The sequence below is a fragment of the Rahnella sp. CG8 genome, from assembly GCF_023701875.1.
Lineage (GTDB): Bacteria > Pseudomonadota > Gammaproteobacteria > Enterobacterales > Enterobacteriaceae > Rahnella > Rahnella aceris.
In genome coordinates, this window is the sequence record NZ_JABAED010000020.1 from 34,381 (window position 1) to 92,051 (window position 57,671).

Here is a 57,671-nt window from a genome sequence, read left to right on the forward strand (position 1 = left end):
CGGCGATGCTTCCACCGCCTTTGGTATCAGCGCCTCGGTTGGCACGCAGTCGTCCAAATCCGAGAGCCACAGCGGACAGAATACCGCCACGGGCAGCACGCTGACGGCGGGTGATAACCTGTCGATAACCGCGACGGGCGGCGATATCACGGCCATCGGCAGCCAGATTAAAGCCGGGCTGGACGTGGCGCTGAACGCGGCAGACGACATCAACCTGATTTCCTCGCAGAACACCCAGTGGCTGGAAGGAGAAAACAGCAGCAGCGGCGGCGCCATAGGGATTGGCATCGGCATGGGCGAGAGCGGTGCCGGTATCAACATCTCCGCCAGCGGCAACGCCTCCAGGGGCAGCGAGTCGGGCAACGGCACGCAGCATAACGAAACCACCATCGACGCGGGCAACCGCATCAGCATTAACAGCGGCGACGACACAACGATTGCCGGTGCGCAGGTCAGCGGCAACAGCGTGGTGGCGGATATCGGCGGCGACCTGACCATCAGCAGCCTGCAGGACAGCGACTATTACGACAGCAGCCAGAAGAGCATCAGCGGCGGTGCCAGCTTCTCATTCGGCACCATGACCGGTTCGGGCGGCATCAGTGCCGCTAATGACAAAATGGACAGCGACTACAACTCGGTCACTGAGCAGAGCGGTATTTTTGCCGGTGACGGCGGCTTTGATATCACGGTCGGCGGGCATACCCAGCTCGATGGCGCGGTAATTGCCAGCACAGGTTCGGCCGATAAAAACCACCTCGACACCGGTACGTTAGGCTTCAGCGACATCGGCAATAAAGCGGAATACAGCACCGAACATCAGGGCGCAGGCATCAGCACCGGCGGGACTGTTGCAGAGAACTTTATCGGCAATATGGCGAACGGCGTACTGGTCGGCGCAGGCGGTGAAGGTGAGGCTTCCGGCACCACCAAAGCGGCGATTTCAGCAGGTACCATCAACATCCGCGATACCGAAAACCAGCAGCAGGACGTGGCTGATTTAAGCCGCGACGTGGAACATGCCAACGGCAGCATCAGCCCTATCTTTGATAAAGAAAAAGAGCAGAAGCGGCTGGAGATTGCGCAGGCGCTGGGCGACATGGGCAGCCAGGCAATGGATATTGCACGGACGGCGGGTGAGATTAAAGCGATAAGTGCAGGCAAGACAGAGCTGGCAGAAAAAGGCATAACCCCGCCGGGCAAAGAAGGAACAAAAGAGCAATGGGATGCCTACACTGCGGCGCTGAAAGAGACCGGCAGCTACAAAGATACCCAGAAACAGTACGGTACCGGAAGTGATATCCAGCAAGGTATCAGCGCAGCGACGATGGCGCTTCAGGGGCTGGCGGGCGGCGATATGACTGCGGCACTGGCAGGCGGCGCGGCTCCGTATCTGGCGGAGCAAATCAAGAAACAGGTCGGCGAAGATAACGTTGCCGCTAATGCCATCGCCCATGCGATTGTCGGCGGTGTCATCGCAGAGCTTCAGGGGCGTGACGCCGCAGCGGGTGCGGCAGGCGCGGCCACCGGTGAGCTAATCGCACAGGTGCTTTATCCGGGCGTGAAACGCGAAGACCTGACGGAGAACGAAAAGCAGAAAATCGTGGCGCTGAGTACGCTGGCCGCGGGTCTGGCGGGTGGAATTGCAGGTGATGATACAGAAAGTGCTGTTGCGGGTGGTCAGGCAGGTAAGAATGCGACGGAATACAATCACTTTAATCTGCCTTCAGGGATGATGGATTATATTGATACAGCAGGCTCATGGAATCAGTTTGCTGTAGATAATAATCTCTCGCCCGAGCAGACACAGGCCGGGCTGGATAAAATAGCGAAAGGGGATTTGCCGGAAGGGGCGAATATCACCAAAGCGATAGTCGAAGGCTATCAGGATGGCGTATTTATGGCCGGTGCGTTTTATCTTGGTCCGACAATAGCCATAGGAAAAGGCATTACCGGGGCGGTGATTGGTGGCGGTGCTAATTCTGCATTCCAGTATATGAATATGGCACCGGGCAGTGAGTTCAGTTATTACAGTGCAGCGGTTGCGGCAGGAGCAGGTTATCTGGCTCCGGGTTATAAAATCGGCGGAAATACGCTGATTAATATGGGCGGCGCATTTATGACGGATGGACCGAGTTTGTCTGGTCAGGGCGGAGCCATTGCGGGTTCTGTGTTCGGCGGGGGATTTGGGAAATATGCGCCTGATTTGCTTGCGCCGTATGCAGGATCTTTTTCTGGGGTAATAGGAGATATTGGTTCAGCATCTTTCTTTGAAATATCCAATGATACAGTTAAAGAATTAATAAACAATAAGGATAAAAAATAGTGAAGAAGAAAATGACACTTTTTATATTTATTCTCATGTTTATATACATGACTGTAGCCTTTTTTATATTAGGTATCTCCACCCGAATTATAACTGCCATAATTTATACAGGAGAGTTTTATCTATCTGTGTCTGGTACGATAAAAGTTGTCAAAATGAGTGTGGTTGCTGGTATTTTTATTTCAGTAGGAACTTTTATCTTTAATCGAATAGATATCTACAACGCCCGTAAAAAACCCCCAACCGAGCCTGATAAATGACTTTAACAAGCAAACATCCCGGTTGCCTGCGCCGGGATATAGCGCTGGACACTTACGGCAAACCCATCAGCGAACTGACGGAGCAGGAAAAACAAAAAGTGCTGGCCTTATCGACGCTGGCAGCGGGTCTGGCGGGTGGTTTAACCGGAGACAGCACGGCAGACGGTATGACAGGCGCGATAGCGGGGAACACCACAGTGAACAACAACCTGTTAGGCGGCGGTACGGAGGCAGGCCAGGAAACATTTATCCGTCAGCGCGGTATTGATATGGCAAGTTGTGCTGATGCACCGGGTTCGGCAAGTTGCCAGAAGGCGCAGAATGAGGCAAATGCAGTGGCAGGCGCAATGGCGACCGCAGGGCTGATTTATCTGCCTGGAGGAATGCAGATGACAGGTGCTATTGGCGGCAGTGCTAATGCCGGTATCCAGTATCTGATCAATGGTGAAGTGAATCCGACCGATGTACTGATAGCCACCTATGTCGGGGCATTTACTGCAAACACAGGTGCATGGGGAACTGTAGGCTGGAATGCGGCAGGCGGTGCGACATCGAATTATCTGAAGGGGGATGATCCGTTAGCAGGGGCTGGTTGGGGGGCTGCGGGTTCGGCGCTTGGCTATGGGATCGGTAATAAAATTGTTTCGCCAGCCTTAGACAAAGTATTTAATCCCGTATGGAAAAACTACGGATGGGTTGATATGGGCATGGGGATTAGTAAACCATTACCATGGTCTCCAGTACCAGGCATAACGGGTAATATATTTGCATCAGGTACAACTGAATTTGGTGTTCAAGGTGGCCCTAAAGCAGCAGAATTGATCAAGAAGATTGAGGCAATGAAATGATAAATGAGATGCTTCGCTTTATCTATTTGATTATATTAATGATTTTAACGATAATCATCGGATTTGTTATATTGAATATTTTAGTTTGTATTGTTTCATTTTTTCAAACTGGAATATTTTACGTCCCCTTCTTAGCCATAATTCGTCTGAGTGTAAGAGTTGGCTTTTTCGTGGGCGGAATTGCAGGTGTTGGAATCTGGTTAATATATCGTTTTAATTTGTATCGTCACAGCTAAGCTCAAATCCCTGCTAAGTCAGGCGCATATCGGCGATGCTTCCACCGCCTTTGGTATCAGCGCCTCGGTTGGCACGCAGTCGTCCAAATCCGAGAGCCACAGCGGACAGAACACCGCCACGGGCAGCACGCTGACGGCGGGTGATAACCTGTCAATAACCGCGACGGGCGGCGATATCACGACCATCGGCAGCCAGATTAAAGCCGGGCTGGACGTGGCGCTGAACGCGGCAGACGACATCAACCTGATTTCCTCGCAGAACACGCAATGGCTGGAAGGAGAAAACAGCAGCAGCGGCGGCGCAATAGGGATTGGCATCGGCATGGGCGAGAGCGGTGCCGGTATCAACATCTCCGCCAGCGGCAACGCCTCCAGGGGCAGCGAGTCGGGCAACGGCACGCAGCATAACGAAACCACCATCGACGCGGGCAACCGCATCAGCATTAACAGCGGCGACGACACAACGATTGCTGGTGCGCAGGTCAGCGGCAACAGCGTGATGGCGGATATCGGCGGCGCGGTGCTTGCCAGCACAAGTTCGGCGGATAAAAACAGCCTCAACACCGGCACGTTAGGCTTCAGCGACATCGGCAATAAAGCGGCAGATACAGATCCCAAAGCAGGACAACCGCCCTGCTTTGGTTCTACGACTTTGCTTCAAAACCGATTAGCTTTCTTCAGACAAATACATCTTACGCAGGTAATGCGGTACCGCGTCGTCGGCGTTGGATCCGATGATTTCTGCACCCGGCATGGCGGCTTTCAGACGTGGCAATGAACCGCTCATCAGACAACCTTTACCGGCCATGCTCAGCATTTCCAGGTCATTAAGACCATCACCAAAAGCGATGCAATCCTTCAGGGAATAGCCCATCAGCTTGGAAACATATTCCAGCGCATGCCCTTTCGATACGCCGCCTGCCATCACTTCCAGACATACCGGCAGTGAGAAGCTGACATTCACACGGTCGCCCCAGCGCGCATTGATCGCTTCTTCCAGTGGCAGCAGTTTTTCATGATCTTCACAGGTGAAATACACTTTGCAGATACCGTCAGTTTCCAGCAAACCCGGTTCATACAGTTTGTATTTGAAAACGGATTCGCGGAAAAAATCATCCTGATCGGCGCGGTCACGGTTCATGTACCAGTCATCGTTGCGATAAACGTTGGTCAGAATATCCGGATTGTTATGCATGATGCCGAACAGGTCTCTGGCGATGTCTTCATCCAGATTGTGCGAGAAAATCAGGTCACCGTCGGTGTTATGCACGCGCGCACCGTTGGAGGTGATCATGTACGCACTGATTTCCAGATTGTCGCGCATCTGCGCTACATCGATATGGTGACGCCCGGTGGCGAACACGAAATGCACGTCGCGCTGGGTCAGCAATTTCAGCGTCTCTTTGGCGAACGGGCTCAGGGTATGATCAGGTGATAGCAGCGTGCCATCTAAATCGGAAGCAACAACATGGTACATAGCGTTAGGTTCTAACCTCTGATGGAGTTGTGCGCGGCGAACCGCGGATTAATGCTGTCGCGCAAAAAAGCGCATGATAGCGTCCAGCGCCTGTGCCCTCAGGTCGTCCCGTTCAAACAGGATCTCATGGCGCGCGCCTTCAATGACCAGCGGTTTTTCCCCTTCACAAGGGTGTCCCGCAACGGCCATGGCCTGACAAAAAGCAAGATGGGACCGGTTATCCACCACACGGTCTTCGCTCGCCTGCAATAACAGAACAGGGGTGGTGATTTTTTCGGCTTCTTTCAGGATATGCATCCCCGCCTCAATCCCTTCACGTACCCAATGATAGGTTGGCCCACCGACCTGCAGCTCAGGGTAATCGGCATAAAAACGCAGGTTACGGCGATAACGCTCACGGCTGTGTGTCAGGCGGTTGACCACAAACGGTAATGGCCGCCAGTGACCGGTGCCCAGCGCATAGCCGTCACGGCGTAGCGGACGATTCTCCGCCCAGTTGAGGATCCGGCGGGAAATCCAGCCCGGCATCGGCAAATAAATGCCGGTCATCGGCGCGAGTAACGCCGCTGCATCAAACTTGTCCGGATTTTTCGCCAGAAACAGCGCCAGGATCGCACCGCCCATGGAGTGTGCCAGCGCGAACTTTTTCGCGTACTGACGTGGGGCAATCTCCAGTTGATAAAAGCTTTCGAAATCCTCAACATAATCGTCAAAATGCTTAACGTGGCCACAATGCGGATCGTCGAGCATACGCCCGGAACGCCCCTGACCGCGGTGATCGACAATCATGACATCGTAGCCGCAATGGAATAAATCGTAGGCTACTTCAGGATATTTTACGTAGCTTTCTATACGACCCGGTGACACCACGATGACTTTATCATGCGCGGGGGAACAGAACCGGACATAGCGGATCGGGACATCGTCAACGCCGCTAAACTCGCCTTCTTCGCGCGTACGCCAGAAATCCAGCAAAGGTCCGGTCGCGAAGGCGGAAAACTCCTTCTCTCGTGTTAACCACTTCCCAAAATTCACAGGCATTCAATGATCCAAAGTCGTCAGGCAGGGAGGAGGAAAAGTGTTATTTGTGAGTTATAGCGCAATTATAAACAATGGCGTATTGTGCCATAAAACAACATAAAACGTATTCAGGGAGTCTCGCAATGACACTTGACTGGTGGTTAACCTACCTGCTCACCACTTCTATTTTAAGTTTATCCCCCGGCTCCGGTGCCATTAACACGATGAGTACGGGCATCAGCCACGGCTATCGCGGGGCGGTGGCGTCAATCGCCGGGTTACAACTCGGGTTATCCATCCACATCGTACTGGTCGGTATCGGGCTGGGCGCACTGATCTCATCATCGCTGATGGCCTTTGAAATTCTCAAATGGCTGGGTGCGGCGTACTTAATCTGGCTGGGTATTTGCCAGTGGCGTTCTGCCGGTGCGATTGATCTGAGCGCGCTCGCCAGCAGTATGCCGCGTCGCCGTTTATTCAAACGCGCCATCCTGGTGAACCTGACCAATCCAAAAAGCATTGTGTTTCTGGCCGCGTTATTCCCGCAGTTTATCATTGCGCACCAGCCTCAGGCTGCACAATACATGGTACTCGGCGTGACCACCGTCGTTGTCGATATTATTGTGATGATCGGTTACGCCACGCTGGCCACGCGCATCGCCGGCTGGGTGAAAGCCCCGAAACAAATGCAGTTGCTGAACCGCATTTTCGGCTCACTGTTTATGCTGGTGGGTGTGTTGCTGGCAAGTGCCAGAAAGGTTTAACGCCGCAAAATGCAAAAAGGGTTCGGCATCAACCGAACCCTTTTTTATGCGCAAAATGCGTTGATTAACGATTCACGATAAGCGCAACACCAAAGCCTGCAAACACCACGCCTGCCACGCCATCAATCCATTTTGCTAAACGCTGATATCCGCGACGCATTTTCGGCAGGGCAAAAACCAACGCCACTAGCGAGAACCAGGCCAGGGTTTCCACCACAATCAGCAGAAATATACCCAGACGCTCGCCACCACTGACACTGTCGCCAACGAACATAGAGAACACGCTGCCGAAGTAAATGACAGCTTTAGGATTCGAAAGATTGGTCAGCAGCCCGCGCATAAACGTTCGGCCACGGGCAGGCAGCGTTACCGGTGTGTCGTCGCCGTTTTGTTTTTTAGCACGTGCTGATTTCATCAACTGCCAGCCCATCCAGCACAGATACAGGCCGCCGCCGACGGTGATGATCTGATGCAGCCAGGCCATTTTTTGCAGAATTAAATGTAATCCCATCAGCGCAACCGCTGCCCACACAAGTACGCCGAGCGTAATACCAATCACGCCCATCATGGCTTCTTTACGCGACCGGCTGGCGGCGGTTTGTGAAACAAAGAAGAAGTCCGGCCCCGGACTCATCAGCGCGATCAGATGAACCATCGCAACCGTCAGGAATAGCATCAGCATGATTAACTCTCTGTGTTATGTGTAGGAAACAGAATTCTTATTCGTCGCCGTTATCGATGTGATCGCGGATCATCGCCATAAATGGCCTGCCGAATTTCTCCAGCTTACGCTGACCGACACCGGTGATGTCCAGCAAATCGCTCGCGCTGACGGGCAGATGTTCAGCCATTTCCAGCAGCGTCGTGTCGTTAAATACCACGTACGGCGGCACATTATTGTCATCCGCCAGTGACTTACGCAGTTTACGCAATTTAGCAAACAATTTACGATCGTAATTCCCGCCGTAAGTTTTCTGGCTGGCACTGCTTTTAATTTTGAGCGTCTGAATACGCGGCACGGCCAACTGCAACGGGATTTCGCCCCGTAAAACCGGACGCGCCGATTCCGTCAGTTGTAACGCCGAGTGCATGGCAATATTTTGCGTAATCAGCCCGAGATGGATCAGTTGGCGAACCACGCTGGTCCAGTGTTCGTTGCTATGTTCTTTGCCGATGCCGTACACAGTCAGCTTGTCGTGGCCGTATTCGCGGATACGCTGGTTGTTCGAACCACGCAGCACTTCGACCACGTACCCTAAGCCAAAACGTTGTCCGACGCGTGCAACGACCGACAGCGCTTTCTGCGCATCCAGCAAACCGTCATAGCGTTTTGGCGGGTCAAGACACACATCGCAGTTACCGCAGGCGTTCTGTTTGCCTTCACCGAAGTAATTGAGCAGCACCAGACGGCGGCAGGTTTGCGCTTCCGCAAACGCATTCATGGCATTCAGCTTATGGCGTTCAACATCCTGTTGCGCGCCAGCCGGTTTCTCTTCCAGACAGCGGCGCAGCCAGGCCATATCAGCCGGATCGTAAAGCAGCACCGCTTCGGCAGGCAGGCCGTCACGCCCTGCCCGGCCCGTTTCCTGATAATAAGACTCGATGGTGCGTGGAATATCAAAGTGCACCACAAAACGCACGTTAGGTTTGTTGATGCCCATCCCGAAGGCGACAGTGGCGACCACAATTTGCAGGTCGTCGCGCTGGAAACCTTCCTGCACGCGGGCGCGGGTATCGTTATCCAGCCCGGCGTGATACGCGCCGACGCTCAGCCCGCGGCTTTGCAGACGGGCGGCTGTGTCTTCCACTTTGGCACGGCTGTTACAGTAAATAATGCCGCTTTTACCGCGCTGATCCTGCACAAAACGAATCAGCTGATCGAGCGGCTTAAATTTTTCCACCAGCGTGTAACGGATATTCGGACGGTCAAAACTGCTGACCTGAATCAGCGGATCGTTCAGTTCCAGCAGGCGGACGATATCGTTACGGGTGGCTTCATCGGCGGTCGCGGTCAGGGCGATCACCGGCAGTTGCGGATAACGCAGTTTCAGCTGACCCAGGGCGCGGTATTCCGGACGGAAATCGTGGCCCCATTGGGAAATACAGTGGGCTTCATCCACGGCAAGCATCGCCGGATTCCACTGTTGCAGCTGCTCGAGGAAATCGCCCATCATCAGGCGTTCCGGCGCGATATACAGCATTTTGATACGTCCCGCACGGCAACCGGCCATCACTTCCAGCTGTTGCTCACGGGTTTGCGTTGAGTTCAGGCAACCGGCTTCAACGCCTGCAGCCATCAGCTGATCGACCTGATCTTTCATCAGCGAGATGAGCGGCGAAACAACCAGCGTCAGGCCGTCCATCACCAGCGCGGGAATTTGATAGCACAGCGATTTACCGCCGCCTGTTGGCATCACTACCAGACAATCCCGGCCAGAAAGGGCGGTATTGATGATAGTTTGCTGGCCTGGTCTGAATTGCTGATAGCCGAAGGTATCGCGTAATACCTGATGAGCCAGCTCTTCTTTGTTTATCACTGCCGCCGTAGACACTCAATTCCCCAACTGTTCAAACCACCCGGCTAAGCCCTAAAGCCGCCGGGGCTGTACTGCACCGACATAATATACCCTAAATAATTCCGGGTGCGGCCAACGCAACTGCAACCAGAAGTATGGCGCAATTACATGATGTCGTTAAGCATAATACCCACACCGATACGGGTCTGCTTATGGTTGTAGTCGATCAATGACTCGCCGTAGCCGCTAAATACCTGAGTATAGAAGCGAACCTGTTTGGAAATCGGGTAGCTCCAGCCAGTCGTCGCACCGCCGTAACCGGTATTCCAGTTGTAACGGCTTTCCACGCTGAACACGCTGTCACCCCACGCATAACCGACTTTCAGGCGGTAATAACCCATGTATTTGTTGATGTCCGGGTTATCGTCGTTTTCATCGCTTTCAGGGATGCGGTACCACGGTTTTAAATCCACCTGCCAGTTACCGTTTTGCGCCATGAAACGGGCATACACGCGGTTCCAGCTGCGGGACGTCGGATCTGAGCGGCCGTTAGACTGATGGCTGACACCATATTCTGCTTCGCGCAATGTCCAGCCGAGGAAATCGTAATCCGTTGCCCAGGCGAGGAAAAGCTGTGGCTCGTAGTTGGTCTCACGAAAAGGTGAAGACTCGCCGCTGTTGGAAAGCTGCCAGAATGATTTTTGCGTGTAAGACGCGCCGAGCACCGAATTATCACCCGCAATTCCACGCCACAACGGGAACGCCAGGCTGAGCTGGAACTCGACTTCATCATGACGTGCTTTATCTGCCCAGTCGTAAGACTGAATGGCTTTCTTGTTGATATTGCTGGTATCAGTGTAAATCAGGTAGTTTTGTTCGTAAGGATATAATGTGAACGGGTTGTCGTGCTCCTGCAACATATTCGCAATAATACTTCCGCGTACCGCAGGTTTATCATGCACTTCCTGCACAGTGGCCTCTGCGGCGTGTCCCAGCATTGGCATCGCCAGCATGGCGGCTCCGACAGCCCAATTTTTACGCATTATTCCTTACCCTCACCCTAAAGTTATCGACTCATTATTTTTGAAAATATGCCGTCTGCCCGGCCAACCACGCGCTGACTAAAATCCGGAAATCTCAAAGCAGGGCATTTTACACACAAATACATTTCTACATGAGTACTGAATACATTTATCCTTCGCTGTGTAGAAATCCTTCCTGCCCGCACCTAAAATCAACACTTCGTTAACTTTTTCGGCGAACATACTGTCCACTCGTTTTCGTCAGGAATTTATTCATGTCTGCTTCATCTCTCAGCCACGAGGCTGCCCTGCAACTGATCGGCAATATTTTCGTTTACGATATGCCGTTTAACCGCGAACTGGGCCTCGAGCTGAAACGTCTCGACTGCGACTACGCAGAGTTAAAATTTACCAACCAGACAAAACTGGTGGGCAATGCCGCACAAAAAATCCTGCACGGCGGGGTAATTGCTGCGGTGCTGGATGTCGCCGCCGGTCTGGTCTGTGTGACCAGTTCACTGATCCGCCGCGACAAACCTGATCACCCGTTACTGGAAGCCGAAATGCGTCAGCGTTTATCCAAGATGGGCACCATCGATTTACGCGTTGATTACCTGCGTCCGGGCCGTGGCGAGTATTTTATTGCCTCCGCCAGCCTGATCCGTGCCGGGAACAAAGTCTCCGTGGCGCGCGTGGATTTACACAGCGACACGGGCATTCACATCGCGACCACTACGGCGACCTATATGGTGGGCTGAGATCAGGTAAACTCCGCTTCTTTCCTTACTCTTTTTTCAGGTACCCACATGGACGCACACCGTACCCGGCAAGGTGTTATTTTTGCCTTTATCGCCTATCTGATCTGGGGGATCGCGCCGGCGTATTTCAAGCTCATCAAACAGGTTCCGGCGGATGAAATTCTGACTCACCGGGTGATCTGGTCTTTCTTCTTTATGTTAGTGCTGCTCTCCGTCAGCCGCAGCTGGGGCGATGTCCGCCGGGTATTGGCACAACCGAAGAAAATCGGCATGTTACTGATTACCGCCCTGCTTGTCGGTGGGAACTGGCTGATTTTTATTTGGGCAATTAATCATAATCACATTCTGGAAGCCAGCCTCGGCTACTTTATCAATCCGCTGGTGAATGTGGTGCTTGGCATGCTGTTTTTGCGTGAACGATTCCGAAGTTTGCAATGGTTCGCCGTGGCGCTGGCTTTCGCCGGGGTGCTGGTGCAGGTGTGGGTATTTGGTTCCGTGCCGGTCATCGCCATCGGGCTGTCCCTGACATTCGCCTTCTATGGCCTGCTGCGTAAAAAAATAGGCGTAGATTCGCAAACCGGGATGCTGATTGAAACCCTCTGGTTGCTGCCGGTGGCCGGGATTTATCTGTTCTTTATTGCCCACAGCCAGACCAGCAATCTGGCAGCGAATCCGTGGTCTCTGGATTTATTGCTGATGGCGGCCGGGATTATCACCACCATTCCGCTACTGTTCTTTACCGCCGCCGCTGCCCGGCTGAAGCTCTCCACGCTGGGCTTTTTCCAGTATCTCGGGCCAACGCTGATGTTCCTGCTGGCCGTGGTGTTTTACGGTGAAACCGTCAACACCTCACAACTTATCACCTTCGGCTTTATCTGGGTGGGACTGCTGTGCTTTATCAGCGATGCGCTCTATACGCAGGGGCGTTTACGACGAGGAAGAAGCGGACACAGCGCTGCGTGAGATAAAGCGCGCCATCGCGGGACCGGTGGCCAGGATGGTGATCAGACGCAGCGTCTGCATCGCCATCACAAAACCTAAATCGGCGTGGCTGCCTGCCGCAATAATCGCCACGGTGTCCAGCCCGCCCGGGCTGGTCGCCAGATAAGCCGTCAGCATATCGACGTGCAAAAGTTTGGTCAGCACCCATGCCATGCCCCCGCAAATCAGCATCAGCCCGATAATCGAGGCAATCATCTGAGGCAGCGTACGTAAAGCCAGTTTGAAAATCGGACGTGTAAAGCGCAGCCCGACACTCCAGCCAATCAGCGTGTACGCCATCGCCAGCAGCCATTCCGGCACTTCTAAGGTCACCGTTCCGGTGGAATGCAAAACCGCGCCGACAATGGCCGGAAGCAGCAGCGCGCCGGAAGGGATACGCAGGCGCGGCCCCAGCCAGACACCGGCTACTGCCAGAAATAGCGTGGCAAAGAAACGCCAGGTGAGCGGCGGAAACCAGACCACTGCCGCCGCCAGCGATGCGCTGTCGCCCATAGCCATACGCGCAACAAATGCGGCAGCCGTGGCAACAAACAACACGCGCAGATACTGCATAAACGCCACCAGACGGACATCCGCACCGAAATCACCGGCCATCGCGACCATGGCGCTGGCACCGCCGGGTGATGAACCCCACGCGCCGGTCGGGCCGGGTAACTGGCTAAAACGTACCAGCAACCAGCCGGAAAGTCCGCTGGCAAGCAGCGTCGCCACCAGCACCATCAGCACCAGCGGCCAGTCATTGAGTAACGGTGGCAGAATCGAGGGCGACAGACTTTGCGCGATCATACAGCCCAAAATGCCCTGCGATATTTTGAAGAACAGCGGATGAATACGCACGCTGGCACCCAATAAACCCATGACGACGCCGACAATCATCGGCCCGAGCAGGAGCGCAGCGGGAACGTGGAAGGTCTGAAAAATAATGCCCAGAATCAGTGAGGAAACGACGAGGATAAACCACTGCCCCGCCGGAACCATCCTTTCCATCAGCATGGTCGGTTATAACCAGTTTTTACGTTTGAAGTACAGGTAAGGCGCCAGCCCGGCGAGGATCATCAGCGCAATCGCGCCCGGATAACCGAATGACCATTTCAGTTCCGGCATGAATTCAAAGTTCATCCCGTAACTGGAAGCCACCAGCGTTGGCGGCAGGAACACCACCGAAACCACCGAGAAAATCTTAATAATGCGGTTCTGTTCGATGTTGATAAAACCCATCGCCGCCTGCATCAGGAAGTTAACTTTCTGGAACAGGGATTCGTTGTGCGGCAACAGGGATTCGATATCGCGTAATACTTCACGCGCCTGCTCAAGCTGACCTGCGGGTAAACGAGCCTTACGCACCAGGAAATTCAGCGCGCGCTGGGTATCCATCAGACATAAACGCACTTTCCAGCCGATATCTTCCAGTTCTGCCAGCGTGGAAAGTGCAGCATCGTATTCGTCGCCCTGATGCCCTTCCATGATCACCCGGCTGAGTTTTTCCAGATCACTGTAGATATTTTCAATTTCATCCGCCAGTTGCTCTATTTTAGTTTCGAACAAATCCAGCAGCAGTTCATAGGCGTTGCCGTCAACCAGCGTCTGGTTGCGGGCACGCATACGGTAGAGACGAAATGCCGGTAATTCGCGCTCACGCAGGGTATACAGACGACCTTCGCGCACGGTAAATGCCACGGTGCTGTTGCCGGCATGATCTTCGGCATCTTCATAGTAAAAGAAGGAGTGAATGTGCAGGCCGTCTTCATCTTCAAAGAAACGTGCAGAAGCTTCGATGTCGTCCAGTTCAGGACGTGTCGCCAGGCTTTGCCCTAATTCACTTTGAACGCGCTCACGCTCCAGCTCGTCAGGTTCAACCAAATCCACCCACAATGAGGTTTTGAGATCGTCTGACTCGTCCAGCTCTAAACGGGATAAGCGGCTGTTTTCTAATTTAAAAGCACTCAGCATGTGCCCGTTCTCCCAAAAATGACAGAAAGTGGACAACGCGTTGAAGCACAGAAAATCACGGGGTGAGAATTGTCACCGGCGTAATTCAGACCAAATTCAGATCTGACTCACAGCGACAGAACGGGGGTCGCTGACAACCACTAAGGCCATCAGCAAAGAGGAGGGCCTTAGAAGTGGTACCTAATGAACAGGTTATTGAGCCAGTATCTACTGGGTGTGTCCAAGGCGAAGTTCCTCATTGATAATAGTGCGCGCATGTTACGCCGGGAATAAAAAGACTGTCAACCGCGAACAAATCTATTCTGGCAACATTTATGCATAAATTTCAGGCTGGCCTGATAACCTTACCGGCTTATCGGAGGGTGCTTTTTTGGCTACACTCAATGCCCTGATCTCCCCTCACTTTTCAGATACCCAAAATGATTAAGCAGATAAACCAAGATACGTTATGCGACCTGATCACCAAGGCGGCGCATTCACCGCGACTGCGTCAAAATCTGAATATGCATCCGGCGCCTGAAGATGACGTTCAGCGTCTGGCCATCGCCATGGAACCCGGCACTTATGTGCGCATTCACCGCCATCCACACACCTGGGAAATGCTGACCGCCCTGCGTGGTCGCTTTCTGGTACTGATTTACGATAACAGCGGCGAAGTCACCGACCGCCTGTGGCTCGGCGCAGAAACCCGTCTGCTGGAAATCCCGGCCAATACCTGGCACAGCGTGCTATCTCTCGACGAAGGCGGCGTGATTTTTGAAGTGAAACACGGTGCGTATCAGCCAGTTCAGGAACAGGATTATCTGCCAGGCACCGCGCCGGAAGGCGAAGAAGGTGTCAAAGAAATGCTGGAATGGTATGCGAAAGCCGAAGTGGGTGAAACATTTAGCCTCTGACCTTTCGGCTCCTCCCCCTGCGAAGGGGGAGGATGGGAGGGGGTTTTACAGACAAAACAGGAGATTAAGCGCGCTTAAACGTTGGTTTTTGACCTTAATACCCCACCCCAACCCTCCCCTTCGCAGGGGAGGGAGTTAAAAATCAGACGGCTTCGAGGCGGGCGTAGGCGGCGACCAGCCACTTGATCCCTTCCCCCGGGAACGCCACCTGCAGACGGCTGTGTTCGCCGCTGCCTTCCATATTGACGATAGTACCTTCGCCGAATTTAGGATGCACAACGCGCTGGCCGAGTTTGAAGCCGGTGTCGCTGACGCTGGTTGGCGTGCCGACGCTGCGGTTGCTCATCGGGCGTGACACACTGGCGCGCATCCTGACTTCTTCGACACAATCTTCCGGCAGTTCGCCGACAAAACGTGACGGGCGATGAGACACTTCTTTGCCGTATAAACGGCGGGTTTCCGCGTAGGTCAGGGTCAATTTTTGCATAGCGCGGGTGACGCCGACATACGCCAGACGGCGTTCTTCTTCCAGACGTCCGCCTTCTTCCAGCGACATCTGGCTCGGGAACATGCCCTCTTCCATGCCGACGATAAACACCTGCGGGAACTCCAGCCCTTTCGCCGAGTGTAGTGTCATTAACTGCGTCGCATCCTGATTGGCATCCGCCTGCCCTTCGCCCGCTTCCAGCGCGGCATGGGACAGAAACGCCTGCAGCGGCATCAGATCTTCGTCTTCATCCTGATAGCTGAACTGGCGTGTTGCTGTCACCAGTTCCTCTAAGTTTTCGATTCGCGCCTGCCCTTTTTCGCCTTTTTCCTGCTCATACATGATGAACAGGCCGGAATCTTTAATCACCCGGTCAGTCTGCACGTGCAGCGGCATATCTGAGGTTTCATGCGCCAGTGCGTCAACCAGTTCGGTGAAGCGTTGCAGTGAAGATGCCGCACGACCTGCCAGCACTTTTTCCTGCAACAGCGCACGGGTGGCCTGCCACATGGTCATCTGACGATCACGTGCTGTCTGGCGCACCACATCCAGCGTGCGGTCGCCGATGCCGCGCGTCGGTGTGTTCACCACGCGCTCAAAAGCGGCATCGTCATTGCGGTTCGACATCAATCGCAGATACGCCAGCGCATCTTTGATTTCCTGACGGTCGAAGAACCGCTGACCGCCATAAATACGGTATGGCATCGCCATCTGCAATAAGGCTTCTTCCAGCACACGCGACTGGGCGTTGCTGCGGTAAAGAATGGCGCAATCTTTCAGCGCACCGCCGTTGTCCTGCCAGGTTTTGATGCGGTTAACCACAAAGCGCGATTCATCCAGTTCGTTGAATGCGCAATAGAGTGAAATCGGTTCGCCTTCGCCGTCCTCGGTCCACAGGTTTTTACCCATACGGCCATTGTTGTTTTCAATCAGTGAGTTGGCGGCTTTCAGGATGGTGCTGGTTGAACGGTAGTTCTGCTCCAGACGGATGGTTTGTGCATTCGGGAAATCTTTCAGGAAGCGCTGGATGTTTTCAACCTGCGCACCGCGCCAGCCGTAAATCGACTGGTCATCATCACCCACGATCATCACATTATTGTTGTCACCTGCCAGCAGGCGGATCCACGCGTACTGAATGCTGTTGGTGTCCTGGAATTCGTCCACCATCAGGTTGGTAAAACGTTCGCGGTAATGCTGCAAAATATGCGGCTTGTTCAGCCAGAGTTCGTGGGCGCGCAGCAACAGCTCGGCAAAATCCACCAGCCCGGCACGGTCACAAGCTTCCTGATAGGCCTGATAAATGCGTAACCAGGTCGCTTCAACGGGATTGTTGTAGGTTTCGACATGCTGCGGGCGCAGACCTTCGTCTTTTTTGCCGTTGATGTACCACATCGCCTGACGCGGGGGCCATTGTTTATCGTCGATGTTCAGGGCTTTGATCAGGCGTTTGATCAGACGTATCTGGTCATCACTGTCGAGGATCTGGAAATCCTGTGGCAAATTGGCGTCTAAATGGTGTGCACGCAGCAAACGGTGCGCGAGGCCATGGAAGGTACCAATCCACATGCCGCCCTGACTGGTGCCGATCAGCTGGTCGATACGGTGGCGCATTTCTGCCGCCGCTTTATTGGTAAATGTGACGGCCATAATAGAATACGGCGAGCACTTTTCTACCGCCAGCAACCACGCTATGCGGTGAACCAGCACGCGGGTTTTGCCACTGCCTGCTCCGGCCAGCACCAACAGATTGCTGCGCGGCGCGGCCACGGCTTCACGTTGTTTTTCATTCAGGCTGTCGAGCAGGTCAGAAACGTCCATAGGCACCGTTTGTCAGATGAGAAAAGCACTCACGCGAAAATTATCGCCGCGAATGCATTTCCACTGTGAATTTATACAGAGTAATTTAAGAAGGGATTATAGCAATGCTGTCAGCGATGCCAACTGCGAAATCTCAATATGCGGTAACAGACGGGCATCGTTAATGTGCATCAGGTCGCCTTCGCGCAAATTAATCCAGCATGATTGCATCCCGCAACGCACCGCGCCCGCGACGTCTGTCGTCAGGTCATCGCCCACATGCAGAATGTTTTCCAGCGGGATATCCAGCTTCATCGACGTTTTTTTATACATGTCGGCGTAAGGTTTGGCACGGCCATGATCGCCCGCCCGCAACGTAAACTGGAAATATTGCGCCAGACCACAGGCGTGCGGATCGGCATTGCCGTTAGTGATAGCAACCAGCGGCCAGCGTTCGGCCAGCGCCGCCAGCGCGTCGTGATTTTCCTGCGGAACATAAATCCTGCTGCGCCACTTCGCGAAGGTTTCCATTGTGGCTTTGGTGCCCTGCTCAGCCTCACTGCGACTCAGACCCGCGCGGGTCATCGCCAGCAAAACCGCCTGACGGCGCCATTCGGTGACGTCGTGATAAATCTCCGCGTCCTGCGCCAGTAATTCTGCACGCATCAGGCGGACAGTATCCGGTGCCATATCCGTCAGCGCCGGATGGAAACCCTGCATGAATTTCAGCGTTTCGGTATCGGTACGGCGGATAACGTCGTAATTGTCATACAGCGTGTCGTCTAAATCGAAGGTGATCGCTTCAATGCGTTTCAGCGGACGATAGAACTTCATCAGGATTTTCCTCGTTTTGCGCGGGGATGCGCGGCGTCGTAAACCGTCGCCAAATGTTGAAAGTCGAGGTGGGTATAGATTTGGGTGGTGGACAGATTCGCGTGCCCCAGCAGTTCCTGTACCGCGCGTAGATCCCCGCTGGATTCCAGCACGTGCGTGGCAAAAGAATGTCGTAGTTTATGCGGATGAATATGGCTGTTAACGCCCTGTTTCACGCCCCATTCAGCAAACCGTTTTTGCACGTTGCGCGCAGAAATACGGCTGCCTTTGCTCGACAAAAACATCGCGTCATCCTGCGGATTAAAATCAGCGCGGCGTTCCAGCCAGTGTTCGAGCCAGGTGACAGCCGTTCGCCCGATCGGCACTTTGCGCTCTTTGCTGCCTTTACCCAACACGCGCACTTCGCCGGAGGCCATATCGATATGTTTGCAGTCGATACCCACCAGTTCCGAAAGACGCAGCCCGCCGCCATACATCACTTCCAGCATCGCGCGGTCACGCACGGAAAGCGGATCATTGAGATCGATGTCCAGCAGTTTATTCACTTCATCGACATCAAGATTTTTTGGCAAATGCTTGGGTGAACGCGGTGTGGAAATGCCTTTGGCAGGATTGGCGCTTAATACGCCCTGACGCACCAGCCAGTCAAGAAAGCTGCGCAGCGAAGACATGCGCAGCGCCAGACTGGATGGCCCCAAACCGGCTCGTTTACTGCGCGCCAGTAACATGCGGACTTTTGGCGCATCGAGTTGCTGCCAGTGGGAAATACCGATCTCGCCGGAGATGGCGATCAGGGCTTCTAACTGGCGGCTGTAATTGGTGGTGGTAAGCGGGCTGAGCTGGCGTTCAACATGCAGGTAACGCAGAAACGCCTCGACTGCGGGATAGAGAGGCGATTCGGTGTGATTCATACGCGTTCGATCCAGCGTTCCAGCAGGCCAGGTAACATTTTTGCCAGTTGGTTGAGTAGCACCGTGCCCATTCCTGGCTGATAATGCTGGGGATCACGGCTGCTGAAAATCAGCACGCCCAGCTCACCCTGTTCGCCCATCAGCGACAGTGCGACGGAACCCACGGCTTTCGCCTGCGGCAATAACAGCAGTAATTCCGGACCGTTCAGGCCGCCGAGATAATGCGGCGTTTCACCCAGACGCTGGATGCGCATGGATTCAAACGCGCTGCGGCTCACCGCAAGATGCGTGAAATCTGATGGCGCGCCGATGCGCCAGCCTTCACTGAACAAGCGCACATTGGCGCCTGCCAGCCCCAGACTGCGTGCCCAGCGTTGCAGGCGGTTAAGCATATCCTGCAAACTGCTGGCCGCCGCGAGCGTGGCCTGAAGCTCGATCATCCGCCCGAACAACGCTTCGTTGACCGAAGCCTGCTCCATCAGCAATGTAATTTCTTCTTCAAGCTGGGCAATCTGATGACGCTGACGTCCGAGTTGCCATTCAACCAGCGAAATACTGCCTTTCACCGGATGCGGTACGTGCATCTGCTCGACGCTGCGCGCATTGCGAATAAAGAAATCCGGGTTTTGCAGCAGATATTGCATCACGCTGTCATCGTCGAGAGCTATTACCGGTTCAATCTGGTCATCAAGATTGTTCATAGATGAATAAATCCGTCGTAAACATGAGTGGCAGGTCCGGTCATATAAAGCGGATGACCCGGCCCTTTCCAGCGAATGTCGAGGCTGCCTCCCGGCAGTTCCACCTGAACTTCTTCTGCGAGTAAACCTTGCTGAATGCCAACCGCCACAGCCGCGCAGGCACCACTTCCGCATGCCTGTGTTTCACCGGCACCGCGCTCGTACACGCGCAATTTTACGCTTTCCGGGCTGAGGATCTGCATGAAACCGACGTTCACACGCTCAGGAAAACGGTCATGACTTTCCAGCATCGGTCCGAGAACCTCGACTTCTGCTGTCAGCACATCATCCACCTGTAATACGCAATGCGGGTTTCCCATCGACACCACACCGCAAAATACTGTGCGCTCTTCTGCACGCAGAATATAGGTCTTTTCCGGTTTCGCTGCACGGAAAGGCACCTGTTGCGGCTCGAAAACCGGCTCGCCCATGTTGACCTGCACTTCTTCATCTTCGGTGACAGTCAGCACCATGCGGCCGGTCTGCGTGCTGACGCGGATATCACGTTTGTTTGTCAGACCTTTAATGCGGACAAAGCGGGCAAAACAGCGCGCACCATTACCACACTGCGCGACTTCACTGCCGTCCGCGTTAAAAATACGGTAATGAAAGTCTAATTCGGGATCGTAAGGAGGTTCCACCACCAGTAACTGGTCAAAACCTACGCCACGGTGACGGTCAGACAAACGACGGATCAACTCGGGAGAAAAATAGACATTTTGAGTGACGGCATCAACGACCATAAAATCGTTACCCAGGCCGTGCATTTTGGAGAACTGCATAACTGACTCCGTTTACCGCTGGTCAAATCCAGTCGCGATGATCCTTTAAGAAGAGGGTTCTGCCAGCATGGCACGAAACCCCCGACAATTTGCTGGTCAATCTCTGGAGTTCGTCGTGAGGCTTTCTGGTGATACCCCTTTTTCCTGCGACGAACCATCGTTCGCCGTACCCGGAACATTGCTGGTTTTTTGCGTGGCTGATTTTTCCGGCGGTGGGAAATACAACGGCCCTTTAAGTCCGCAACCGGAGAGAGAAAAGAGTATTGTCGCGGCCAGAGACCAGCGTAAAGCGTTTTTCATTTTATGAATGCCCGTAATTCATGCGACCAAGCTCTCTATAATCGCAGGTGGATCATGAAAAGCAACAGGAATCGACAAAACCCCCGGGCACATTTTCAGGGTTTAAAGCGCAGGAAAGCCGGATAATCTGCCACATGTCCGTGATACGGACACCTTTTCTAATGCAACTGGAATTGCTGCTTCAGCCGCGAAGGTTCGACGTCGCTTTCAGGCAAGGTGGCGCAGGCGGCAGAGAGGGCATTGCTGCGAAAAGGGATCACCTGAATCCGGTCATCGAGCGACACAATTTGATAGAACTGCGGCAGGTTGAAGTTAATAAAGCTTGAGCCGTAGGTAAACCGGTCATGGGAAGATGAGTAGAACCGGCTGACATCGCGCACCAGATCCTCTTTGCTGCCTTCGCAGTGGTGATAGACCTCAACACGGTTGGATTCATCAAGAATGTAGATATTAAAGCCGATGTCATCCGAACTGTCTTCGAAGAAGAACTGAATGATCCCTTCGCTGGCGTAGCCGTCAATCACAGCGGGGAGATGCGCCTGATCGGTCTGCAATTTCACCGACAAACCGTGCAGTTTGTTGTTGGAAATCGCGCCATAGAATTCGATCGCATTCTCCAGCTTTTGCACAGAAACGCTGAGACGTTCAAAGAACAGTCCCCAGGTTTGCCCGGCAACACGCACGGCTTTGAAGCGCCCGGGTTCGAGTCGTTTGCTCGACAGGCGAAGCTCAATACATTCCGACACCAGTTGCTGAATCCGCGTACGGATAAGGCCACGTAAATGCTGACTGTAGCAGAACACTTCTACCGATTCCGGCGGTGCAGCATCCTGATGCATTTTGCCCAGGATAGTTTTCAGCGCTTCAAGCACCGCCTGTTCACCGCTGAAATGCAGCGTACGCACTTCATTCCATGAGTTGCGATAGAGCAGGTCAATACTGCCGACCATGCATTGCTGATTCTGCCCGAAACTGAAAACATCCAGCTTACGGAAATCAAAATGCACCACCTGATTGCGGAAAGCTGCGGTCGGATCGTGTTCCAGATTAACGATAATCGCTAAGTGACGAATTTCGCACGGGCTGTACAACGCTTTTGGCGTCGGTGCCGCCAGGCGCAGCGGGAAGTTGTGCGAAACATCCGCCACCAGTTCGCGCAGTTTGGCGATATCACACAAGCTGCCGCTTTTAATATGCAGGCGTGTCGTGGACGTCAGTAGTCCGTTGAAATAGGCCCACGCCACCAGTTTATTCAGATAGCGGTTATATTCCAGCGGCTGGTGGCTGACGATAGATTCCATCGACGGCGACTGATTATACAGATACCAGCCGGTGCGGTTCGCACGGCCAATCGGCACATGAATAAAGGTTAAATCGCTTTCTGACAGATCAGGTGAAATCTGCGGATTCACCAGCGTGACTTTACCCGGCAGCGCTTCAAACGCGGCGTACAACTTACGGGTCAGCACGCCGATATCCTGCGGGCTGGCACTGACGCTTAAATTGTTGCGACGGGCAAAGCGGATCAGGTTGCGATAGCTTTGCATCATGGCATCGAGCAGTTCGTTATGCGCTTCGCGCACACGCTCGATTTTCCAGTTCGCCCGGTTATCCAGCATAGCCAGACGTTCTTCATCCCATCCCCATTCAGCCACCAGTTGACTGAGAATTTCACGACGCCAGCCAACCGATGCCCGTGCACGGGAGAGTTTTTCGCAGACTTTTAAATAGAAACAACGGCGGACTAAATCAAGGCGGGTGAAATCTTCAATCTGGGTGAGATAACGGGTCACACGGTCGAGCATCATACAATAGGAATCAAGCCCGAAGCAGACGATCTCACCCTGATGCAGGCGTTGTTTAATATCCATCGCCAGCAATTGCGTTTTAGGGTATTCCCAGGAGTATGTTTCCAGCAGCAACGTTTTGAGCACCGCTTTATAAGGAGAATCGATACTTTTATACAACTGCCACAAACTCGCGCCGAAATACTCCTCCGCTGACAGCGTACTGAGGCCACCGAGATCGAGCCATTCGTTTGGCGTCAGTGCGCCCTGCGCATACAGCGAAAGCACATATTCGTCGTAATGCGCTTCTTCTTCACCCGGCACCATATTCCATAGAATACGCTTACCGGCCAGACGGACGGCGGTACGGTAGAACTCGTCGAGCAATAAGATGTGCTGTGTTGAACCACAGTCTTCACCACCCAGGCTGCCACTTTCATTGTGGCGGAAGCGGTTTTCGTCGATCAGGAAGAAGCTGACTTCTACGCCCAGCGAGGCCGCCCATTTTTCTAACAGGCTGCATTTTTGCTGTAAGCGGTTACGCTCTTCGTTATCGAGCCAGGACTGATGGCAGACCCAGATATCCAGATCAGAGCTTTGACTCTGGCCAATGGAAGAGGTGCTGCCCATGGAATACACGCCAGTGATAGGCAATTCACCTTTCACAAGAGGTTCGAGCGCGCTGCCCCATTTATCTTCAAGGTCAGTCAGGTAGGTTTGCTGGGATTCATCAGGCGTGAAAACACAGATACCATGCGGAACCTTACCTTCAAGGTATCCCGGCATCAGAGGGTGATGTTGATGTAAAAAGACAGGAAGCAGCTGGTAGACCTGTTGAAACGCAGGACCCATTGCTGCCAGTGCGCGATCTACTCGTAACTGATTGATCGCATCCAATCTTTGCTTCAATGTCTCGATGTAGAGGTACAAGACGTTTCGCCTGATTATGTGTCTGGAAAGAACCCCGTTCCAAATCCGTCATTTATCGTGATGCTTATGCTTTGAACAACCGCGATTGTGCAAATAGTTGACGAATAATTGCTGGAAACGTGATCAATTTAACACCTTGCTGTTTGACCGTAAAGAAAGTAACGCACCACAATTACTCTTCCGCTTCTCTGGATTTTACCGTCTGTTCCGAAACGGAACAAATCTCTTCAACACCCGTTAACCTTCTTTTACGAATGGCTTCTTACGCTGACAGCTTTCTATTGTCAGTGGTAGGATGGGCACAGAGACAGTTAAACGGTATCAAACATGTTAGACAAAATCATTCGAATTGCCACCCGCCAGAGCCCGCTGGCTTTGTGGCAGGCACAATATGTTCAAAGCCGGCTGATGGCCTGTCATCCCGGTTTGCAGGTGGAACTGGTTCCAATGGTGACCAAAGGCGATATCATTTTAGATACCCCGCTGGCCAAAGTGGGTGGCAAAGGTTTGTTCGTCAAAGAGCTTGAACTGGCGATGCTCGATGGCCGTGCGGATATCGCCGTGCATTCCATGAAAGACGTGCCGGTAGAGTTCCCGGAAGGTCTGGGACTGGTCACTATTTGTGAACGCGAAGACCCGCGTGATGCTTTCGTCTCCAATCAGTACGCCAGTCTGGCGGATTTGCCACAAGGCAGTATTGTCGGAACATCGAGCCTGCGCCGTCAGTGTCAGTTGCGTCAGAAACGTCCTGATCTGGTGATTCGTGATCTGCGCGGCAATGTGGGCACCCGCTTATCCAAACTCGATAACGGTGAATACGATGCCATTATTCTGGCTGTCGCTGGCCTGAAACGTCTGGGTCTGGAAAACCGCATCACTTACGCACTGACACCGGAAGAGTGTCTGCCCGCTGTAGGACAAGGTGCCGTCGGTATCGAATGCCGCCTTGACGATCAAACTACCCGCGACTTGCTGGCACCACTGGCGCACCGTGAAACCACGTTACGTGTGCAAGCTGAACGGGCAATGAATATGCGTCTTGAAGGGGGATGTCAGGTGCCAATCGGCAGCTATGCCGAGCTGGAAGGTGACGAGCTCTGGCTTCGTGCGTTGGTCGGCGCACCGGATGGCAGCCAGATGGTGTGTGGAGAACGTCGCGGTCCGGCCGCTAACGCGCACCGCATGGGTGTCGACCTGGCAGAAGAGCTGCTCGCCAACGGCGCGCGCGAAATCCTGCATGAGGTCTATCAGGGGAACGTGCCTAAATGACCATTCTGGTCACCCGCCCCTCTCCGGCAGGAGAAGCACTGGTTAGCCGGCTGCGCGCTCTGGGGCGGGTTGCCTTCCATTCCCCGCTGATTGATTTTGCACCGGGGAACCAGCTCGCATCGCTTCCGAACCTGCTATCCTCATTAAATCAGCAAGATCTGGTGTTCGTGCTCTCGCAACATGCCGTCAGTTACGCTGACCGGGCTTTGCGCCAGTCCGCCACAAACTGGCCGGACACCGTGAATTATTTTGCCATTGGTCGCACCACTGGCCTGATTTTCCACCGGGTCAGCAGCCTGCCGGTTCTCTATCCTCAGGATGGCGAAACCAGCGAGACGTTATTGAATCTTCCGGCATTGCAACGCATACAGGGTAAAAAAGCGCTGATATTACGCGGTAATGGCGGACGGGAGCTGTTAGCCGAAACGCTGACAGAACGCGGTGTCGATGTCACCTACTGCGAATGTTATCAGCGCAGCCCGGTTTACTACGATGCCAGTGAACAGAGTGCACTCTGGCAACGGGCCGGAGTTGATACGCTGGTCGTGACCAGCGGAGAAATGCTGCAACAGTTGTACCAGTTAGTTCCTGATTACTATCGAAATTCATGGTTACTGCGCTGTAATCTGGTGGTGGTCAGTGAACGTTTGGCAGCCCTTGCACGCCAGCTTGGCTGGAGCGCAATTCGGGTTGCTGAGAATGCAGACAATGATGCGCTGATCCGCGCATTACAACTACCTGACTAAGGGATGTGCCAAAATGACGGAACAAAAAAATCCTTCCGCGCCGGATGAGAATGTTGTTGTCTCCCCAGCGGTTGAGAGCCCCCAGCCAGACGCTTCCGACCTGGACAAGACGCTGAAAACGTTGCAGAAAAAGCAACGCACCGCGCCGGTACTGGGTGCTATAGCAATTGTATTGGTGATCGCCCTTGGCGCCGGTCTCTATTATCACGGCCACCAGCAGTCGCTGGCGCAGGTTGCCTCAGATGAAGCGCTTTCTGAACAACTCGATGCGCTGCAAAAAACCCAGCAGCAGGACAAACAACAAATCGCTGATCTGCTCGCTCAGCAGCAAAAAACCCGGCAAGAGGCCGATCGTCAGCAGGCTTCGTTTGGTCGTCAGCTAAATGAGCTACAAGACAAAGTCGCCAGCATTTCCGGCAGCGATGCCAAAACCTGGTTACTGGCGCAGGCCGATTATCTGGTGAAACTCGCTGGCCGCAAATTGTGGAGCGATCAGGATGTCACCACCGCTGCCGCACTGCTGAAAAGCGCAGATGCCAGCCTGGCCGACATGAACGATCCGAGCCTGATTGACGTGCGCCGTGCGCTGAACGAAGACGTGGGCAGCCTTTCTGCCGTTGCGCAGGTCGATTTCGACGGCATCATTCTCAAGCTGAATCAGCTATCGAATCAGGTGGATAACCTGCGTCTGGCCGACAATGATACTGACGATTCCCCGATGGACAATGACAGTTCCAGCTTGTCCAGCTCTCTGACCGAATGGCGTCAGAACCTGACCAAAAGCTGGCACAACTTTATGGATGACTTCATCACCATTCGCCGCCGTGATAGCAGCGCAGAACCGCTCCTGGCACCGAATCAGGATGTGTACCTGCGCGAGAATATTCGCTCGCGTCTGCTGATTGCCGCACAAGCCGTTCCGCGTCATCAGGATGAAGTCTACAAACAGTCGCTGGAAAGCGTCTCAACCTGGGTTCGCGCCTACTTTGATACGTCCGATCCTTCGACCAAAGCGTTTCTTGAAGAACTGGACAATCTCAGCCAGCAATCTGTTTCGATGGACGTGCCGGAGGAGCTGAAAAGCCAGCCGATGCTGGAAAAACTGATGCAGACCCGCGTGCGTAACCTGCTTCAGCAGCCCGCCGCCGCCACGCAGGGGGAATAACACATGTTACGAGTTTTCGTGTTGTTCCTGATTGTGTTTGCCGGGATTATTGTCGGCCCGATTCTGGCCGGCCATCAGGGCTATGTCCTGATCCAAACCGACAATTACAATATTGAAACCAGCGTCACCGGTTTAGTCATCATGCTGATCGTGCTGATTGTGGTGCTGTTCTTGATTGAATGGATCCTGCGCCGCGTTCTGCGTACCGGTGCCCGTACCCGCGGCTGGTTTGCCGGGCGCAAAAGCTCTAAAGCGCGTAAGCAAACTCACGCAGCTATGCTCAAGCTGGCGGAAGGCGATCATCGTCAGATGGAGAAATTGCTGGCGCGCAATGCTGATCACGCCGAACAGCCGGTGGTGAACTATTTACTGGCAGCGGAAGCGGCGCAGCAGCGCGGCGACGATATCCGCACCAATCAGTATCTGGAGCGGGCGGCAGAAATCGCGGATATCGACCAGATGCCGGTCGATATCACCCGCGTACGTATCCAGCTGGCCAGAGGTGAAGTTCACGCAGCACGCCACGGCGTTGACCGTTTGCTGGGTCAGTCGCCACGTCATCCGGAAGTTTTACGTCTGGCAGAGCAGGCTTATCTTCTGACCGGCGCTTACGGTTCACTGCTGGAGATTTTACCGTCGATGGCGAAAGCCGATATTCATACCGACGATGAAATTCGTGTGCTTCAGGAGCAGGCTTATATCGGCATGATGAATCAGCTGATGGCTGAAGAAGGCAGCGAAGGCCTGAAGCGCTGGTGGAAAGATCAGAGCCGTAAAACCCGTCATGAAGTGGCCCTGCAGGTCGCAATGGCAACGCATCTGATTGAATGCAACGATCAGGATCTGGCACAGGAAGTGATCCTCGACGGGCTGAAACGCCAGTACGACGATCGGCTGGTCGCGCTGATGCCGAAGCTGCGTTCGGGTAATCCTGAGCAACTGGAAAAAACACTGCGTCAGTTGATCAAACAGAATGGCACAACGCCGCTGCTGAGCAGCACGCTAGGTCAGTTGCTGATGAAACACGGTGAATGGCAACAGGCGAGCGAAGCCTTCCGTGAGGCGCTGAAACAGCGTCCTGACGCGTATGATTACGCCTGGCTGGCTGATGCGCTGGACAAGCTGCATAAACCGGCAGAAGCAGCGGAGATGCGCCGTGAAGGGCTGATGCTAACCCTGAATAATTCGCAGCAACAGTAATAACCTTGCTGTCTGTAAAAGGCTCCTTCGGGAGCCTTTTTTATGTCGGTCGTAAATTTCAGACAAAAAAAACACTTGTCTGGAAGACAAGTGTCTAAAAACAATCAGGTCTAGGACAACAGATTTAGTGCCTCACTCAACGTTTTGCCTTCTGGATGATAGCGCTTGCGCGTTATCGGTCAGGATGACAATAGGCACTGTAAATTGGCTCTGCATCATTCCCAGGTTTATGAAGCCGGAGCAAACATAATAGGTGGAATGAGCATCTACGGCGAGAATATTGCAGGACGCGTGCCAATATGGCAAGAGTCCGTTTAAAATTTTTTATTTAACTGATAATTAACAGCTTTATTTTCACTAACCCTCAGCAGTCAATTTTTGGAAAGCCAGAGACTTCCCGTTAAACCGCCATTCTGTCGCCAGTGAGCGACGTGTGAATGTCAGCTTATGTGAAGCTTTATTTATCAATAAGATAAGTGTCTCCTGCAAGAGACAGGCATACAGCGGAATGTCGCAGATAAACAACAGGGTGAGTTGAGAAACTCCAGACGAAAAAAAACCTGCTTTAAAAAAGCAGGTTTCTTCGAATGTGGTCGGCGAGAGAGGATTCGAACCTCCGACCCACTGGTCCCAAACCAGTTGCGCTACCAAGCTGCGCTACTCGCCGATGTCGTGCATCTTACTACTTTCTGACGCTAACTGCATCATTTAAATGTATTTTGTGTGTGGTGCGAAGGGAGGGACTCGAACCCTCACATCCGAAGGACACTAACACCTGAAGCTAGCGCGTCTACCAATTCCGCCACCATCGCATGTCACAATCACAAAATCATTTTTAGAGTGGGGTGGCTAATGGGACTCGAACCCACGACAACTGGAATCACAATCCAGGGCTCTACCAACTGAGCTATAGCCACCATATCTCTAACTAACGTGAATTGTCTGACTTCAACATTCCACCGCAACTCTAGCGCATACTAAATGGTGCGCCCGACAGGATTCGAACCTGAGACCTCTGCCTCCGGAGGGCAGCGCTCTATCCAGCTGAGCTACGGGCGCTTAGCGCCGTTGCGGGTGGGGATACTACGGTTTTAACGCTTGGCTGTCTAGTGCTTTTTATCAGAAATATTGCGTTTGATTACGCTTTATCCAATACGCAGTAAAAGTAAGCATCTTGCCTTCCCCACCCGTGACTTACGACGTTATTTTGCTTTTTCTGCCGTCAGCGCAGCGCGCTTATGCATGCCGAGACCGAAGTATATCAGCGAGACTGCCGCGATAAAAATACCGCCGACCAGTAAAGAAACCCGCGTATCCGGATTAATCGCCATACCGACCAGCACACATGCCAGGAAAATCAGCGTCAGGTAGTTGGTATAAGGGAAGAGAACCGATTTAAACGGATGGTTTTTCAGTTTCTCTTTATGTGCATCACGGAAACGTAACTGGCTGATCAGCACCACAAACCACGGCACCATGCCCGGCAGTACGCTGGCGCTGTAGACATACACAAACACTTTCTCAGGATTCGGGATGATGTAGTTCAGGCACGAACCGACCAGCAGACACAAAATGGTGATGGCAATACCGTAAACCGGCACACCACTTTTCGAGACATTGCTCAGAAACGCAGGCAACTGCCGATTCTTAGACAGTGCATAAAGCATACGTCCGCAGCTGTACATACCGCTGTTACAGCCGGACAACGCCGCCGTCAGCACCACGAAGTTGATAATGCCAGCCGCCGAAGCAATGCCAATCTTCGCGAATGTCAGGACAAACGGGCTGCCGTGTGTGCCCATTTCGTTCCATGGGAAAATGGTGATGATGACGAAAATCGCACCGACGTAGAAAATCAGGATACGCCACAGGATATTGTTGATAGCGCGTTTGAGCGTAACCTGCGGATTCTTCGCTTCACCGGCGGTAATCCCCACCAGTTCCACGCCCTGATAGGACGCCACAACGATACACAACGCAAACAGGAAACCTTTCCAGCCGCCTGCGAAGAAACCACCGTGCGCGGTCAGATTGGCAAAACCGACAGCTTCGCCGTGATTGCCAAAGCCGAAGAAGATTACCGCCAGCCCCACCACGATCATCACAATGATGGTAGTGATTTTGATCAGCGCAAACCAGAACTCCATTTCGCCATACAGTTTAACGGCGGCAAGGTTCGCGGCGGCTACAATCGCCACAGCCATCAGCGCGGGGATCCACTGTGGTAAATCCGGGAACCAGTATTGGGCGTATACTCCGATAGCGGTGATTTCAGAAATCCCCACTGCTATCCACATAAACCAGTAACTCCATGCGGTCAGGTAGCCGTAATATGGCCCAAGATATTTATGGGCGTAGACGGCGAACGAACCGGCAACGGGCTCCAGGTGCAGCATCTCGCCCATCGAGCGCATGATAAAGAAGACGAACACGCCCGCCAGAATATAGGCCAGCAATACTGACGGCCCGGCCCATTTCAGGGTACTGGCCGCGCCCATAAATAATCCAACCCCGATGGTGCCGCCGAGCGCTATCAGCTCAATATGTCTCGCTTCAAGCCCCCGGTGTAGCCCACCCTTTTCCTCTTGATTCGCCATAGTTCCTCAGTTTCTCTTTAATTGTGTTTGCCTTCCGGAATGACCGAAATGTTATTTTTATTTGTGATGATGCCCATATAGGGCGGAAAAACGGCGCTATGGTTCCGCATTTCAGCATGAGTTGCAAATCACAATTGAGAAAGATCCGCACGGGTAGACATGTCAGGGTGAAAACGACAGTAAACGATGGAGTGAAATGAGAGGTAAAACGCCGCGCTGAAGATCAGCCACGGCGCAAGTATTACAGACGACCGGTGTAGTAATAACGGATAAATTTAAGCAGTTTGAGCTGACGACGTAAACGGCTCGGCTGTAAAATCAACCGGTAGAGCCATTCCAGCCCCAGATTTTGCCAGATTTTAGGCGCACGTTTAACATGTCCGGTAAAGACGTCATAGGTTCCGCCGATGCCCATATAAAGCGCATCAGGATGCACAAGGCGGCAATCGCGCATCAGGATTTCCTGTTTTGGTGAACCCATTGCCACGGTCACGATAGCCGCGCCGCTGCTTTTCACCCTTTCGAACAATGCCTCGCGCTGTTCCGGCACAAAATAACCATTCTGGCTACCGACAATATTGACGTTCCACTTGGCGCGCAGCTTTTCTTCTGTCTGCGCCAGTACTTCCGGCTTACCGCCTATCAGAAAGACCGGTGTTCCTTCACGGCCTGCTCGCTCCATCAGCCCTTCCCAGAGGTCAGCACCCGCGATACGCGAGACGTGTGACTGCGGGTATTTACGCCGTATAGCCCGCACAATGCTGATCCCGTCAGGGTACTTAAATTCCGCGTGCTCGATCAGCGTACGCATTTCAGGATTGCTTTCGACCGTCAGCACTTTCTCTGCATTTATCGCCACCAGCGAACCGTTTTTCACCTGATGACCGGCAAAAAGATAATCGAGAAAATGCGCCATATTGCGAAAGCCCCAAAGGCGGATCCCACGGATGTCGTATTGCGGGATTTTATTCTCCAAATTCATCCATCTTCCTTACTGCCAAAGGCTCCATGAGGTTTTTCCTGACCGGCATTTTGGCACGTATCAGCCCGGCAGCGTCAAACATCCAGTACAACAGTTTTGCGACAATCAGGCAGGCGCCGAATACGACACAGAAAAACACCACCCGCGAGAAAAAGGAATCCACGCCTTCGCGGGCAAGTACGATCATATTGAACACAGCACCAAAGCAAAAACTTTGCAAAATGGCGGCCTTATAAATGTTGGTGTCGGCTTTGCCTTTTTCATAAAGCCAGTCGAACCATTTAATGATCATGCCCACAGCCACTGCGCCAAGCGGGATAAACCAAACTCCGCCCATCACAACCAGTGAGCCAATTAGCGTCGGCGAAATGGCCAGACCGGAATGGTTGTCGAGCACATCCCAGGTGAAATAGTTGGCCGTGTTGAGCACTACGCCCGGACGGTCATGCCACAGCCAGCCGGGGATAAAGACGTAGAAATCACGGACAATAGGCGCCAGCCCCTGAAAACTGATTTTGTCGTAATTTTGCAGCAACAGCCCCAGATTTTCCCATGGCGAGAACGTATCACGCGTCAGATAAAGGAACGTGTAAATCGCCTCAGGGCCGCTGACATTCAATCCGTAGCGTTTAAGTGCCAGCCAGAACATACCAACGATACCCAGTACGCCTGCCGCCGCCAGCATCCACAAACTAATCCAGCCGCGTACAATGCCGATAAACAAAAACAGTGCGAACGCGATGATAATATTCGCGCGCGTCCCGCCGACGATGATGTACGTCAGCAGGCCAAATGCGACGGTACTCACCAGGAAAAACAGCCAGCGCTGCGGATTGGGTTTGAGGAAGAACACCACCAGCATCGCCGGCAGGAAGAAATAGAAGAAGCGTTTAAGCGCAACTCCGGACACATCACTGGAAAAAATCTGGCTGTACGACTTGAGCTTAAACAGCAAAAAGCCGTTATGCGCAAAGAAAATAGAAACCGTCACCACCGCAATCAGCGCCAGCAACATCCAGGTGAGATGGGTTTCGACACGGTTCATCGTAAACAGCGGGCGGGACGGGCCTTCATGTTTCGCCCTGAGCCGCGTTTTATAGCTGACATAATAAATACCGTAAAAACAGGTTGCGGCCAGCATCGCCTGTAACAGGTTTTCAACCGGTACGACGTTGACATCGAACTGGAAAACCAGCAGACAGGTCAGCGGAAAACCAAAATAAAATGTCAGCAGATACAACAGCGAAAACAGGACGTTGAAGTTAAAACGTACGCGGCGGAATTCTTTATAAGTCAGCGTCAGAATGAACAACAGCGAGAACGCATAAACGACAGACAGGCCGCCAAGCTGTGCCATTGTCATGATGTTTCTCCTGCCGCCAGCAGTAATGCCTGTTGCCAGCCCGCGATGTAATTCGGGTTGAAGAAGGCGATATTCTCCCGATCCGTGTTCAGCAACTGACGGCGCGCTTCGGCCACGGTTCTGGCATCCAGCGCATCACCATAAAACAGTACCGGCAGATTTTGCTCCGCCAAATCCTGCCAGAACGGGTTCTGACGGCTGACCACAAACGGCACGCCGAACTGAATCAGCAAACACTGCGTCCCGATACCCTGCTGGCGGTCGAAAATAAAATACCCCAGCGAGCAACGGCGCAGCACATCAAGATAATCAGCAAAAGGCATCGAGCCAGTCATCACTTCAATGTTTTCGGGCGCAAACAGTTTCAACGCTTCACTGTGCACCTGATCGATGTACGCATGATTATTGGCCGGATACCCCATCGGGATAATCACCCGGATATCCGCACCAAACTGCTGATGCAACGAACGCAGCGCTTCAATATGTCGGTTAGTGCGGTCACCGGAATTGCCGACCAGCACCGTCATCGGCCCTGTCGGTTCAGGCTGACCGGCTGGAAGCGTCAGTGACGGATCCATGCGCGTCGGAAAATACAGTAATGAGGACGGTACACGCGGATGTCGCTGATGGAAATAAATCAGATCGCCGCGGGTAGCGAAAACATGGCCGATACGTCCCTGTGCCAGACGACGCATCAGATAGAACAGACGGAATTTCAGACCCCCTGCCGATTCATAAAGATCGGCACCCCAGATGTGCCAGCTGGCCTGTTGCGACTTAATTTTGCCGGTCAGCAGCGCCAGCCAGAGCGTCGGGTTGAACTGACCATGGAAGAAGAAGTGATGTGTGCGATCCTGGGCGCGGGAAATAACCGCATCGGCCAGCGATTTTTTGTCCGGGTAAACACGAATATCCAGACGAGTGAATTCAGCAAATGCTGATGCATCCGCTGCCGCCACCATAAAATGATAAATCAGCTTTTCAGGCGCACATTCGGCCAGAACATCATTAAAAAAGCGCAGCACGGTGACATTATGGTGGGGAATGTCAGATCCCAAAACGTGAATCAGCGTTGTCATGCTCGTCTACGATAAATAACAAATACGGTACAGCACAGGGCGAAATAAACGACATACGTCGCCATATACGCTTGCGCGGCGCCAAGGGAACCCCGTATCGGGATCAACCAATGTGAAAAACCCGTCAGTAACGCAAACTGGCTGATTTCAGTCAGCACGTAAAAGCGCAGAGACGCTCTCGCAATCACCAGATAGCCAAAAACATACGAGCCGACTTTCAGTACGTCACCGACTAACTGCCAGGCAAACAAATCGCGCATTGCGATAAATTGTGTTGAAAACAGCAACCAGATGGCGAAGTCGCGCAGCAGCCAGACAGTAAAACTGACGGCCGCCACGGCGGGCAGAACAAATTTTAACGACTTAACGATTTCACGCGAGACATCGCGTTTATCAGTCATGCGCGATAACGTCGGCAATAAATACACGCTGAAAGAAGCGGTGATAAACTGCAAATAGGCATCAGAAATACTGCTGACGCCCTGCCAGATCCCCACATCCTTCCAGCTGTAATGCTCCGCCAGCAGATTTCGCATCATCACATACGCCACGGGCAACGTAACAGACGTGATCAGCGCCATCAGGGTAAATTTCCCCAAATGGCTGGCGATAAAGCGATCCCAGCCCGGTTTTAAGTAGGCCAGCGGAAAGGATTTTCGTCGCCACACCATGCCACCCGCAGGGAGTATTACCAGTGCAGGCACCAGCGCCAGCCCGGCCAGCGCGCCTTCATAGCCACCCAGTTTGAAACACAACAGATAGGCCAGTAAACCAATCAGACTGCCGCCAATCACGGCCAGCGCATTACCCATCGCATCACGATAACCTTTCAGGATGGCCTGAAAGTAGTTGGCGTAAGCAATGCCCATCTGGATAAAGGCCACGGCCCGGACAACGGCCTGATAGCGATCGTGCCCGAACAACCCGACACTGATGGGCCCGGCGGCCAGCAAAAAGATGGCGGCCAGCAGCGTCGAGAAACCCAAAATCAGCGAAGACGACGTGCCGAGTACGGCTTTAAGCCGCTCAGGATCCTGATGATATTCGGCAACGTATTTGGTAATACCATTGAAAATACCTGCACCGGACAGAACGCCAAGTACGGTTACGAGCTGGCGGAAATTGCCTGCCTGCCCCACGCCTTCAGGGCCGAAGGTTACGGCCAGCAATTTCACCACCAGCAACCCGGCACCAATTTTAATCAGCGTAGAACCGGCGGTCCAGACTGATGCTTTTGCCAGCGACATATCAGGCGAAATATTGCAGCATGGCCGCAATCACGACGCGCTGCGTGTCATCGGTCATGTTGTAAAACAACGGTAAACGCACCAGCCGCTCACTCTCTTTTGTCGTGAAACGATCGACACCCGCGAAACGACCAAAATTTTCGCCCGCCGGACAAGCATGCAGCGGGATGTAATGGAATACGGTGAGAATATCGGCCGCTTTCATGTGACGAATAAACGCGTCGCGGTCGTCGATATCGTTCAGGCGCACATAGAACATATGGGCGTTTTGCACACAATCTTGTGGAACCGAAGGCAACTGAATGCGGCCTGCATCGGCCAGATCCTGCAACACCTCATAATACTGATTCCAGATTGCCAGACGGCGCTGATTAATCTTTTCAGCCGCATCCAGATTTCCCCACAGATACGCAGCCTGCAAATCGGACATCAGATAACTGGAACCGATATCACGCCAGGTGTATTTATCCACCTGACCGCGGAAGAACTGGCTGCGGTTGGTGCCTTTTTCACGAATGATTTCAGCACGATCAATCAGGGCCGGATCATTAATCAGCGTGGCACCGCCTTCGCCGCCCGCCGTGTAATTCTTGGTTTCATGGAAACTGAAGCAACCGATATGGCCGATAGTGCCCAGCGCTTTGCCTTTGTAGGTCGACATCACGCCCTGCGCGGCATCTTCCACTACAAACAGATGATGTTTTTCGGCGAGTGCCATAATGGTGTCCATTTCACAGGCCACGCCCGCGTAATGCACCGGGACAATCACTTTCGTTTTCTCCGTGATAGCCGCTTCAATCAGGGTTTCATTAATATTCATGGTATCCGGGCGGACATCCACAAATACAATCTTCGCACCGCGCAAAACGAACGCATTGGCCGTCGAAACAAACGTGAAGCTCGGCATAATCACTTCGTCGCCGGGCTGAATATCCAGCAGCAACGCGGCCATTTCCAGCGAGGCCGTACAGGACGGCGTGAGCAAAACTTTCGGACAGTTGAAACGCTGTTCAAACCATTTCTGGCAGCGCATGGTAAACCCGCCGTCACCGCACAGTTTGCCGCTGTTCATCGCCTCGCGCATGAAATCAATTTCAGTACCCGCAATCGGTGGCGCATTAAAAGGGATCATCGTTTCACCTGTACAACCAGTACGCCGTGCGGATAACTTTGCCACCGCTGGCGAGATAAAGATTTAAGGCCGCGATATTGCCGGTTTGCGTGGCCACATACATTCGCGACACGCCCTGTTCAGCACACCATTTTTTCGCAGCCGCCATTAACTTTTTGCCCGCTCCCTGCCCCTGATATTCAGGTCTGACAGCCAGCAGGCCAATTCTTGCTTCGTCTTGCGAAATACGACGCAAGGTGACAAAACCCAGCGCATTGCCCTGCTCGTCATCGGCCCAAAGACAAAGATGGTCGAACGTACCCAGCACCGCCTTTTCCGCCCACATCGCATAGAAACGGGCGCAGTCATCAGGCTGATACCAGGGCGCGCGAAAACGGCTGAGATGAAAAGCCTGACGGGCAATCGCGGTCACATCCGCAATATTGTCCGGTACCGCCAGACGCCCGGCCATCAGCGCATTATCTTGCGTCGTCACCGCGACACAAATGTCCGTTTCACCTTCTGCCAGCCGGAAACCCAGCGCAGAAAGTGCGTCCAGCGTGTGCGTTTGTGACGCATCCACTTTCGACTGCACCAGCGCATATTGTTCCAGCCTCTGCGGCGTGATTTCACCGGCAGAGGCCTCTGGCGTCAGACGCGCACTGTTGAGCTGGAAGAAATCACTCTCCCATTCGAGCGGGGCGATATTGCCGTGCAAAGGCAGGTTTATCGCCATACGCCTTTGGTATCCACAATCCATGACTGCCGGACCTGATCAGCAGGGATCGCTTTGAACGGCTTGTGATCGACTAACATCACCAGCAGATCGGCTTCTTCCAGCGCGCGATCAAGGGGATGTAACGTCACTTTGTCCGCCAGAGAAGCAGGAAGCTGATGCACATTAGGCTCAACCGCCCAGGTTTCTCCGGCGTGCCAGTCGGCAATCAGGTGCGTCACTTCCACTGCCGGGCTTTCACGGAGATCGTCAATATTCGGTTTAAACGCCAGACCAAAGCAGGCGATTTTGATGTCGGCTGCACGTTTGCCCGTGGTAGTCAGGCAATCTGCCAGTGCCGCTTTCACGCGCTCCACCACCCAGTGCGGTTTGCTGTCGTTCACTTCACGCGCCGTGCGGATAATTCTTGCCAGCTCAGGGTTTTGCGCAACAATGAACCACGGATCAACCGCAATACAATGCCCGCCCACACCCGGCCCCGGCTGCAAAATATTTACCCGCGGATGGCGGTTCGCCAGGCTGATCAGTTCCCAGACGTTAATGCCCTGCGCATCGCAAATCAGCGACAATTCGTTAGCAAAGGCAATGTTTACGTCACGGAAACTGTTTTCCGTCAGCTTGCACATTTCGGCAGTGCGGGAGTGGGTAATAACACATTCGCCTTCGAGAAAAATGTTATACAAATCGCTGGCACGCCGTGAACAAACTGATGTCATGCCGCCAATCACGCGGTCATTTTTAATCAGTTCAACCATCACCTGCCCTGGCAACACGCGCTCCGGGCAATAGGCAATATTGATATCGGATTGCTCACCGGCCTGCTGAGGGAAGCTCAGGTCAGGGCGGACTTCTGCCAGCCAGGCGGCCATTTGCTCTGTCGCACCCACTGGTGACGTGGACTCCAGAATGATCAGATCGCCTTTTTTCAGAACCGGCGCCAGAGAACGTGCAGCAGATTCGACGAATTTCATATCCGGTAAATGATCGCCCTTAAATGGCGTCGGGACAGCGATCAGGAAAGCATCCGCAGGTTCAGGCTGAGTCACTGCCCGCAAAAATCCCGCATCAACCGCCTGTCTGACCAGAAGGTCGAGATCGGGTTCAACAATGTGGATCGCACCGCGGTTAATCGTCTCCACGGCATGCTGATTGATATCAACACCCACCACCTTTTTCTGGCGTGAGGCAAAAGCGGCGGCGGTTGGCAGACCGATGTAGCCCAGTCCGATAACAGAGATAGTGTTAAAACTCATTGTGATACCCAATGATTTTTCAATGCGTCAAGAATGTGGCGGCAGGCATGCCCGTCGCCGTAAGGATTGTGCGCCCGGCTCATGCTGTTGTATTCGTTTTCATCGTTCAGCAGACGGTTCACTTCCTCGACTATTTTAGCGGGATTTGTACCCACCAGCCGGACTGTTCCGGCATCAACCGCTTCCGGACGTTCTGTGGTTTCACGCATCACCAGCACGGGCTTGCCCAGTGAAGGCGCTTCTTCCTGCACGCCACCGGAGTCGGTCAGGATCAGATAGGCTTTATCCATCAGATAAACGAACGGCAGATAATCCTGAGGGTCAATCAGCACGATATTGTCGATGCTTTGCAGAATGCGGTTCACCGGCTCGCTGACATTGGGGTTGAGATGCACCGGATAAACAATTTGTACATCAGGGTGCTTGCACGCAATTTCCGCCAGGGCCGAGCAAATCCGCTCAAAGCCTTCGCCAAAACTTTCACGGCGGTGGCCCGTCACCAAAATCAGCTTTTTGTTCGCATCAAGAAATGGATAGTTATCAGCCAGTTGCTGGGCCAGCGAGGCATCGCTGTTAAAGCGGTCGCGAACCCAGAGCAGTGCATCAATCACCGTATTTCCAGTGACAAAAATATTCTCTCCGGCAATATTTTCCCGCTGCAAATTGGCACTGGCATTCTCGGTGGGCGCAAAGTGCCATTTCGCCAGATGACCTGTTAACAGGCGATTGCCTTCTTCCGGCCACGGAGAAGACAGATCTCCGGTACGCAGGCCTGCTTCAACATGCCCGACGGGGATCTGGTGATAAAACGCCGCAAGGCTGGCGGATAACGTCGTGGTGGTATCACCGTGAACCAGCACAATGTCAGGCCTGAACTCATCCAGAACAGGCTTAAGCCCGGTCAGGATCCGGCTGGTAATTTCTGTCAGACCCTGCCCTGGTTTCATGATGTTGAGATCATAATCCGGAGTAATTTCAAAGAGGCGCAATACTTGATCGAGCATTTCACGGTGTTGAGCCGTAACACAAACTTTAGATTCAAAAGCCGCATCCTGCGACAAAGCAAGCACCAGCGGGGCCATTTTGATGGCCTCCGGACGAGTGCCGAAAATCGTCAACACTTTCACAATGTGTTTCTCTTATTTTTACGGCGAGTCAGGGCAACACCAGCCCCGATTAAACCACCGACAATGCCCCACATAATCATCAGTAATGCCCGGCGCGGGCTGTCACGTTTTACAGGTTCTTCAGGCGTTCTCAAATAACGATAAGTCTGGAATTTTGCCGTAAGCGTTGGCCCGACGTTGAGGGTCGACAGCATCGCACGGTTCTGATCGTAGTCCAGATCATACCCCGGACCGGATGCTTGCAGTAATTCAAGACGGGCCTTGAGCATGGGCACACCCAGCAGGAACATATCGGAATCCGGTAATTCTTCAGCGGGGGTGTCAGTCACACTTTTATGAATGTTTTGCTGCTGAGCAATCTTCAGTGCCTGCTCGGTATTATGCGTGGTGCGCTTGAAAATAGTCTGAGCAACTTCTTCCTGACGTTTGACCTGCGCTTTCATTGACTGCGTTCGTGCCGCCCACGCGCCTTCCAGTTCATCATACAGATGCTGTGCAGCACGCTGGCTGGCAAAATCGACATACTGGCGTAAAAGCTTATTAGCATCAGCGGCGTTTTCCGCAGTGAGTTTCACAATATCGTTCGGCACTTTCGGTACATCACGGGCAGTAAACTGAATGTCATTGATCATTTCATCCAGCAAAACGGCATCAGCACGCGCATCATTTTCCTGACGTTGCTTGTAATAAGGGCTATGCAGCCAGAAATCCCGGCGGGTGTCATAAGCCGCGAGTTGCATGACAAACTCGTTGTAGGCTTCATCAGAAATGGGTGGCCTGCTGGCGTCTGACTGCGGCGCGTTATGCACATCCAAATTGCGCAGAAACTGTGCCTGCGAGAAATAGGACGAAAGATTATTTACGGTAGGTCGATCCGTGATCGCCGTGGAACTCCATTCCTGTTTCATCAGGTAAGACGAACCCAGGGCGATTAAGGCAAAGAGTACCGCCAGACCTGCAATCCAGAATTTTCCGTTCCATAAAGTGCAGCACAACCCACGGATATCAAGCTCGTTCTCGATGGCGTGTTCGTTCTGGTTTCTCATCATTTCTGGTTTATCCACAGCCAGTATGCCCTTGCTTAAAAGAGTGATTATTGATTAGAGGAACGGCGCAAACGTCTTTTAACCCGTTTAATAAACCGCGCCACGCGCCAGGCGTGCTTGATGCAAATGCCGTACACCAGGAAGGCAACGAAGAATAAAGCCAGCATTATCCATTCGGGAACAAAACTCAGATGTTCGCCCACCACGCCAATCCCCGCCAGAATGGCGGCAGCGACGGTAATTAAGACGAAAGCCTGGCGAGAAGTAAAACCTGCACGCATGATCAAATGATGAATGTGCTGACGATCCGCTGAGAACGGGCTCATTCCTTTGCGAAGGCGTCGGTACATGATGGCAACCATGTCCATCAGGGGAATAGCGATAAGCCAAAGTGCCGTCACCGGATTCATCGGATGAGATTCACCTTGCGTACTTTGCAGGAGGATCCAGATGACAGTAAACCCTATCAGCGTGCTGCCAGCGTCACCCATAAAGACTTTGTAACGGGGCCCTAAAACACCCAGATTGAGTAAAATATAGGGGATGATCGCGGCAATCATCGCGAAGCACCAGAACGCGAGTTCCATGTGTCCGCTGTCGTACATGATAATGCCTAACGAACCAAAGCTGACACAAGACAAGCCACCCAGTAAGCCATCAATACCGTCGACCATGTTGAAGGCATTAATAGCAGCCCAAACGGCAAACAGGGTGACAAGATAGCCAAACGGGCCTAATACCATTTCCCAGGGACCAATCAGATGTCCGAGGCTGCGAAGGGTGAGGTTAGCAAAACTCATCATCGCAACAGCGACCACAGCCTGAACCATCGCCCGGGTTTTGACACTGATATCGAAACGGTCATCCAGACCACCGACTAATACCAGTAGTCCGGCGCAGGCAAGGTAAAGATAGCCATGGGGGATGGTATAACTGGTGATCAGAAAGGCAAAGCAAACGCCAGCAAATACAGAGATCCCACCCACCAGTGGGATCAGTCCCTGGTGACGCTTACGAAAATTTGGCTTATCAACAAGTCCGATTTTATTCGCTACCTTCCGGGCAACGAATAAAAAGAGGAATGAAAATACGAAAACAACAGCTAGCTCAGTACTCATATTGAGTAAATTCACAGTTAAGAATTCTCTTCTGCAAAAATAAGGTGTGTGGAGTCGAAAGCATCATAAACCTCACAGCCTTAAATCATATCCTATGGTGGCAGTTATGGTTTTGTCTCGGGCAAGACCTTATCTGCTGCCATTTCTTGGGCAATCAACCGACAAAGTAAAGAAAGGGCACGTGGAAAACCATCAGCTATTATCCGAATAGTCTGACAATCTTCCCAAAGTAGCATTATGGTAGCCACCAAAAGCAAAAAACGCCACGACTGTGCGTGGCGTTGATCTGACGTTACACCAAATTACGAACGTTTCATCATGTCGAAGAAGTCGTCATTTGTCTTAGTCATTGCAAGCTTGTTGATGAGGAATTCCATCGCATCAATCTCACCCATCGGATGAATGATTTTACGCAGGATCCACATTTTTTGCAGTTCTTCAGAAGTGGTCAACAGCTCTTCTTTACGGGTACCAGAGCGGTTGTAGTCGATGGCAGGGAATACACGTTTTTCAGCGATTTTACGCGCCAGATGTAATTCCATGTTACCGGTACCTTTAAATTCTTCATAGATAACTTCATCCATTTTAGAACCGGTATCGACCAGCGCAGTAGCGATGATGGTCAGGCTGCCGCCCTCTTCCACGTTACGCGCAGCACCGAAGAAACGTTTTGGACGGTGCAAGGCGTTGGCGTCCACACCACCGGTCAGTACCTTGCCTGAAGCCGGTACCACGGTATTGTAAGCACGTGCCAGGCGGGTAATGGAGTCCAGCAGAATGATCACATCTTTCTTATGCTCAACCAGACGCTTCGCCTTCTCGATCACCATTTCGGCGACCTGAACGTGTCGGGATGCCGGTTCGTCAAAGGTGGAAGCGATAACTTCGCCTTTCACCAGACGCTGCATCTCGGTCACTTCTTCCGGACGTTCGTCAATCAGCAGAACCATCAGTACGCAATCAGGGTGGTTATACGCAATGCTGGTCGCGATGTTTTGCAGCAGCATGGTTTTACCGGCTTTCGGCGGCGCAACAATCAGACCACGTTGGCCACGGCCAATTGGAGACGCTAAGTCCAGTACGCGAGCGGTCAAATCTTCTGTTGAACCGTTACCCCGTTCCATACGCAGACGTGAATTTGCGTGCAGAGGGGTTAAGTTTTCAAACAGGATTTTGCTGCGGGCGTTTTCTGGTTTGTCGTAGTTAACTTCGTTAACTTTCAACAGGGCAAAATAACGTTCACCTTCTTTAGGTGGGCGGATTTTACCGGAAATGGTGTCGCCAGTACGAAGGTTGAAGCGGCGGATTTGGCTTGGAGATACGTAGATGTCGTCGGGGCCTGCGAGGTAGGAACTGTCTCCGGAGCGGAGGAAACCAAATCCATCCTGCAATATCTCCAGTACGCCATCACCGAAGATGTCTTCTCCGCTTTTCGCATGCTGCTTCAATATTGAAAAGATAATGTCTTGCTTGCGCATGCGGGCCTGGTTTTCCAGTCCCATATTTTCGCCGAGTGCAATCAGGTCAGAGACCGGCGTATTCTTTAATTCGGTAAGATTCATAATGGTGGGTTCTTAAACTCGGGGTATGTCTCGAACATCTGTCGTGAATGGGTATGGCAGGGTCATCCATGCCTGTTTATTGTATGACACTTAAATAACAGCCCGGAAATCCAGCCGCAGGTAGTCGCTCGCGGGCGATTCTTGAGGGATAATGCTGATATTGAAGGTGTCTTAAAGCCGATTTTGTCAAAACCGTTAGATGGTCAAGCACAGTGCCAGTTCAATTTAATTATTATTCAAAGAAACTTTATAGGCAGATGTTTTTGACACAACAGAGTAAAACGTAAGAATCAAACTACAGGTAAGCTCTATTTGCAGTAAGCGTAAACTTAGCACGCTTCTTGACAGGCGTCTAGCGGACAATGTGAAAAACACGACAGCCCGCTAAACACCTGGCTTGGGTCATCCCGACCGATTACAGATTAGCTGTTAAGAACTCTTTCAGCTGACCTTTCGACAGTGCGCCAACTTTAGTTGCTGCGACTTCGCCGCCTTTAAATAACAGCAGGGTAGGAATACCACGGATGCCGTATTTAGGTGCAGTACCTGGGTTTTCGTCGATATTCAGTTTCGCGATGGTCAGCTTGCCTTCGAACTCAGTGGCAATTTCATCCAGAATTGGAGCGATCATCTTACATGGTCCGCACCACTCTGCCCAAAAATCGACCAGCACCAGCCCTTCGGCTTTCAATACGTCGTTGTCGAAACTGTCATCGGTCAGGTGAATAATTTTATCGCTCATGTTTACTCCAAAGGATTATCTTTACCTTGTTGATGTAGCATTAACCAACATCAGGTTGACTTTATTTCACCGGATACGCTTTCGTAAAGCAATAGTTAGCTGATATTCTACCACACTATGAGCAAAACACACTTGACCGAACAGAAGTTTTCCGACTTCGCCCTGCACCCGCTGGCAGTAGAAGCCCTTGAAAAGAAAGGCTTCCATTACTGTACTCCTATTCAGGCATTGGCATTGCCAATCACGCTCGCTGGGCGTGATGTTGCAGGTCAGGCGCAAACCGGTACCGGCAAGACGCTGGCTTTTTTAGCGTCTACTTTCCATTATCTGCTTTCTCACCCTGCTGCGGAAGGTCGTCAGACTAACCAGCCGCGTGCCTTGATCATGGCACCTACGCGTGAACTCGCGGTGCAGATTCACTCCGACGCCGAAGCATTATCTGAATCTACCGGGCTGAAATTAGGTCTGGCGTATGGCGGCGACGGTTACGACAAACAGCTTAAAGTGCTGGAAAGCGGCGTGGACATCCTGATCGGAACCACCGGCCGTTTAATCGATTACACTAAACAGAACCACATCGACCTGGGCGCGATCCAGGTGGTGGTACTGGATGAAGCAGACCGTATGTTCGATCTGGGCTTCATCAAAGATATCCGCTGGTTGTTCCGCCGGATGCCTCCTGCTAATCAACGCCTGAACATGCTGTTCTCAGCAACGCTTTCCTATCGTGTGAAAGAACTGGCGTTCGAAAACATGAATAATGCCGAGTCGATTGAGATCGAACCGGAACAAAAAACGGGCCACCGTATTCAGGAAGAGCTGTTCTATCCTTCAAATGAAGAAAAAATGCGCCTGTTACAGACGCTGATTGAAGAGGAATGGCCGGATCGTTGCATTATTTTTGCAAACACCAAACACCGTTGTGAAGATGTCTGGGGCCATCTGGCTGCCGACGGACACCGCGTCGGTTTGCTGACCGGTGACGTCCCGCAGAAAAAACGCCTTCGCGTTCTGGAAGACTTCACTAAAGGCACGCTGGATATTCTGGTTGCGACCGACGTTGCTGCCCGTGGTTTGCACATTCCTGCCGTGACACACGTCTTTAACTATGACTTGCCTGACGACTGTGAAGACTACGTGCATCGCATTGGTCGTACCGGCCGTGCGGGTCTGAGTGGTCATTCCATCAGCCTGGCGTGTGAAGAATATGCCCTGAATCTGCCAGCGATAGAAACCTATACCGGCCACAGCATTCCGGTGAGTAAATACAACAGCGATGCGCTGTTAACTGATTTGCCTCCTGCAAAACGTCTTGCCCGCTCGCGCACCGGTAACGGCCCGCGCCGCAACAGTAATTCGTCTTCACGTCGCAGCAGTGCACCACGTAGCAACCGTAAACGTCCGGGCTGATAACCTATGTTAAGTTCCACCTCACTGTATGCAGCGATTGATCTGGGCTCTAACAGCTTTCACATGCTGGTTGTTCGTGAGGTGGCAGGCAGTATCCAGACCCTCGCCAGAATTAAGCGCAAAGTGCGTCTGGCAGCCGGTCTGGATAAACAAAACCTGCTTTCTCAGGAAGCGATGCAGCGTGGCTGGCAATGCCTGAAACTATTTTCTGAAAGATTGCAGGATATCCCGCGCGACCAAATTCGTGTGGTTGCCACCGCAACGCTGCGTCTTGCCAGCAATGCCGATGAGTTTCTGGGTAAAGCTCAGGCAATTCTCGGTTGCCCGATTCAGGTCATTACCGGTGAAGAAGAAGCACGTCTGATTTATCACGGCGTTGCTCACACCACGGGCGGGCCAGATAAACGTCTGGTGGTCGATATTGGTGGTGGCAGCACCGAACTGGTGACCGGCATTGGGGCTCAGGCCACCACGCTTTATAGCCTTTCGATGGGCTGCGTCACCTGGCTCGAGCAGTATTTTGCAGATCGAAATCTGGCAAAAGAAAACTTTGATCAGGCTGAACAGGCTGCGACCGACATGATCCTTCCTGTGGCACCTGAGCTGATTGCCAATGGCTGGCAGATTTGTGTCGGCGCTTCAGGTACCGTGCAAGCCTTGCAGGAAATCATGGTCGCTCAGGGCATGGATGAACGCATCACACTGCCTAAACTTCAGCAGCTCAAACAGCGCGCCATTCAGTGCGGCAAGCTGGAAGAACTGGAGATTGAAGGTCTGACCCTTGAACGTGCGCTGGTTTTCCCGAGCGGACTGTCTATTCTGATCGCCATTTTCAAAACGCTGAACATCGAGATGATGACACTGGCGGGTGGTGCACTGCGTGAAGGTCTGGTTTACGGCATGCTGCATTTGCCGATCGAGCAGGATATCCGTCAGCGTACGCTGCGTAATCTGCAACGCCGTTATCTGCTGGATAACGAGCAGGCCGAGCGTGTGGCGCAACTGGCTGAGAACTTTTCGCTGCAGGTGGCTCAGGAATGGAAGCTGGATGCCCGTGCCCGTGAACTGCTCAACAGTGCCTGTCTGATCCACGAAATTGGTCTGAGTGTCGATTTCAAGAAAGCACCGCATCACGCAGCCTATCTGATCCGTCATCTGGATTTACCGGGTTTCACGCCGGCGCAGAAAAAACTGCTGGCGACGTTACTGCAAAACCAGAACAACATGCTCGATTTACCGTTGCTCAATGAGCAAAATGCCGTGCCGCCGCGTCAGGCACAACGTCTTTGTCGTATTCTGCGCCTGGCGATTATATTTGCCAGCCGTCGTCGCGACGACACACTGCCGGCTGTGCGTTTACGTGCTAATGATGATGAACTGAGTGTGATTGTGCCGCAGGGCTGGCTGGAACAGCATCCTTTGCGCGCTGAAGAATTAGAGCAGGAAAGCCACTGGCAAAGTTATGTCCACTGGCCGCTGTTTGTCGAAGAACAGTGATGAGCAGTTGTAAAACGTTAGAAAAGCAGAGACCTGATTCATCAGCCTCTGCTTTTTTAATGGCTCATGTTTAATGCCTAATTGCCGCCTTTCGCTTTCGCCAGTTGCTCGCGAATTTTCTCCAGATGGCTTTGCCCTTTCACCATGCGTTCCTGCGCACTTACCACTTTACGTTCGCTTTCCCAGGCCAGGTCATCCTGTGGTAATTCCAGCAGGAAGCGGCTCGGTTCCGGACGGATCAGCTCGCCGTACTGACGGCGTTCGCGACAGAGTGTAAACGTCAGCTCTTTTTGTGCCCGGGTAATCCCCACATAAGCCAGACGCCGCTCTTCATCCACGTTGTCTTCATCGATACTGCTCTGATGCGGCAGCAAACCTTCTTCCATACCGACCAGATACACATACGGGAACTCCAGCCCTTTCGAAGCATGCAGCGTCATCAGCTGAACCTGGTCCAGCTCTTCGTCGTTCTCACCGCGTTCCATCATGTCACGCAGCGTGAAGCGGGTGACCACCTGCGTGAGCGTCATTGGCTCATCCAGATCGGTACCCTCAAGCATTTCCGTCATCCAGCTGAACAGCTGATTAACGTTTTTCATGCGCATTTCAGCCGCTTTCGGGCTTGGTGAGGTTTCAAACAGCCAGCTTTCATAGTCAACGCCGTGGATCAAATCCCGGACAGCCGCAACCGGCTCACGTTCGGCCAGCTCAGAGATATTGCCCATCCAGTGCGTGAAACGTTGCAGGGATTCCAGCCCGCGTCCGGTCAGAGACTGGCTCAGTCCCATATCAAAACTGGCTTTGAACAGCCCTTTGTTGCGCTGATTGGCCCACTCCCCCAGTTTCTGCAGGGTGGCCGCGCCGATTTCACGACGTGGCGTGTTAACGATGCGCAGGAATGCGCTGTCGTCGTCCGGATTGGTCAGCACTCGCAAATAGGCCAGCAGGTCTTTAATCTCCGGTCGGGAGAAGAAGGACGTGCCGCCGGAAATCCGGTACGGGATGCGGTTTTGCATCAGCATTTTTTCAAACAAACGCGACTGGTGGTTACCACGGTACAAAATCGCGTAATCGCCATAAGCGGTTTTGTTGATGAAATGATGAGCAATTAGCTCACCGACCACCCGCTCGGATTCATGATCTTCATTATTCGCCGTCACGACCTTCAGCGTTTCGCCATAAGCCAGTTCAGAGAACAAGCGCTTCTCGAACACATGCGGATTATTGGCAATCAGAATGTTGGCAGCTTTCAGAATACGCTGGGTGGAACGGTAATTTTGCTCAAGTTTGATGACCTGTAACTGCGGGAAGTCTTCTTTCAGCAGCACCAGGTTTTGCGGTCGAGCACCGCGCCAGGAGTAAATCGACTGGTCATCGTCACCAACAACGGTGAAACGTGCGCGGTTGCCGACCAGCAATTTCACCATCATGTACTGGCTGGTGTTAGTGTCCTGATATTCATCGACCAGCAGATAACGCAACTTGTTCTGCCAGCGTTCACGCACTTCTTCATTACTTTGCAGCAGTAACGTAGGCAACAGGATCAGGTCATCGAAGTCGAGAATATTACACGCGCGCATATGATCGTGATAAAGGCTGTAGCAGTGCGCAAAGATTTGATCACGTTCAGATCGCGCCAGCCCGGCGGCATGCGAAGGATCAACCAGATCGTTTTTCCAGTTGGAGATCGTGGAAACCAGCTGCTGCAATAATGTTTTATCGTTCTCCAGCCATTTTTCGCTCAGCTCTTTCAGCAGCGCCAGCTGGTCCTGATCATCAAATAAAGAGAAGTTAGATTTCATCCCCAGGGCAGCAAATTCGCGTTTGATGATTTCCAGCCCGAGCGTGTGGAACGTTGCAATCAGCAAGCCCCGCGCTTCTTTGCGACCGAGGGTTTGTGCAACACGCTCTTTCATTTCACGCGCGGCTTTATTGGTAAAGGTGACAGCCGCAATGTGACGTGCCTGATAGCCACATTCACGGATCAGGTGCGCGATTTTATTGGTAATTACACGGGTTTTACCGGAGCCAGCCCCCGCCAGAACCAGGCAGGGTCCGGTGACGAATTCGACGGCGTGTTGTTGGCTGGGGTTTAATCGCATGGCGTATTTTTGCTCACCTGATAGACAAGGACGGCGATTGTAGCAGAAACATCGCCTGAGATTGACAGGCTTTAAGGCGCAATTTGTGATGTATGGAATGCAGGCCGGATTCCCCCCGCAGTGTTTCAGATGTTACATTACGCCTCTGGAAACACTCTCGCAAAAAGGTCTTATCATGGCAAAAACTGCCGCAGCAATGCATATCCTGGTAAAGGAAGAAGCACAGGCACTTGATCTTCTGGAACAACTGAAGAACGGTGGCGATTTTGAGAAACTGGCTAAAAAACATTCCACCTGTCCGTCAGGCAAGAAAGGCGGCCATTTAGGTGAATTCAAGCAAGGCGCAATGGTGCCAGCTTTCGATAAAGTGGTTTTCTCTGCGCCGCTGATCGAGCCACAGGGCCCGCTGCACACTCAGTTCGGTTACCACATCATTAAGATTTTGTACCGCAACTAAGTTCTGCCTCAGACAGAACCAAAAGAAAGGGCACCGCATTTTCATGCAGTGCCCTTTTTATTTCTATTTCATACCTGAGGGTTAATGAATTAACTCGCTACAGCAATGCGTTTCATGTCGGTCATATAGCCACGCAGGGTGCGGCCGATGGACTCAATCGGGTGATTGCGAATCGCTTCGTTAACATCGCGCAGCTGCGCGTTATCAACCTGAGTTTCGGCAACTGATTTGCCCAAATCGCCTGCCTGCAGAGTGGTCATGAACTCTTTCAGCAACGGTACGGCAGCGTTAGCGAACAGGTAGTTACCGTATTCAGCCGTATCGGAGATTACCACGTTCATTTCGTACAGACGCTTACGTGCAACGGTGTTGGCGATCAGCGGCAGTTCGTGCAGTGATTCGTAGTAAGCAGATTCTTCGATGATGCCGGAAGCTACCATGGTTTCGAAAGCCAGCTCAACACCTGCTTTCACCATCGCAATCATCACAACACCGTGGTCGAAGTATTCCTGCTCGGAGATTTTACCTTCGAACTGTGGCGCGTTTTCGAATGCGGTTGCGCCCGTCTCTTCACGCCACGTCAGCAGTTTCTTATCGTCGTTCGCCCAGTCAGCCATCATGCCGCTGGAGAATTCGCCAGAGATGATGTCGTCCATATGTTTCTGGAACAGCGGCGCCATGATCTCTTTCAGTTGTTCGGACAGCGCATAAGCACGCAACTTCGCCGGGTTAGACAGACGGTCCATCATCAGCGTGATGCCGCCTTGTTTCAGCGCTTCGGTGATGGTTTCCCAGCCGAACTGCAGCAGTTTTTCTGCGTAAGCTTCATCAACGCCGTCAGCAACCAGTTTGTCGAAGCACAGCAGAGAACCCGCCTGCAACATGCCGCACAGGATAGTCTGCTCGCCCATCAGGTCAGATTTCACTTCGGCAACGAAGGAAGATTGCAGAACACCTGCACGATGGCCGCCGGTTGCTGCTGCCCAGGCTTTAGCGATCGCCATGCCTTCGCCTTTCGGGTCGTTTTCCGGGTGAACGGCGATCAGTGTTGGTACACCGAAACCACGTTTGTATTCTTCACGCACTTCGGTACCCGGGCATTTCGGCGCAACCATCACCACGGTGATGTCTTTACGGATTTGCTCGCCCACTTCAACGATGTTGAAACCGTGGGAATAGCCCAGCGTTGCACCGTCTTTCATCAGAGGCTGAACCGCTTTAACCACCGCGCTGTGCTGTTTGTCTGGCGTCAGGTTAATAACCAGATCTGCCTGCGGGATCAGTTCTTCGTAGGTGCCGACTTTAAAGCCGTTTTCGGTCGCTTTACGCCATGAAGCACGCTTCTCAGCAATCGCTTCTGCACGCAGGGTGTAAGACACATCCAGACCGGAATCACGCATGTTCAGACCCTGGTTCAGGCCCTGTGCGCCACAGCCTACAATCACCACTTTTTTACCTTTGAGGTAGCTGGCTTCGTCCGCGAATTCATCGCGACCCATAAAGCGGCATTTGCCCAGTTGTGCCAGCTGCTGACGCAGGTTCAGTGTGTTGAAATAGTTAGCCATGTCTTGCTCCGTTCTATCGAGGTAAGTGCTGTTATTTTTTGTTTCACCGGTGAGCTGGTGAACGCCGTGAATTCACTATATGTCATGTGACACATTGCTTAAATTGATATATTACGAAGATGACGTTGCAGATTATGCAATACTCTCAATCAGTCATCTTTAACGCCAAAGAGCCGGATATTCTTTATGGACTTACGTGATCTGAAACTGTTTTTACATCTGGCGGAAAGCCGCCATTTCGGGCGTTCGTCGAAGGCGATGCATGTCAGCCCGTCCACGTTGTCACGCCAGATCCAACGGCTGGAAGAAGAACTCGGCCAGCCGTTATTTCAGCGTGATAACCGCACCGTGCAACTGACCAGTGCCGGTGAACAACTCAAAAACTTTGCCCAGCAAACGCTTCTGCATTACCAGCAACTGCGCAGCGGGCTGGATCAGCATGGCCCGACGCTGAGCGGCGAACTGCACCTGTTCTGCTCGGTGACGGCCGCCTACAGCCATTTGCCGCCAATCCTTGACCGCTTCCGTGCGCAGCATCCGCTGGTCGAAATCAAACTCACCACCGGCGACGCTGCGGATGCGGTTGAAAAAGTCCAGTCCACCGAAGCGGATCTGGCGATTGCCGGTCGTCCGGAAAGTTTGCCGGGCAGCGTCGATTTCACGCAGATCGGCGAAATCCCGATGATCCTGATTTCTCCTTCCCTGCCCTGCGCCGTCCGCACCCAGGTCAGTGAGCCGCATCCGGACTGGTCGCAAATTCCGTTCATCCTGCCGGAACATGGCCCGGCGCGAAAACGCATTGACGTCTGGTTCAAACGCAACCGCCTGAGCAATCCACTGATTTATGCCACGGTATCCGGCCACGAAGCCATTGTATCGATGGTCGCGCTCGGTTGCGGCATCGCGCTGATCCCGTCCGTAGTGGTCGATAACAGCCCGGAACCGGTACGCAACCGTATTTCCATTCTGGATAACATCACGCTTGGCGCGCCGCTGGAACTGGGCGTCTGCGTGCAAAGAAAACGCCTTAGCGAACCACTGATCGACGCGTTCTGGCAGTTGCTCTGAACGTTTACAGAATAAAAAGGGGCACTTTTCAGATGCCCCGTTTAGTTTTAGCCCGCCAGGAAGAAGCGGAACGCCGGATTATCACTTTCGTTGTGACAGTCATAACCCAGCGCCGACAGGTTCTGCTCGAACTCCGGCTCTTCTTCGTTCAGCTCAAACGCGGCCAGCACACGACCGAAATCGGTACCGTGACTGCGGTAATGGAACAGCGAAATATTCCAGTGCGTGCCCAGCGTATGCAGGAATTTCAGCAAAGCCCCCGGAGATTCCGGGAATTCAAAGCTGTAAAGCCGCTCGCGCAGAGGCTTGGTCGGACGCCCGCCCACCATGTAACGCACATGAAGTTTCGCCATTTCATCGTCGGACAGATCCACAACCTGATAACCGTCGTGATTCAGTTCGTCGATAATTTCCTGACGCTCTGCGTGACCGCGCGTCAGACGCACGCCCACAAAAATGCAGGCGTTGTCGGCATCGGCATAACGGTAGTTGAACTCTGTCACCGAACGGCCCCCCAGCAGCTGGCAAAACTTCAGGAAACTGCCTTTGCGCTCAGGAATGGTCACCGCCAGTAGCGCTTCGCGTTGCTCGCCCAGCTCACAGCGTTCCGACACGTAACGCAGACCGTGGAAATTCACGTTCGCCCCGGAAAGCACATGCGCCAGGCGTTCGCCCTGAATATTGTGCTGCTGCACGTATTTCTTCAGCCCCGCCAGCGCCAGTGCGCCGGAAGGTTCGGCAATTGCACGCACGTCTTCGAACAAGTCTTTCACCGCGGCACAAATTGAATCGCTGTCGACGGTGATGACGTCATCAAGATATTCGCGACACAAGCGGAACGTTTCGTTGCCGATACGTTTCACCGCCACGCCTTCTGCGAACAAACCCACACGCGCCAGGTCGACCGGTTCACCGGCGTCCATTGCCGCGCGCAGACAGGCAGAATCTTCAGCTTCAACACCGATGACCTGAATCTGCGGCATCAGTTGTTTGATCAGCACGGCGACACCAGCGGCCAGACCGCCACCGCCGACAGGCACGAATACGCGGTCGAGATGCGCATCCTGTTGCAGCAACTCCATGGCCAGCGTGCCCTGCCCGGCAATCACCGCCGGATGATCAAATGGCGGCACAAAAGTCATGCCCTGTTCCTGCGACAGCGTGATCGCTTTGGCTTTCGCCTCATCGAAATTCGCGCCATGCAGCAACACTTCACCGCCAAAGTTACGCACGGCATCCACTTTGATATCCGCTGTGGCAACCGGCATCACAATCAGAGATTTGATGCCTTTTTTGGTCGCCGACAATGCAACACCCTGCGCGTGATTTCCCGCGGACGCAGTGATAACGCCACGCGCAGCCTGTTCTTCCGTCAGGCTGGCGATCATCGAATAGGCACCGCGCAGTTTAAAACTGTGGACGGCCTGACGATCCTCCCTCTTCACCAGAATGGTGTTACCCAACCGGGAAGAGATCTTTTCCATGACCTGCAAAGGCGTAACCTGTGCGACTTCATAAACCGGCGCACGCAGCACGGCACGCAGGTATTCTGCGCCGCACGGCTGGTCGGGTAGAGGTTGTGATACCGCCATGACTGTCAGCCTCCCAGCTTAGACTTGTCGCGCACTGCGCCTTTATCGGCACTGGTCGCCAGCAATGCGTAAGCACGCAGCGCAAGTGAAACCACACGTTCGCGGTTTTTCGGCGTCCAGGCTTTGTCGCCACGTGCCAGTTCAGCTTCGTGACGCGCCGCCAGTTCTGCCGCAGGCACATCCAGCACCATGCTACGGTTCGGAATGTCGATATCGATGATGTCGCCATCTTCCACCAGTGCAATCAGGCCGCCGCTGCCCGCTTCCGGAGAAACGTGGCCGATAGACAGACCGGATGTGCCGCCGGAGAAACGACCATCGGTAATCAGCGCGCACTCTTTGCCGAGACCCATGGATTTCAGGTAAGTGGTCGGATACAGCATTTCCTGCATGCCCGGCCCGCCTTTCGGCCCTTCGTAACGAATCACAACAACGTCGCCGGAAACCACTTTGCCGCCAAGAATCGCTTCAACTGCGCTGTCCTGGCTTTCGTACACTTTTGCCGGACCACGGAAAGTCAGGTTGGATTTATCCACGCCCGCCGTTTTAACGATACTGCCCGCTTCGGCGATGTTGCCGTAAAGCACGGCCAGACCGCCGTCTTTACTGAAAGCATGTTCCAGAGAACGGATACAGCCATCGGCACGGTCATCATCCAATGTGTCCCAGCGGCAATCCTGTGAGAACGCCTGGGTAGTACGGATACCTGCGGGACCGGCGCGGAACATTTTTTTCACCGCTTCGTCTTTGGTCAGCATGATGTCGTACTGATCCAGCGTCTGGTTCAGGGTCAGGCCAAGAATGTTTTTCACGTCGCGGTTCAGAAGATTGGCGCGATCCAGTTCACCCAGAATCGCCAGCACGCCACCGGCACGGTGAACGTCTTCCATGTGGTATTTCTGAGTGCTTGGCGCGACTTTACACAGGTGCGGGACTTTGCGTGACAGACGGTCGATGTCGGTCATGTCGAAGTCGATTTCGCCTTCCTGCGCGGCAGCCAGCAGGTGAAGAACGGTGTTAGTCGAGCCGCCCATCGCGATATCCAGGATCATGGCGTTTTCGAATGCCGCTTTGCTGGCGATGTTGCGCGGCAATGCGCTTTCATCGTCTTTTTCGTAATAACGTTTGGTCAGCTCAACGATGCGGCGACCGGCGTTAAGGAACAAATCGCGGCGATCGGCGTGAGTAGCCAGCAATGAACCGTTACCCGGCTGAGAAAGGCCCAGCGCTTCGGTCAGACAGTTCATGGAGTTGGCGGTAAACATACCGGAACAGGAGCCGCAGGTCGGACAGGCAGAACGTTCGATTTGTTCGCTGTCGGCATCACTGACGTTCGGGTTTGCGCCCTGAATCATCGCATCGACCAGGTCGAGTTTGATGATTTTGTCAGACAGTTTGGTTTTACCGGCTTCCATCGGACCACCGGAAACGAAGATCACCGGAATATTCAGGCGCAGTGACGCCATCAGCATTCCCGGGGTGATTTTGTCGCAGTTGGAAATACACACCATGGCATCAGCGCAGTGCGCGTTAACCATGTATTCCACCGAGTCAGCAATCAGTTCGCGTGAAGGCAATGAATACAGCATGCCGCCATGCCCCATGGCAATCCCGTCATCCACAGCGATAGTGTTGAATTCTTTCGCCACGCCGCCGGACGCTTCGATTTGCTCGGCAACCAGCTTACCCAAATCGCGCAAATGCACGTGGCCCGGCACGAACTGGGTGAATGAGTTGACGACGGCAATAATGGGCTTACCAAAATCGTTATCCGTCATGCCGGTAGCGCGCCATAATGCGCGGGCGCCAGCCATGTTGCGGCCGTGTGTCGTGGTGTGGGAACGGTACTTAGGCATGCTCTGTTCACTCCAAATCATTTCTGTTTAGCAGGCAGCGAAATCGCTACCTGCTGAATTTCTTATTTACCCTGAATCATTCGGGTTGCACCAGGCAGCGAACGCGGAGGCGGCCTGAAGGATGACGGGTAAAATTATTGTGGGTTGATTGGATCCAGCCAACCCCATTTATCTTCGGTTTTGCCGGTGAACAGGCCGAAGAATGCATCCTGAATTTGTTTGGTCACCGGACCACGTTTACCGATACCGACCTGAATGCCGTCAACGCTGCGCACCGGGGTGATTTCTGCAGCGGTACCGGACATGAAGACTTCGTCTGCCAGATACAGGGATTCACGGGACAGAACTTGCTCACGCACTTCAAGACCCAGGTCTTTTGCCAGTTTAATAATAGCGTCACGGGTGATACCTGGCAGGGCAGAAGAGGTAAATGGCGGTGTGAACAGAATGCCTTCTTTCACTTCAAACAGGTTTTCGCCAGCGCCTTCAGACACATAGCCGTGAATGTCCAGCGCGATACCTTCCTGATAACCGTGACGACGTGCTTCGCTGCCGACCAGCAGGGAGGACAGGTAGTTACCACCGGCTTTCGCAGCGGTTGGAATGGTGTTTGCAGCAACGCGGTTCCATGAAGACACCATCGCGTCGATACCCTGCTCCAGCGCTTCTTCACCCAGATACGCGCCCCACGGGAAGGCGGCGATGATCACATCAGTTTTGTAGCCGTCCGGCGGATTAACGCCCATACCCACATCGCCGACAAACACCAGCGGACGGATATACGCGCTGACCAGATTGTTTTTACGCAGGGTTTCGCGGCAAGCTTCCATCAGCTCATCCACACTCTGGGAAACAGGCATACGGTAAATTTTTGCGGAATCGCGCAGACGCTGCATATGTTCACGGTGACGGAATACGACCGGGCCTTTATGGGAGTCGTAGCAACGCACGCCTTCGAAAACGGAAGTGCCGTAATGCAGTGCGTGTGACATGACATGGACTTTAGCTTCTGCCCACGGAACCATCTCGCCGTTGAACCAAATGTAATCAGCTTTCTTCGTCATTCTCTCGTTCCTTTACTCACGCATTCGCGCGTATTTGTTGTGATGTATGTTGCTGGATCTCGACACAAGCGACATCCATAAGTTTGCGTAACTGTGAAGACAGTAAATCTACGGGCCGCTGACTGGCAACGGTCAATTCGATATTTATGTTTTCCGCATTGACCATCGGCGTCATGTTCATTGCGCACACCTGAAAACCACGGTGACGGACGACGCGTAATACGCGCTCTAACATTTCGGGGCGGAAGCGGGCCTGAATTGAGACGTTATGTTGCATCATGACATTTTCTCCAGCATGGTTTCGTTGCCTGCGCCCGGAGGAACCAGCGGCCAGACATTCTCATTTTCGTCGATGGAAACCTGGAGCAAATACGGACCTTCACTGTTGAAGAAAGCGTCCAGAGCGGCATCGACTTGATCTTTACGGTGGATACGCTGGCCGGGGATGTTGAATGCGCTGGCCAGCGTGACAAAATCGGGGTTATCGGAGAGGTTGGTTTCACTGAAGCGTCCGTCGAAGAACAATTCCTGCCACTGTCGAACCATCCCTAATCGCTGGTTATCCAGCAACAGGATTTTGACGGGCAACTGTTTTCGCTTGATGGTGCCCAGCTCCTGAACATTCATCATGAATGAACCGTCACCGGAAACGCAGATCACCATATCGTCGGGGCGGGCAACCTGTGCGCCGACGGCGGCAGGAACGCCGAAACCCATCGTGCCCAGACCGCTGGAGGTGATGAAGTTTTCCGGGCGAGTGAACTGCATATGTTGCGCGGTCCACATCTGATGCTGGCCGACGTCGGTGGTCACCACGGTATTGGCCGATTTACGGTCAGAGATTTGTTTCAGTAACAACGGCGCATAAATCGCTTCACCCGGATGATCGTAGCGCCATTCGCCCTGCGCTTTCAGCGTCATCACTTCATCACGCCAGGCGTTGATGTTCAGGGGTTGTTGCAGCGCCGGTAACAGCGCATTCAGATCACCCTGCAACGCCACATGCGCCTGGCGCAATTTGTTCAGCTCGGCCGGATCGATATCCATGTGGATAACCGCGGCGTCTGGCGCAAAAGT

49 protein-coding genes, 4 tRNA genes and 1 pseudogene (1 of these 54 running past the window's edge) are annotated in these 57,671 nt (G+C 53.0%); 16 read left to right on the top strand and 38 right to left on the bottom strand.

Annotated elements, in window-relative coordinates; all coding sequences use genetic code 11:
• The 4 genes and pseudogenes from HGO41_RS18050 to HGO41_RS18065 all read left to right on the top strand — a co-directional run.
• The coding region (locus tag HGO41_RS18050; protein WP_250981281.1) for a hemagglutinin repeat-containing protein at positions 1 to 2,323 on the top strand (2,323 nt) is incomplete at its 5' end.
• A complete protein-coding gene (locus tag HGO41_RS18055) occupies positions 2,323 to 2,583 on the top strand; it encodes a hypothetical protein (protein WP_013577496.1) in 261 nt (86 codons plus the stop codon). The genes HGO41_RS18050 and HGO41_RS18055, both read left to right, overlap by 1 nt.
• On the top strand, positions 2,580 to 3,431 hold the full coding sequence (locus tag HGO41_RS18060; RefSeq protein WP_250981282.1) for a VENN motif pre-toxin domain-containing protein: 852 nt from the start codon (positions 2,580 to 2,582) through the stop codon (positions 3,429 to 3,431). The genes HGO41_RS18055 and HGO41_RS18060 overlap by 4 nt, the downstream gene beginning before the upstream one ends.
• 270 nt (positions 3,432 to 3,701) lie before the next feature.
• Positions 3,702 to 4,268, top strand: a pseudogene (locus HGO41_RS18065) (hemagglutinin repeat-containing protein); the annotation flags it as partial.
• A 66-nt stretch (positions 4,269 to 4,334) separates the two neighbouring features.
• Here the strand turns inward: HGO41_RS18065 and yigL are convergent.
• Entirely contained in the window at positions 4,335 to 5,144 is an 810-nt protein-coding gene (gene yigL / locus HGO41_RS18070) for a sugar/pyridoxal phosphate phosphatase YigL (RefSeq protein WP_250981283.1), read from the bottom strand.
• A gap of 48 nt (positions 5,145 to 5,192) precedes the next feature.
• Positions 5,193 to 6,185 (bottom strand): lysophospholipase L2, encoded by a 993-nt coding sequence (gene pldB, locus HGO41_RS18075; protein WP_013577503.1) that lies wholly within the window; start codon positions 6,183 to 6,185, stop codon positions 5,193 to 5,195.
• 122 nt (positions 6,186 to 6,307) lie between these two features.
• On the opposite strand from pldB, the gene rhtB reads away from it, so the two are divergent.
• Positions 6,308 to 6,928: a homoserine/homoserine lactone efflux protein gene (gene rhtB / locus HGO41_RS18080; RefSeq protein WP_112152369.1), complete on the top strand. Its 621-nt coding sequence runs from the start codon at positions 6,308 to 6,310 to the stop codon at positions 6,926 to 6,928.
• 64 nt (positions 6,929 to 6,992) lie between these two features.
• On the opposite strand, the gene rhtC is transcribed toward rhtB, so the two are convergent.
• The 3 genes from rhtC to pldA all read right to left on the bottom strand — a co-directional run bounded on the left by rhtC (position 6,993) and on the right by pldA (position 10,487).
• Positions 6,993 to 7,610: a threonine export protein RhtC gene (rhtC, locus tag HGO41_RS18085; RefSeq protein WP_013577505.1), complete on the bottom strand. Its 618-nt coding sequence runs from the start codon at positions 7,608 to 7,610 to the stop codon at positions 6,993 to 6,995.
• Between the two features lie 37 nt (positions 7,611 to 7,647).
• On the bottom strand, positions 7,648 to 9,480 hold the full coding sequence (gene recQ, locus HGO41_RS18090; protein ID WP_013577506.1) for an ATP-dependent DNA helicase RecQ: 1,833 nt from the start codon (positions 9,478 to 9,480) through the stop codon (positions 7,648 to 7,650).
• Between the two features lie 128 nt (positions 9,481 to 9,608).
• Positions 9,609 to 10,487, bottom strand: a complete 879-nt coding sequence (pldA, locus tag HGO41_RS18095) for a phospholipase A (protein ID WP_013577507.1) — start codon at positions 10,485 to 10,487, stop codon at positions 9,609 to 9,611.
• Positions 10,488 to 10,741: 254 nt separating this feature from the next.
• On the opposite strand from pldA, the gene HGO41_RS18100 reads away from it, so the two are divergent.
• Complete coding sequence (locus tag HGO41_RS18100) at positions 10,742 to 11,224, top strand: thioesterase family protein (protein WP_013577509.1); 483 nt, start codon at positions 10,742 to 10,744, stop codon at positions 11,222 to 11,224.
• A 48-nt stretch (positions 11,225 to 11,272) separates the two neighbouring features.
• Complete coding sequence (gene rarD, locus HGO41_RS18105) at positions 11,273 to 12,187, top strand: EamA family transporter RarD (RefSeq protein ID WP_112197604.1); 915 nt, start codon at positions 11,273 to 11,275, stop codon at positions 12,185 to 12,187.
• Here rarD and HGO41_RS18110 read toward each other — a convergent pair.
• Both HGO41_RS18110 and corA read right to left on the bottom strand, forming a co-directional pair.
• Complete coding sequence (locus HGO41_RS18110; protein WP_013577511.1) at positions 12,152 to 13,219, bottom strand: AbrB family transcriptional regulator; 1,068 nt, start codon at positions 13,217 to 13,219, stop codon at positions 12,152 to 12,154. The two genes, rarD and HGO41_RS18110, sit on opposite strands and share 36 nt — an antisense overlap.
• Positions 13,220 to 13,225: 6 nt before the next feature.
• A complete protein-coding gene (corA, locus tag HGO41_RS18115) occupies positions 13,226 to 14,176 on the bottom strand; it encodes a magnesium/cobalt transporter CorA (protein ID WP_013577512.1) in 951 nt (316 codons plus the stop codon).
• Positions 14,177 to 14,595: 419 nt separating this feature from the next.
• On the opposite strand from corA, the gene HGO41_RS18120 reads away from it, so the two are divergent.
• Entirely contained in the window at positions 14,596 to 15,072 is a 477-nt protein-coding gene (locus HGO41_RS18120) for a WbuC family cupin fold metalloprotein (RefSeq protein ID WP_112197603.1), read from the top strand.
• A gap of 142 nt (positions 15,073 to 15,214) precedes the next feature.
• Here the strand turns inward: HGO41_RS18120 and uvrD are convergent, their stop codons facing one another.
• The 7 genes from uvrD to HGO41_RS18155 form a co-directional block, all read right to left on the bottom strand.
• Positions 15,215 to 17,377 carry a DNA helicase II gene (uvrD, locus tag HGO41_RS18125; protein WP_013577514.1) on the bottom strand — a complete coding sequence of 721 codons (2,163 nt, stop codon included), beginning with the start codon at positions 17,375 to 17,377 and terminating at the stop codon, positions 15,215 to 15,217.
• Between the two features lie 96 nt (positions 17,378 to 17,473).
• Positions 17,474 to 18,190, bottom strand: a complete 717-nt coding sequence (gene yigB, locus HGO41_RS18130; RefSeq protein ID WP_037035464.1) for a 5-amino-6-(5-phospho-D-ribitylamino)uracil phosphatase YigB — start codon at positions 18,188 to 18,190, stop codon at positions 17,474 to 17,476.
• On the bottom strand, positions 18,190 to 19,101 hold the full coding sequence (xerC, locus tag HGO41_RS18135) for a tyrosine recombinase XerC (protein WP_037035463.1): 912 nt from the start codon (positions 19,099 to 19,101) through the stop codon (positions 18,190 to 18,192). The genes yigB and xerC overlap by 1 nt, the downstream gene beginning before the upstream one ends.
• Complete coding sequence (locus HGO41_RS18140) at positions 19,098 to 19,802, bottom strand: DUF484 domain-containing protein (protein ID WP_013577517.1); 705 nt, start codon at positions 19,800 to 19,802, stop codon at positions 19,098 to 19,100. Before HGO41_RS18140 ends, xerC begins: the two co-directional genes overlap by 4 nt.
• Positions 19,799 to 20,623, bottom strand: coding sequence for a diaminopimelate epimerase (gene dapF / locus HGO41_RS18145; RefSeq protein WP_013577518.1), 825 nt, complete (start codon positions 20,621 to 20,623; stop codon positions 19,799 to 19,801). The genes HGO41_RS18140 and dapF overlap by 4 nt, the downstream gene beginning before the upstream one ends.
• A gap of 96 nt (positions 20,624 to 20,719) precedes the next feature.
• Positions 20,720 to 20,923 (bottom strand): LPS translocon maturation chaperone LptM, encoded by a 204-nt coding sequence (gene lptM, locus HGO41_RS18150; protein ID WP_013577519.1) that lies wholly within the window; start codon positions 20,921 to 20,923, stop codon positions 20,720 to 20,722.
• Between the two features lie 158 nt (positions 20,924 to 21,081).
• Positions 21,082 to 23,640: a class I adenylate cyclase gene (locus tag HGO41_RS18155; RefSeq protein ID WP_013577520.1), complete on the bottom strand. Its 2,559-nt coding sequence runs from the start codon at positions 23,638 to 23,640 to the stop codon at positions 21,082 to 21,084.
• Positions 23,641 to 23,967: 327 nt separating this feature from the next.
• Here HGO41_RS18155 and hemC point away from each other — a divergent pair, with 327 nt between their 5' ends.
• Genes hemC through hemY form a run of 4 tightly spaced genes read left to right on the top strand, consistent with a single transcriptional unit; the run spans position 23,968 to position 28,020 of the window.
• Positions 23,968 to 24,909 carry a hydroxymethylbilane synthase gene (hemC, locus tag HGO41_RS18160; RefSeq protein ID WP_119262183.1) on the top strand — a complete coding sequence of 314 codons (942 nt, stop codon included), beginning with the start codon at positions 23,968 to 23,970 and terminating at the stop codon, positions 24,907 to 24,909.
• On the top strand, positions 24,906 to 25,655 hold the full coding sequence (hemD, locus tag HGO41_RS18165; RefSeq protein ID WP_037035461.1) for a uroporphyrinogen-III synthase: 750 nt from the start codon (positions 24,906 to 24,908) through the stop codon (positions 25,653 to 25,655). The genes hemC and hemD overlap by 4 nt, the downstream gene beginning before the upstream one ends.
• 13 nt (positions 25,656 to 25,668) lie before the next feature.
• A complete protein-coding gene (gene hemX / locus HGO41_RS18170) occupies positions 25,669 to 26,820 on the top strand; it encodes a uroporphyrinogen-III C-methyltransferase (RefSeq protein WP_013577523.1) in 1,152 nt (383 codons plus the stop codon).
• Between the two features lie 3 nt (positions 26,821 to 26,823).
• Positions 26,824 to 28,020, top strand: coding sequence for a protoheme IX biogenesis protein HemY (gene hemY, locus HGO41_RS18175; protein WP_013577524.1), 1,197 nt, complete (start codon positions 26,824 to 26,826; stop codon positions 28,018 to 28,020).
• Positions 28,021 to 28,610: 590 nt separating this feature from the next.
• On the opposite strand, the gene HGO41_RS18180 is transcribed toward hemY, so the two are convergent.
• From HGO41_RS18180 to trxA, 17 genes are all read right to left on the bottom strand, one after another.
• Positions 28,611 to 28,687, bottom strand: a tRNA-Pro gene (locus tag HGO41_RS18180).
• A 59-nt stretch (positions 28,688 to 28,746) separates the two neighbouring features.
• Positions 28,747 to 28,832: transfer RNA gene (locus HGO41_RS18185), tRNA-Leu, on the bottom strand.
• A gap of 29 nt (positions 28,833 to 28,861) precedes the next feature.
• A tRNA-His gene (locus HGO41_RS18190) sits at positions 28,862 to 28,937 on the bottom strand.
• Positions 28,938 to 29,002: 65 nt separating this feature from the next.
• A tRNA-Arg gene (locus tag HGO41_RS18195) sits at positions 29,003 to 29,079 on the bottom strand.
• Between the two features lie 143 nt (positions 29,080 to 29,222).
• Entirely contained in the window at positions 29,223 to 30,617 is a 1,395-nt protein-coding gene (thrP, locus tag HGO41_RS18200) for a bifunctional threonine/serine APC transporter ThrP (RefSeq protein ID WP_013577525.1), read from the bottom strand.
• 241 nt (positions 30,618 to 30,858) lie between these two features.
• Positions 30,859 to 31,599 (bottom strand): lipopolysaccharide N-acetylmannosaminouronosyltransferase, encoded by a 741-nt coding sequence (wecG, locus tag HGO41_RS18205; RefSeq protein WP_013577526.1) that lies wholly within the window; start codon positions 31,597 to 31,599, stop codon positions 30,859 to 30,861.
• Entirely contained in the window at positions 31,583 to 32,962 is a 1,380-nt protein-coding gene (gene wzyE / locus HGO41_RS18210; protein ID WP_112198178.1) for an ECA oligosaccharide polymerase, read from the bottom strand. The genes wecG and wzyE overlap by 17 nt, the downstream gene beginning before the upstream one ends.
• Entirely contained in the window at positions 32,959 to 34,041 is a 1,083-nt protein-coding gene (locus tag HGO41_RS18215; RefSeq protein ID WP_112198179.1) for a TDP-N-acetylfucosamine:lipid II N-acetylfucosaminyltransferase, read from the bottom strand. The genes wzyE and HGO41_RS18215 overlap by 4 nt, the downstream gene beginning before the upstream one ends.
• Positions 34,038 to 35,288, bottom strand: coding sequence for a lipid III flippase WzxE (wzxE, locus tag HGO41_RS18220; RefSeq protein ID WP_112152378.1), 1,251 nt, complete (start codon positions 35,286 to 35,288; stop codon positions 34,038 to 34,040). Before wzxE ends, HGO41_RS18215 begins: the two co-directional genes overlap by 4 nt.
• A 1-nt stretch (position 35,289) precedes the next feature.
• Positions 35,290 to 36,420 carry a dTDP-4-amino-4,6-dideoxygalactose transaminase gene (rffA, locus tag HGO41_RS18225; protein WP_250981284.1) on the bottom strand — a complete coding sequence of 377 codons (1,131 nt, stop codon included), beginning with the start codon at positions 36,418 to 36,420 and terminating at the stop codon, positions 35,290 to 35,292.
• Positions 36,421 to 36,424: 4 nt separating this feature from the next.
• Positions 36,425 to 37,159 carry a dTDP-4-amino-4,6-dideoxy-D-galactose acyltransferase gene (rffC, locus tag HGO41_RS18230; RefSeq protein WP_250981285.1) on the bottom strand — a complete coding sequence of 245 codons (735 nt, stop codon included), beginning with the start codon at positions 37,157 to 37,159 and terminating at the stop codon, positions 36,425 to 36,427.
• On the bottom strand, positions 37,126 to 38,388 hold the full coding sequence (gene wecC, locus HGO41_RS18235; protein WP_112152381.1) for a UDP-N-acetyl-D-mannosamine dehydrogenase: 1,263 nt from the start codon (positions 38,386 to 38,388) through the stop codon (positions 37,126 to 37,128). Before wecC ends, rffC begins: the two co-directional genes overlap by 34 nt.
• The gene (wecB, locus tag HGO41_RS18240; RefSeq protein WP_013577533.1) at positions 38,385 to 39,515 is read right to left on the bottom strand and encodes a non-hydrolyzing UDP-N-acetylglucosamine 2-epimerase; all 1,131 of its coding nucleotides are present in this window, start codon (positions 39,513 to 39,515) and stop codon (positions 38,385 to 38,387) included. Before wecB ends, wecC begins: the two co-directional genes overlap by 4 nt.
• Positions 39,512 to 40,564, bottom strand: coding sequence for an ECA polysaccharide chain length modulation protein (wzzE, locus tag HGO41_RS18245; protein ID WP_112152388.1), 1,053 nt, complete (start codon positions 40,562 to 40,564; stop codon positions 39,512 to 39,514). Before wzzE ends, wecB begins: the two co-directional genes overlap by 4 nt.
• A 44-nt stretch (positions 40,565 to 40,608) precedes the next feature.
• On the bottom strand, positions 40,609 to 41,694 hold the full coding sequence (gene wecA / locus HGO41_RS18250; RefSeq protein ID WP_015690588.1) for a UDP-N-acetylglucosamine--undecaprenyl-phosphate N-acetylglucosaminephosphotransferase: 1,086 nt from the start codon (positions 41,692 to 41,694) through the stop codon (positions 40,609 to 40,611).
• Positions 41,695 to 41,981: 287 nt separating this feature from the next.
• Positions 41,982 to 43,241, bottom strand: a complete 1,260-nt coding sequence (gene rho / locus HGO41_RS18255; RefSeq protein WP_013577536.1) for a transcription termination factor Rho — start codon at positions 43,239 to 43,241, stop codon at positions 41,982 to 41,984.
• Positions 43,242 to 43,656: 415 nt separating this feature from the next.
• Entirely contained in the window at positions 43,657 to 43,983 is a 327-nt protein-coding gene (gene trxA, locus HGO41_RS18260; protein ID WP_013577537.1) for a thioredoxin TrxA, read from the bottom strand.
• 117 nt (positions 43,984 to 44,100) lie between these two features.
• Here trxA and rhlB point away from each other — a divergent pair, with 117 nt between their 5' ends.
• Both rhlB and gppA read left to right on the top strand, forming a co-directional pair.
• On the top strand, positions 44,101 to 45,393 hold the full coding sequence (gene rhlB / locus HGO41_RS18265) for an ATP-dependent RNA helicase RhlB (RefSeq protein WP_013577538.1): 1,293 nt from the start codon (positions 44,101 to 44,103) through the stop codon (positions 45,391 to 45,393).
• Between the two features lie 6 nt (positions 45,394 to 45,399).
• Positions 45,400 to 46,890: a guanosine-5'-triphosphate,3'-diphosphate diphosphatase gene (gene gppA, locus HGO41_RS18270; RefSeq protein WP_013577539.1), complete on the top strand. Its 1,491-nt coding sequence runs from the start codon at positions 45,400 to 45,402 to the stop codon at positions 46,888 to 46,890.
• Positions 46,891 to 46,967: 77 nt separating this feature from the next.
• Here the strand turns inward: gppA and rep are convergent, their stop codons facing one another.
• Positions 46,968 to 48,992: a DNA helicase Rep gene (rep, locus tag HGO41_RS18275; RefSeq protein WP_013577540.1), complete on the bottom strand. Its 2,025-nt coding sequence runs from the start codon at positions 48,990 to 48,992 to the stop codon at positions 46,968 to 46,970.
• Between the two features lie 175 nt (positions 48,993 to 49,167).
• Here rep and ppiC point away from each other — a divergent pair, with 175 nt between their 5' ends.
• Positions 49,168 to 49,449, top strand: a complete 282-nt coding sequence (gene ppiC / locus HGO41_RS18280; protein WP_015690589.1) for a peptidylprolyl isomerase PpiC — start codon at positions 49,168 to 49,170, stop codon at positions 49,447 to 49,449.
• An 89-nt stretch (positions 49,450 to 49,538) separates the two neighbouring features.
• Here ppiC and ilvC read toward each other — a convergent pair whose 3' ends face one another.
• Positions 49,539 to 51,014, bottom strand: coding sequence for a ketol-acid reductoisomerase (ilvC, locus tag HGO41_RS18285; protein WP_013577542.1), 1,476 nt, complete (start codon positions 51,012 to 51,014; stop codon positions 49,539 to 49,541).
• 186 nt (positions 51,015 to 51,200) lie between these two features.
• Here ilvC and ilvY point away from each other — a divergent pair, with 186 nt between their 5' ends.
• Complete coding sequence (gene ilvY, locus HGO41_RS18290) at positions 51,201 to 52,082, top strand: HTH-type transcriptional activator IlvY (protein ID WP_013577543.1); 882 nt, start codon at positions 51,201 to 51,203, stop codon at positions 52,080 to 52,082.
• Positions 52,083 to 52,129: 47 nt separating this feature from the next.
• On the opposite strand, the gene ilvA is transcribed toward ilvY, so the two are convergent.
• The 5 genes from ilvA to ilvG form a co-directional block, all read right to left on the bottom strand.
• Positions 52,130 to 53,674: a threonine ammonia-lyase, biosynthetic gene (ilvA, locus tag HGO41_RS18295; RefSeq protein ID WP_013577544.1), complete on the bottom strand. Its 1,545-nt coding sequence runs from the start codon at positions 53,672 to 53,674 to the stop codon at positions 52,130 to 52,132.
• Positions 53,675 to 53,679: 5 nt separating this feature from the next.
• Complete coding sequence (gene ilvD, locus HGO41_RS18300; protein WP_013577545.1) at positions 53,680 to 55,530, bottom strand: dihydroxy-acid dehydratase; 1,851 nt, start codon at positions 55,528 to 55,530, stop codon at positions 53,680 to 53,682.
• Positions 55,531 to 55,664: 134 nt separating this feature from the next.
• Positions 55,665 to 56,594 carry a branched-chain amino acid transaminase gene (locus HGO41_RS18305; RefSeq protein WP_013577546.1) on the bottom strand — a complete coding sequence of 310 codons (930 nt, stop codon included), beginning with the start codon at positions 56,592 to 56,594 and terminating at the stop codon, positions 55,665 to 55,667.
• Positions 56,595 to 56,610: 16 nt separating this feature from the next.
• On the bottom strand, positions 56,611 to 56,874 hold the full coding sequence (gene ilvM, locus HGO41_RS18310) for an acetolactate synthase 2 small subunit (RefSeq protein ID WP_013577547.1): 264 nt from the start codon (positions 56,872 to 56,874) through the stop codon (positions 56,611 to 56,613).
• On the bottom strand, positions 56,871 to 57,671 hold the 3' portion of the coding sequence (gene ilvG / locus HGO41_RS18315; protein ID WP_013577548.1) for an acetolactate synthase 2 catalytic subunit. 846 nt of this gene lie beyond the right edge of the window; 801 of the gene's 1,647 nt are visible here — the last part of the coding sequence; its start codon lies beyond the right edge, outside the window; the stop codon is at positions 56,871 to 56,873. Before ilvG ends, ilvM begins: the two co-directional genes overlap by 4 nt.

Bases quoted from the DNA above. Each gene is read 5' to 3' on its own strand.
- HGO41_RS18060 (WP_250981282.1), top strand. From the start codon at position 2,580: ATGACTTTAACAAGCAAACATCCCGGTTGCCTGCGCCGGGATATAGCG.
- yigL (WP_250981283.1), bottom strand. From the start codon at position 5,144: ATGTACCATGTTGTTGCTTCCGATTTAGATGGCACGCTGCTATCACCT.
- pldB (WP_013577503.1), bottom strand. From the start codon at position 6,185: ATGCCTGTGAATTTTGGGAAGTGGTTAACACGAGAGAAGGAGTTTTCC.
- rhtB (WP_112152369.1), top strand. From the start codon at position 6,308: ATGACACTTGACTGGTGGTTAACCTACCTGCTCACCACTTCTATTTTA.
- rhtC (WP_013577505.1), bottom strand. From the start codon at position 7,610: ATGCTGATGCTATTCCTGACGGTTGCGATGGTTCATCTGATCGCGCTG.
- pldA (WP_013577507.1), bottom strand. From the start codon at position 10,487: ATGCGTAAAAATTGGGCTGTCGGAGCCGCCATGCTGGCGATGCCAATG.
- HGO41_RS18100 (WP_013577509.1), top strand. From the start codon at position 10,742: ATGTCTGCTTCATCTCTCAGCCACGAGGCTGCCCTGCAACTGATCGGC.
- rarD (WP_112197604.1), top strand. From the start codon at position 11,273: ATGGACGCACACCGTACCCGGCAAGGTGTTATTTTTGCCTTTATCGCC.
- HGO41_RS18110 (WP_013577511.1), bottom strand. From the start codon at position 13,219: ATGCTGATGGAAAGGATGGTTCCGGCGGGGCAGTGGTTTATCCTCGTC.
- corA (WP_013577512.1), bottom strand. From the start codon at position 14,176: ATGCTGAGTGCTTTTAAATTAGAAAACAGCCGCTTATCCCGTTTAGAG.
- HGO41_RS18120 (WP_112197603.1), top strand. From the start codon at position 14,596: ATGATTAAGCAGATAAACCAAGATACGTTATGCGACCTGATCACCAAG.
- uvrD (WP_013577514.1), bottom strand. From the start codon at position 17,377: ATGGACGTTTCTGACCTGCTCGACAGCCTGAATGAAAAACAACGTGAA.
- yigB (WP_037035464.1), bottom strand. From the start codon at position 18,190: ATGAAGTTCTATCGTCCGCTGAAACGCATTGAAGCGATCACCTTCGAT.
- xerC (WP_037035463.1), bottom strand. From the start codon at position 19,101: ATGAATCACACCGAATCGCCTCTCTATCCCGCAGTCGAGGCGTTTCTG.
- HGO41_RS18140 (WP_013577517.1), bottom strand. From the start codon at position 19,802: ATGAACAATCTTGATGACCAGATTGAACCGGTAATAGCTCTCGACGAT.
- dapF (WP_013577518.1), bottom strand. From the start codon at position 20,623: ATGCAGTTCTCCAAAATGCACGGCCTGGGTAACGATTTTATGGTCGTT.
- lptM (WP_013577519.1), bottom strand. From the start codon at position 20,923: ATGAAAAACGCTTTACGCTGGTCTCTGGCCGCGACAATACTCTTTTCT.
- hemC (WP_119262183.1), top strand. From the start codon at position 23,968: ATGTTAGACAAAATCATTCGAATTGCCACCCGCCAGAGCCCGCTGGCT.
- hemD (WP_037035461.1), top strand. From the start codon at position 24,906: ATGACCATTCTGGTCACCCGCCCCTCTCCGGCAGGAGAAGCACTGGTT.
- hemX (WP_013577523.1), top strand. From the start codon at position 25,669: ATGACGGAACAAAAAAATCCTTCCGCGCCGGATGAGAATGTTGTTGTC.
- hemY (WP_013577524.1), top strand. From the start codon at position 26,824: ATGTTACGAGTTTTCGTGTTGTTCCTGATTGTGTTTGCCGGGATTATT.
- thrP (WP_013577525.1), bottom strand. From the start codon at position 30,617: ATGGCGAATCAAGAGGAAAAGGGTGGGCTACACCGGGGGCTTGAAGCG.
- wecG (WP_013577526.1), bottom strand. From the start codon at position 31,599: ATGAATTTGGAGAATAAAATCCCGCAATACGACATCCGTGGGATCCGC.
- wzyE (WP_112198178.1), bottom strand. From the start codon at position 32,962: ATGACAATGGCACAGCTTGGCGGCCTGTCTGTCGTTTATGCGTTCTCG.
- HGO41_RS18215 (WP_112198179.1), bottom strand. From the start codon at position 34,041: ATGACAACGCTGATTCACGTTTTGGGATCTGACATTCCCCACCATAAT.
- wzxE (WP_112152378.1), bottom strand. From the start codon at position 35,288: ATGTCGCTGGCAAAAGCATCAGTCTGGACCGCCGGTTCTACGCTGATT.
- rffA (WP_250981284.1), bottom strand. From the start codon at position 36,420: ATGATCCCTTTTAATGCGCCACCGATTGCGGGTACTGAAATTGATTTC.
- rffC (WP_250981285.1), bottom strand. From the start codon at position 37,159: ATGGATTGTGGATACCAAAGGCGTATGGCGATAAACCTGCCTTTGCAC.
- wecC (WP_112152381.1), bottom strand. From the start codon at position 38,388: ATGAGTTTTAACACTATCTCTGTTATCGGACTGGGCTACATCGGTCTG.
- wzzE (WP_112152388.1), bottom strand. From the start codon at position 40,564: ATGATGAGAAACCAGAACGAACACGCCATCGAGAACGAGCTTGATATC.
- rho (WP_013577536.1), bottom strand. From the start codon at position 43,241: ATGAATCTTACCGAATTAAAGAATACGCCGGTCTCTGACCTGATTGCA.
- trxA (WP_013577537.1), bottom strand. From the start codon at position 43,983: ATGAGCGATAAAATTATTCACCTGACCGATGACAGTTTCGACAACGAC.
- rhlB (WP_013577538.1), top strand. From the start codon at position 44,101: ATGAGCAAAACACACTTGACCGAACAGAAGTTTTCCGACTTCGCCCTG.
- gppA (WP_013577539.1), top strand. From the start codon at position 45,400: ATGTTAAGTTCCACCTCACTGTATGCAGCGATTGATCTGGGCTCTAAC.
- rep (WP_013577540.1), bottom strand. From the start codon at position 48,992: ATGCGATTAAACCCCAGCCAACAACACGCCGTCGAATTCGTCACCGGA.
- ppiC (WP_015690589.1), top strand. From the start codon at position 49,168: ATGGCAAAAACTGCCGCAGCAATGCATATCCTGGTAAAGGAAGAAGCA.
- ilvC (WP_013577542.1), bottom strand. From the start codon at position 51,014: ATGGCTAACTATTTCAACACACTGAACCTGCGTCAGCAGCTGGCACAA.
- ilvY (WP_013577543.1), top strand. From the start codon at position 51,201: ATGGACTTACGTGATCTGAAACTGTTTTTACATCTGGCGGAAAGCCGC.
- ilvA (WP_013577544.1), bottom strand. From the start codon at position 53,674: ATGGCGGTATCACAACCTCTACCCGACCAGCCGTGCGGCGCAGAATAC.
- ilvD (WP_013577545.1), bottom strand. From the start codon at position 55,530: ATGCCTAAGTACCGTTCCCACACCACGACACACGGCCGCAACATGGCT.
- HGO41_RS18305 (WP_013577546.1), bottom strand. From the start codon at position 56,594: ATGACGAAGAAAGCTGATTACATTTGGTTCAACGGCGAGATGGTTCCG.
- ilvM (WP_013577547.1), bottom strand. From the start codon at position 56,874: ATGATGCAACATAACGTCTCAATTCAGGCCCGCTTCCGCCCCGAAATG.